General features: G+C 61.4%; 35 protein-coding genes (2 of these 35 running past the window's edge). 8 read left to right on the top strand and 27 right to left on the bottom strand.

Going from position 1 to position 57,671, the window contains the following annotated elements:
• From KOL99_RS16905 to KOL99_RS16895, 3 genes are all read left to right on the top strand, one after another.
• Positions 1-577, top strand: the final stretch of a protein-coding gene (locus tag KOL99_RS16905; RefSeq protein WP_216511644.1) for a cytochrome c3 family protein. The gene continues 1,256 nt to the left of window position 1, outside the view; 577 of the gene's 1,833 nt are visible here — the last part of the coding sequence; its start codon lies beyond the left edge, outside the window; the stop codon is at positions 575-577.
• A 588-nt stretch (positions 578-1,165) separates the two neighbouring features.
• Positions 1,166-1,996, top strand: a complete 831-nt coding sequence (locus tag KOL99_RS16900) for a cytochrome C (protein ID WP_216511643.1) — start codon at positions 1,166-1,168, stop codon at positions 1,994-1,996.
• An 89-nt stretch (positions 1,997-2,085) separates the two neighbouring features.
• Entirely contained in the window at positions 2,086-6,552 is a 4,467-nt protein-coding gene (locus KOL99_RS16895; protein WP_216511642.1) for a hypothetical protein, read from the top strand.
• Between the two features lie 584 nt (positions 6,553-7,136).
• On the opposite strand, the gene KOL99_RS16890 is transcribed toward KOL99_RS16895, so the two are convergent.
• From KOL99_RS16890 to KOL99_RS16880, 3 genes are all read right to left on the bottom strand, one after another.
• Positions 7,137-7,838, bottom strand: a complete 702-nt coding sequence (locus KOL99_RS16890; RefSeq protein WP_216511641.1) for a hypothetical protein — start codon at positions 7,836-7,838, stop codon at positions 7,137-7,139.
• Positions 7,839-8,071: 233 nt separating this feature from the next.
• Entirely contained in the window at positions 8,072-9,856 is a 1,785-nt protein-coding gene (locus tag KOL99_RS16885) for a tetratricopeptide repeat protein (protein WP_216511640.1), read from the bottom strand.
• A gap of 121 nt (positions 9,857-9,977) precedes the next feature.
• Positions 9,978-10,787 carry a DUF3108 domain-containing protein gene (locus KOL99_RS16880; RefSeq protein ID WP_216511639.1) on the bottom strand — a complete coding sequence of 270 codons (810 nt, stop codon included), beginning with the start codon at positions 10,785-10,787 and terminating at the stop codon, positions 9,978-9,980.
• Positions 10,788-11,288: 501 nt separating this feature from the next.
• On the opposite strand from KOL99_RS16880, the gene KOL99_RS16875 reads away from it, so the two are divergent.
• Together KOL99_RS16875 and KOL99_RS16870 are read left to right on the top strand one after the other, a co-directional pair.
• Positions 11,289-13,616 (top strand): protease pro-enzyme activation domain-containing protein, encoded by a 2,328-nt coding sequence (locus tag KOL99_RS16875; protein WP_216511638.1) that lies wholly within the window; start codon positions 11,289-11,291, stop codon positions 13,614-13,616.
• A gap of 43 nt (positions 13,617-13,659) precedes the next feature.
• Entirely contained in the window at positions 13,660-14,823 is a 1,164-nt protein-coding gene (locus tag KOL99_RS16870) for a hypothetical protein (RefSeq protein WP_216511728.1), read from the top strand.
• 110 nt (positions 14,824-14,933) lie between these two features.
• Here KOL99_RS16870 and KOL99_RS16865 read toward each other — a convergent pair whose 3' ends face one another.
• The 12 genes from KOL99_RS16865 to KOL99_RS16810 form a co-directional block, all read right to left on the bottom strand.
• Positions 14,934-18,293, bottom strand: a complete 3,360-nt coding sequence (locus KOL99_RS16865; RefSeq protein WP_216511637.1) for a glycosyltransferase — start codon at positions 18,291-18,293, stop codon at positions 14,934-14,936.
• A gap of 92 nt (positions 18,294-18,385) precedes the next feature.
• Positions 18,386-21,130: an alginate O-acetyltransferase AlgX-related protein gene (locus KOL99_RS16860; RefSeq protein WP_216511636.1), complete on the bottom strand. Its 2,745-nt coding sequence runs from the start codon at positions 21,128-21,130 to the stop codon at positions 18,386-18,388.
• 137 nt (positions 21,131-21,267) lie between these two features.
• Positions 21,268-22,767, bottom strand: coding sequence for an MBOAT family O-acyltransferase (locus KOL99_RS16855; RefSeq protein ID WP_216511635.1), 1,500 nt, complete (start codon positions 22,765-22,767; stop codon positions 21,268-21,270).
• A gap of 8 nt (positions 22,768-22,775) precedes the next feature.
• Entirely contained in the window at positions 22,776-23,009 is a 234-nt protein-coding gene (locus KOL99_RS16850) for an acyl carrier protein (RefSeq protein WP_236026359.1), read from the bottom strand.
• 9 nt (positions 23,010-23,018) lie between these two features.
• Positions 23,019-24,632 (bottom strand): AMP-binding protein, encoded by a 1,614-nt coding sequence (locus tag KOL99_RS16845; protein WP_268898955.1) that lies wholly within the window; start codon positions 24,630-24,632, stop codon positions 23,019-23,021.
• A 36-nt stretch (positions 24,633-24,668) separates the two neighbouring features.
• Complete coding sequence (locus KOL99_RS16840; RefSeq protein WP_216511632.1) at positions 24,669-25,118, bottom strand: hypothetical protein; 450 nt, start codon at positions 25,116-25,118, stop codon at positions 24,669-24,671.
• A 42-nt stretch (positions 25,119-25,160) separates the two neighbouring features.
• On the bottom strand, positions 25,161-27,074 hold the full coding sequence (locus KOL99_RS16835; protein ID WP_216511631.1) for an alginate O-acetyltransferase AlgX-related protein: 1,914 nt from the start codon (positions 27,072-27,074) through the stop codon (positions 25,161-25,163).
• A complete protein-coding gene (locus KOL99_RS16830; protein WP_216511630.1) occupies positions 27,071-30,577 on the bottom strand; it encodes a glycoside hydrolase family 99-like domain-containing protein in 3,507 nt (1,168 codons plus the stop codon). Before KOL99_RS16830 ends, KOL99_RS16835 begins: the two co-directional genes overlap by 4 nt.
• Before the next feature lie 18 nt (positions 30,578-30,595).
• On the bottom strand, positions 30,596-31,456 hold the full coding sequence (locus tag KOL99_RS16825; protein ID WP_216511629.1) for a glycosyltransferase: 861 nt from the start codon (positions 31,454-31,456) through the stop codon (positions 30,596-30,598).
• Positions 31,456-34,884 (bottom strand): glycosyltransferase, encoded by a 3,429-nt coding sequence (locus tag KOL99_RS16820; RefSeq protein ID WP_216511628.1) that lies wholly within the window; start codon positions 34,882-34,884, stop codon positions 31,456-31,458. The genes KOL99_RS16825 and KOL99_RS16820 overlap by 1 nt, the downstream gene beginning before the upstream one ends.
• A gap of 96 nt (positions 34,885-34,980) precedes the next feature.
• Entirely contained in the window at positions 34,981-37,104 is a 2,124-nt protein-coding gene (locus KOL99_RS16815) for a glycoside hydrolase family 99-like domain-containing protein (protein WP_216511627.1), read from the bottom strand.
• Between the two features lie 54 nt (positions 37,105-37,158).
• Positions 37,159-37,770, bottom strand: coding sequence for a carbohydrate binding domain-containing protein (locus tag KOL99_RS16810; protein ID WP_216511626.1), 612 nt, complete (start codon positions 37,768-37,770; stop codon positions 37,159-37,161).
• Between the two features lie 361 nt (positions 37,771-38,131).
• Here KOL99_RS16810 and KOL99_RS16805 point away from each other — a divergent pair, with 361 nt between their 5' ends.
• The gene (locus KOL99_RS16805) at positions 38,132-39,034 is read left to right on the top strand and encodes a glycoside hydrolase family 99-like domain-containing protein (protein WP_216511625.1); all 903 of its coding nucleotides are present in this window, start codon (positions 38,132-38,134) and stop codon (positions 39,032-39,034) included.
• On the opposite strand, the gene KOL99_RS16800 is transcribed toward KOL99_RS16805, so the two are convergent.
• From KOL99_RS16800 to KOL99_RS16760, 9 genes are all read right to left on the bottom strand, one after another.
• Entirely contained in the window at positions 38,988-41,453 is a 2,466-nt protein-coding gene (locus KOL99_RS16800; protein WP_216511624.1) for a glycosyltransferase, read from the bottom strand. The genes KOL99_RS16805 and KOL99_RS16800 overlap by 47 nt on opposite strands.
• A complete protein-coding gene (locus KOL99_RS16795; protein ID WP_216511623.1) occupies positions 41,446-42,390 on the bottom strand; it encodes a glycosyltransferase family 2 protein in 945 nt (314 codons plus the stop codon). Before KOL99_RS16795 ends, KOL99_RS16800 begins: the two co-directional genes overlap by 8 nt.
• 123 nt (positions 42,391-42,513) lie before the next feature.
• Positions 42,514-43,530 carry a glycosyltransferase gene (locus tag KOL99_RS16790; protein WP_216511622.1) on the bottom strand — a complete coding sequence of 339 codons (1,017 nt, stop codon included), beginning with the start codon at positions 43,528-43,530 and terminating at the stop codon, positions 42,514-42,516.
• 1 nt (position 43,531) lies between these two features.
• Complete coding sequence (locus tag KOL99_RS16785) at positions 43,532-44,521, bottom strand: glycosyltransferase (RefSeq protein WP_216511621.1); 990 nt, start codon at positions 44,519-44,521, stop codon at positions 43,532-43,534.
• Complete coding sequence (locus KOL99_RS16780) at positions 44,518-45,129, bottom strand: class I SAM-dependent methyltransferase (RefSeq protein WP_216511620.1); 612 nt, start codon at positions 45,127-45,129, stop codon at positions 44,518-44,520. Before KOL99_RS16780 ends, KOL99_RS16785 begins: the two co-directional genes overlap by 4 nt.
• An 8-nt stretch (positions 45,130-45,137) precedes the next feature.
• Positions 45,138-47,198, bottom strand: coding sequence for a Wzt carbohydrate-binding domain-containing protein (locus KOL99_RS16775; protein WP_216511619.1), 2,061 nt, complete (start codon positions 47,196-47,198; stop codon positions 45,138-45,140).
• Positions 47,191-47,787, bottom strand: coding sequence for a class I SAM-dependent methyltransferase (locus KOL99_RS16770; protein ID WP_216511618.1), 597 nt, complete (start codon positions 47,785-47,787; stop codon positions 47,191-47,193). The genes KOL99_RS16775 and KOL99_RS16770 overlap by 8 nt, the downstream gene beginning before the upstream one ends.
• 23 nt (positions 47,788-47,810) lie before the next feature.
• Positions 47,811-48,620: an ABC transporter permease gene (locus KOL99_RS16765; RefSeq protein WP_216511617.1), complete on the bottom strand. Its 810-nt coding sequence runs from the start codon at positions 48,618-48,620 to the stop codon at positions 47,811-47,813.
• A 120-nt stretch (positions 48,621-48,740) separates the two neighbouring features.
• Complete coding sequence (locus KOL99_RS16760) at positions 48,741-49,784, bottom strand: glycosyltransferase family 2 protein (RefSeq protein WP_216511616.1); 1,044 nt, start codon at positions 49,782-49,784, stop codon at positions 48,741-48,743.
• Positions 49,785-50,061: 277 nt separating this feature from the next.
• Between KOL99_RS16760 and KOL99_RS16755 the strand changes: the two genes are divergently transcribed.
• Together KOL99_RS16755 and KOL99_RS16750 are read left to right on the top strand one after the other, a co-directional pair.
• Complete coding sequence (locus KOL99_RS16755; RefSeq protein WP_216511615.1) at positions 50,062-50,763, top strand: glycosyltransferase family 2 protein; 702 nt, start codon at positions 50,062-50,064, stop codon at positions 50,761-50,763.
• A 3-nt stretch (positions 50,764-50,766) separates the two neighbouring features.
• The gene (locus tag KOL99_RS16750; RefSeq protein ID WP_216511614.1) at positions 50,767-51,129 is read left to right on the top strand and encodes a DUF2304 domain-containing protein; all 363 of its coding nucleotides are present in this window, start codon (positions 50,767-50,769) and stop codon (positions 51,127-51,129) included.
• A gap of 188 nt (positions 51,130-51,317) precedes the next feature.
• Here KOL99_RS16750 and KOL99_RS16745 read toward each other — a convergent pair whose 3' ends face one another.
• From KOL99_RS16745 to KOL99_RS16735, 3 genes are all read right to left on the bottom strand, one after another.
• Complete coding sequence (locus tag KOL99_RS16745) at positions 51,318-55,544, bottom strand: PKD domain-containing protein (RefSeq protein WP_216511613.1); 4,227 nt, start codon at positions 55,542-55,544, stop codon at positions 51,318-51,320.
• A gap of 312 nt (positions 55,545-55,856) precedes the next feature.
• Entirely contained in the window at positions 55,857-56,885 is a 1,029-nt protein-coding gene (locus KOL99_RS16740; protein ID WP_216511612.1) for a hypothetical protein, read from the bottom strand.
• A 72-nt stretch (positions 56,886-56,957) separates the two neighbouring features.
• Positions 56,958-57,671, bottom strand: partial view of an OmpA family protein gene (locus tag KOL99_RS16735; protein WP_216511611.1) — the 3' portion only. Its footprint extends 627 nt past the window's final position; only the last 714 of its 1,341 coding nucleotides appear in the window; its start codon lies off the right edge, out of view — the gene reads right to left on this strand; its stop codon occupies positions 56,958-56,960.

Below are 57,671 nucleotides of genomic sequence, written 5' to 3'. Positions count from 1 at the left end.
GCGTGGCACCGGGGCCAGCCTGCTGGCGTCCTACCAGGCCACCATGACCCGGATCTACTGCAGCGACTGCCATGGTTCCAGCCAGAGCCGCAAGGCGGGGGGGACCGGACCCAACGGGCCGCACGGTTCGCAGTACGAGCATATCCTCTTGGCGCAGTACTTCATGCCCCGGGTCGCCGATACCCGGACGCCCTACAACTTCAGCCAGTACGCGCTTTGCTTTCGTTGCCACTTCGACGGCTACGTCATGGACAGCGGGAGCGCGTTCTCCAACGCCGGGGTCAACGAACACAACAAGCACGTGCGCGAGCGGATGATTCCCTGTTACGTCTGCCACGACCCGCACGGCGTCTCCTGGAGGATGCAGGCGACCCCGACCAACAACGCGCACCTCATCAACCTGGACAAGAACTACGCCGCCGGTGCCATCGTCACCTCCCCGGTCTACGTCTCCAGCGCCGCCGGGCAGGGGAGCTGCACCGTGAACTGCCATGCCGTCGCCGGCAACATCGAGACGTACTCCGCCACGGGGACGCCGCTGCCGAAACTGTTCCGTCCCAAACTGCTGACCCGCTAGTTCCCTCTCCCCACGCCACACCGCCAACGGCTGGACCCTCTGGTCCGGCCGTTTCGCGTTTCCGCACTTCCGGTCACTTCACGTTTTGCTACGCCAAATAGCCGGTGAAACCACCGGCCACCACGCGGACTCCCCGATTTTACTCGCAAAATCAGTTACCTGTCGTTGGCGCGAGGCTGCCCGTCCTGCCGGGCCAACGTCCACCGGCGCCTCCGGTTGACGGCGTCGGCGCTGGCAGGCTGGCTCCCGGCTTGGGGGCTTTCAGCCGCAATTGCGCCATTCATATCATGTTGTGGGGAGGGGGGTAAGGGTGAAGTCTGGCGCCGCCGGCCGGTTAAATCACAACGGGGACGTCCGTGAAATCGCCGGAAGGCGGAGCGCCGGAAAGCCGAGCGGGCGTGCAGTATGGGTTACGCCTTATTTTCCCCCGCCATTAAAACCGTTGTGATTTCGATCACTTTTTGGAGTGGCTCGGGCGGGGTCAGGAAAAAAATGCGTCAGTTGGCAAAGCGGGTACGCATGTTGCTCTAGTGAGGGTAACGCTGTCCTAAATTTCAATGGTAGTACAAACAAAAAAGGAGAGAAGAAATGAAAAAAGTAATCGCAAGTGTTGTCGCTGTTGGCTGTCTTGCTGCAGCAGGTTCCGCTCTCGCCGGTATGCCGGCCGCAACCGGTGTCAACGGCTCCCTGCACGACATGACCAAGGTCGCACCGGCTACCGCCGACAAGATGGGCCGCGTCTGCGTGTACTGCCACGCTCCTCACCATGCCATGAAGGACGGCCTCGACAACTACCCGCTGTGGAACCACAACCTCGTCGATCCCACCACCTACACCGGCTACACCTGGGCTACCCCGGCTAACGCTGATGCCGCTGGTACCGTGATCGTCAACCCGCTGATCGGACCTTCCCGTCTCTGCATGAGCTGCCATGACGGCGCCATCGCTATCGACCAGCACGGCGACGCAGCTAACAACGGCACCATGTGGCAGGCTGGCAGCACCACCGTCGCTGCCCGCGCCAAGCTGACCAACGACCTGAGCAACACCCACCCGATCGGCTTCGACTACAACGCCATCGCAACCGCTCGTAACGCAGCAGCCGGCAACGGCTCCGCTACCGCAAACGGCGCTAGCGAAATCGTTCCGTCCACCTTCGGCTTCGCTACCGGCATCACCGAGAGCACCGTGGCTGGTACCTACAACACCGTTACCCGCGGCACCGTCGGCGACGGCACCGTCTTCAAGCCGATCAAAGACACCCTCTACCAGGGTACCTACATGACCTGCGCTACCTGCCACGAAGTTCACAACAAAGAGAACGCAACCCAGGATACCATCAACGGCCTGACCCCGAACTACTTCCTCTACGCTAAAGAGAACAAGTCTCTGATCTGCCTCTCCTGCCACGTTAAGTAATGTCCCTGGGGGGAGAGACGCCAGTCTCTTCCCCCTATTTAGTCACTTTTCGAAAACAGCGAGACTTTTAATTTTAAAAGGGGACCCCCATGTTCAAGAAGACAATAGCTGCTGCAGGATGCATGGCAGTAGTCGCCGCAGGCATCTCGTATGCGGCGACCACTTGGCAGCTGCAGAGCAAACTGAACACCGTGGGTGGTAAGCTCCAGGTACGCGACAAAGCATGGCAGACCGCTGCCGGCGTCGTTGCCTACAACAACTTCACCACCTCCGCACTTATTCCGGTAACCATCCAGGCCAACCCGGGCTACAAGATCACCCTCGTCAAGAAGGGCTCGGTAACCCAGACCATCAGCAACGACCAGCTCTTCACCACCACCATGGACAAGACCGGTGGTACCCTGCAGAGCGTTCAGGCGAGCTTCACCGCCAACACCTACACCATCAACGGTGCAGTGTCCGGCGCGGGTAGCATCAGCCCGGCTTCCCAGAACGTTTCCTACAACGGGACCGTGCAGTTCAGCACCAGCCCGGCTAACGGTTCCTCCGTACTGACCGCAGTTTCCGCCGGTACCCTTACCGACGCGACCTACGGCACCCCGGTAACCCTGCCGTACAACAAGCCGGTCAAGATCACCCTGAGCGGCATCCAGGCTGCACAGACCGTGACCGCGACCTACGCGACCTACTCCGTGTCCGCAGGTGCTGACAAGGTTATCGGCCTCGGCACCGCCTCCACCATCCGTGGTAGCGTAACCGCCGGCGACGCCGTCACCTGGACCCAGGTCAGCGGCCCGGCTACCGTCGACACCAGCTCCTGGACCACCGCGATGCCGTCCTTCACCCCGACCGTCGCCGGTGTATATGTATTCCAGGTCGCCGAGGCGATGGCTGGCCAGACCGACACCGTGCAGGTCACCGCGACCGCCGACCTCGTCTCTTACATGGATTCCGCTTGCAACGGCTGCCACAACACCACCACCGGCGTGTCGCCGAGCACCGCGTTCGACAAGTGGTCCGCTTCTCCGCACGTTGCCGCACAGATCACCTGCATTAGCTGCCACACCGATGGCGCTATGCCGACTCCGGTCAATACACAGACCGTTGATCCGGCTACGCTCAAGGTGCTGAACGCAAGCGCAGGTACCGTTGATGCGTACTACTGCTCCAAGTGTCACGGCCACATCGCGATCAAGGAAGCTACCAACAGCTACGACACCCATCAGAATGCCAACAAGAATGATTGCTCTGTGTGCCACACCATGGAGAACCACTCCCTGAACCGCACCGCAATCGCTGGTACCGTCACTGCTGAGCACGTAAGCGGTAAATTCATCGCTCAGGCCAACAACGTTGGCGACGCCGTCACCGAGTACGTGACCCAGGGCGCTGTCTGCGCTGACTGCCACAACGCTACCAACTCCGTGATCAAGGGCTTCGCGAAGGGCGGCCACGGCGCCACCTCCAACGACCCGCTCAACGCATTCGCTCACTATGACTGGTCCGCACGCACCAACAACGGCACCCGTCAGAACGGCAACTGCGACCGCTGCCACACCGCTGGCGGTTTCGTGAACTTCACCCAGCAGGATGCCGCTCTGGCAACCCGCCTGAAGCCGACCACTGGTCAGCCGAACAACGTCCTTGTCTGCGTTTCCTGCCACAGCAACATCGATTCCGGCGCACTGCGCATCGACGCTACCCCGGCTGGCAACGGCCAGACCCTTGCTCAGGGCTACTTCGCACTGTTCAGCTCCGCTGGCACCAGCACCGGCGCACAGGGCCAGGTTGCTGCAGGCAAAACCAAGATCCAGGTTGCCTTCCCGGGCATGAAGAACTCCTCGATCTGCATCCCCTGCCACTCCGGCCGTAGCACCGACGACGTCTTCGTTGCCGTCATCGATAACGCTAAGGCTCTGAACAAGAACTACACCACCATCGGCACCAGCTACTATCAGCACGCTGCCAACATGGGCCAGAGCTTCATTGGCAAAGGCGCATTCAACTTCAATGGCGGCGAATATGTTGGTGCTAACGGCCACGCTGCAGTCAAGATGGGTGCAAACGAAGAGCAGGGCCCCTGTGTTGGCTGCCACCACAGCAGCGCTGACACCCACTCCTTGGCTCCGACCGGCTATAGCGCAGTATGCCAGTCCTGCCACGCTGCTCCGTTCGGCGCAACCGACGTTGAAGCGAAGAAAGAAGAGTACGAGGCTGGCCTCGCCGTCCTCGACGCACTCATCCGCTCGAAGATGGACGGTCTGCGCACCACCTCTTCCCCGCTCGAGACCGAGCGTGCCAACGTCCGCTTCGGCCGCTTCAACAAGGCTGCTGGCGTTGCAGCTGACGACACCACCGCCAAGAAAGCTTACGGCGCATGGTACAACTGGCAGCTCCTCACCGTTTGGGATCGCGCGATGTTCGCACACAACCCGACCCTCGCACGTACCATCCTGAACGACACCATCGACTACCTCGACGACGGCTCCCTCAACGGTACCGCAGCTGCCACCCTGGCTGCTTCAACCGCCGTTACCGCAGCACAGGCAGCAGCCGCTGCCGAGTACGTCGAGACCCCGGCTTGCGCTTCCTGCCATGCTACCAAGGCTGCTCTGGTGCAGACCGGCAAGCACGCCATGGAAACCTCCACCCACTCCGGCACCTGCGGTCGCTGCCACACCTCTGAAGGCTACGTTGCCTTCCTGGCAACCGCTCAGAACCCGGCCGGCGTGTACAGCACCTCTTACAACGGTTCCCAGAACGTCTCCTGCGCCGCTTGCCACGATCAGCACGGCACCGTCCGCGACGTAGCTTGGGCACCGCAGCCGAAAGACACCCCGGCTGGCGCTTCCAAAGAGTACAAGCTCTGCACCTCCTGCCACAACCTGACCAACGCTAACGGCGACATCATGGCTTCCGGCGTCACCGTCAACGGCCAGGCAACCGTAGCAATGCAGCAGCACTACAAAGATTGGTACCGTAACATCGCTTCCACCCACTACGACCTCCCGACCACCGGCGTTGGCCTGGCCAGCACCACCATCGAGGGCTACGTAGTACGCTACAACAAAGACACCGCCTGCACCGACTGCCACGGCCACAACTTCTACACCAACTCGGCTAACGCTCTCGAGAAGGCTGACGGCGTCAGCACCACCAAGGGCGTCGGCACCGTACAGACCGAGTGGGCTGCTTCCGGTCACGCAGGCAAGATGCTTGCTGCTAAGTTCACCGCCTTCACCACCGCCAACGCAGCACGCACCAGGAACACCACCACCCACGCCGCCGTCATGGCTGCTGGCGTCACCGGCACTTCCGGCCCGGCTTGGGAGCACTACGACTGGGACGACGTCGCTAGCCGCGGCGCTTGCGAGAAGTGCCACACCGCTACCGGTTCCGCTAACTTCCTGGACAACCCGGCTGGCTACGTGTATGCAAACAACGACTTCTCTCACCTGACCCAGTGGGCAACCGCCAAAAAGTCTCCGCAGAACGAAGTACTGTACTGCTGGGGCTGCCACAAGTCTGCTGAAACCGGCGAACTGCGCGTTCCGACCGCTGGCATCCCGGCTGACTACACCTTCAACGGTGCAAGCTTCAACTTCCCGAACGTCGGTGGGTCCACCGTCTGCTTCGGCTGCCACGGCGGCCGCGTCGGCGGCGACAACATCAAAGCTCTGACCACCGCTGGCAACACCTTCACCAACACCGGCTTCCAGAACTCCCACTACATGGCTGCTGCTGGCCTCATGTACGTGAAAGCTGGCTACACCAACTTCATCGATCCGGCCACCGTGATCGGCACCAGCACCTACGGTAAGTCTCTTACCTCCACCGATGACGGCGGTTCGCTGAGCTCCACCCACCGCAAACTGGGTACCTCCGCTATCATCGGCGACCACGGCATCACCGCAGCAATGGGCATCGACACCAACGGTCCGTGCGCAACCTGCCACTACGCAAACGGCAACCACGAGCTCGAGCTCGGCAAAGACGCCTTCGAGAAAGTGTGCGTGAACTGCCACACCGCTGAAGGCGCCACCACCCTCACCGCAGCCAACTACAAAGAGTTCTTCGTTGAGGAGCAGGCTGTACCGTTCCAGAATGCACTGGCCCTGGCCATCGCAACCCTGAAAACCAAGTACAACATCACCTACGATGCAACTACTAACCCGTACTTCTTCGACGATGCGAAGTTCCCGGGCCAGCCGCACTCCTCCACCACCCAGGTGAAAGACTGGACCCGCAGTGGTGCACTCAGCGCTGCTGAAGCTGAGAAGCTGATGGGTGCTTGCTTCAACATCAACCTGCTCAACCGCGAGCCGGCCGCTTATGTCCACGCTCGTACCTACACCCGCAGGCTGATCTACGACAGCATCGACTTCCTCGACGACAAGACCATCAACATGTCTGTCGGTGCTACCGCAGTTGCTTACGACGCAGCCAAGTATGTCAAGGGAGCTACCGCTCTTGACGCAACTACCACTGAGTCCTTCAAGTACCTGGCTGGCTACAACCGTACCAGCGGTGCTTGGAACGCCCTCGAGCGTCCGTAGTAACAGCTACAAGTTCGATTAAATGAAGTACCTTGCCCCGCCTCGAAAGAGGCGGGGTTTTTTTATTTGGCAGAGCAGGTGCCGCTGCGGTGAGTCGAGCGGGTACAACATCGCAATCTCCAGAGGGTGGACCTGCCATACCCTCTCCCAGAGGGAGAGGGGGGTAGCTGGCCACCTCAGCACATATTCCTGGGGGCAGGGAGGCGCTTGGTGCAGCGCCCTCACCCCAGCCCACAAGATACGTGCTGCCGGTAGTCGTGCCGGTTCATACCCTCTCCCTCTTGGAGTGGGTGCCCGAAGGGCGGGTGAGGGAACGCGCCCTGAGAGCAGAGCACGCTTGGCCGCGTGCTCACTCTAGCCCTCACCCCAGCCTCTCCCAGAGGGAGAGGGAGTTGGCTGGCAGCGCCCTCACCGCAGCACTCACTCATGGGGACATGGAGGCGCCCGCGCAGCGCCCTCACCTCAGCCCTGTAATACAGGGAGAGGGCGCGTGATTCAGTGAAATGTAGTAGCAGGTGGAGAAGAGAAGAGAAAAAAGAAGCCCCCTCCAGCGACAGGGGAGGGGGCGTGGTGTTGGGAGGGAACTACTTTTGCTCTTTGTCGACGCCGCCGGAGAAGATGACCTTGTCGAAGCTGCGATTCAACGCCGCGCTGCCGAAGTTTTTGACCAGGGAGCCCGGAAGGAACTTCACGACCTGCCCCTGTTCGACCTTGTCGGCGGACGGCACCGCCACCCAGATATCGGTTTCGCCCTGGTCCACGCGTGCGTAGGTGTACTCGCCGCCGTTGATCACCTCGAGGATCTTGCCTGACACGCCCACGCCTCCGGTCGTCTTGGCGGTCGGGGTGAGGGGGGAGTGCCATGACGGGAGTTTCTTGCTCGGTGCGGCCGGCTTCACCACTTCCTTGATCACCAGCTCGTCGCTGAAGTAGATGTTGTCGAAGGTGCGGTTCAGGCTCTTGGCCTGGTAGTTGGTCACCGGCATGCCCGGTTTCACCTCGACCTGCTGCCCGACTTTGACGTCAGCGGTGGGGACGGCGAACCATGTCTTGGTTTTGCCGCTATCCACGTTGATATAGCTGTATCTGCCGGCTTGATGCACCTCGGTGATGGTCCCCTTGTTGATGTCGCCGGCTGGGGCGGCCGGGGCTTCCTTGGCCGGAGGAGTCTGTTCGGCGGGCGTGGCCGGTGCCGGTTCGGTCGCCTTTCCGGTCGTGTGGGCGCATCCGGCGGCAAGGGTGAGGGTTGCTGCGCATAGTGCCAAAGGTTTCAGATGATGCCACATAGTGATTCGCTCCTTTTCAGGTGTTGCTGCTATCTCGGGAGAAAAGTCCCGAGTAGAAAACGTTTAACAGGGATAAAGGGGATGCAGGGGATAACAGCAAAAAATCTGTTTAAAGCCTTGTGCGTTGTCATTCATCCCCTTTATCCCTTTTATCCCTGTGAACAGGATTTGTTTTTTTACGTAACTCATTGCGGGGGGGCTGGTAGCGGAAGCTTGTCCCCAATTGAGGACGTCTATTTAGCCTGGGCACCTGCCTGCGCCCGCATCAGGTCCAGGCGGTACTGCGGAGTCGACGGGTCGAGGCTGGCCGCGCATTGGAAAAAGACCGCGGCGCGCGGGAGATTCTTCTGGAGCGCGAAGGTGACGCCGATCTTGTGATAGATGCTGGCGTCGGTGGGCCGTTGTTTCATGGCCGCCTGGTACTGTTCCATCGCCTGCGGCAGCATCCCCTTGAGCCGATAGGCATCGCCGAGATTGACCTGCGCTTCGGCCAAGGTGGGATCGAGCTTCACGGCCTGGGAGAGGGCGGCTATCGCCTGGTCATAGTTCCCCGTTTTCCCGAAGATGGAGCCGATCAGGTTGTACGGATTGGCCTCCTTGGGAGAAAGCCGGGTGGCGGCAATAGCCTCCCGCAACGACTCGTCCAGGCGTCCCGATTTCTCAAGCGCCAGTGCCAGGTTGTAATGTGGCCGCGCTTTCTGGGGTGATTTCCGCACCACGTCCTGCCACAGGTTCACTTCGTTTCCCCACACCTGGTTCCTGGCGAACGTTGTGGCCGTCAGCGCGAGGACCACGACGCCCGCGGTCGCCACCGCGGCGCGCGATAGGGCACCTTTGCTGAAGAGCGAAAACAGGGCCGCCACGGCGATAAACGCTCCCACCGAGGGAAGGTAGACCCTGTGCTCGAAGATGACGTCGGCGATGGGGATGACGCTCGATTCCACCGAGATGGTGATGAAGAACCAGAGGATGCCGAAGGAGATAAGCCTCAATTCCGGCGCCGCCTGCGCATCCCCGGAGCGGCGCCAGAGGAGGAGGGCCGCTCCAAAGAGCCCGAGTAGCAAAAGCAACGAGAACAGGACCGGCAGGCTGGCCAGCGAGTGGTACACCGGGAAATCGTAATCGAGGTTCTGCCGCACCGGCAAAACGAGCAGGCGCAGGTAAGTGGCGATGACCGGGAACTGCGTGAAGAGGTAGTCCAGTCGCGAGAGTTCGCTGTCCACCCTGGTGACCGCGGTCACGTCGGAGATGATCTGCCCGATGGGCTTGTTGGTGCCCAAAAGGCTCAGCGGAACGATCAGTACCGTAAACCCTACCGGAAGCAGGAACAGAAGCTTCTTGGCGGCGGTCATGCGGAAGAACATGAACTCGTAGAGCACGACCACGAAGGGAAGGGTGAAGGCTATCTCCTTGCTCTTCATGGCACAGCCGGCAGCCGCGAGGGCGAGCACGTAGCAGAAGAGGGCTTTTCCCGCGAGGGGCTTGCCGCTCTCTTCCTGAAGCAGCCGGGCCTTGGCGTAGCAGGCGAGAGAGGCGACGAAGAAAAGGGTCGCCAGGGAGGCGACACGCTGGATCACGTAGGTTACCGCCTGCGTCTGCACCGGGTGCGCCACGAAGAGCAGCGCGGCGAAAAGCGGGATGAAATGCGAGGCCGCGGGGGCTTCACCGTCCCGGCGGAAGAAGGGAGTGGTTAGCGTCAGTCGGGCGAGCAGGTAGGTAAGCCAACCGGAGATGATGTGGATGGCGAGGTTGACCACGTGATACCCGGCTACTTCGGCCCCGCCGAGGCGGTAGTTGAGGGCTACGGTGAGGTAGCCCAGGAAGCGGCGCGGGTTGTAGGCGTAGCCGTCGTCGAAAAGGAAGCGGTGCAGGTCCTTGATGACGTTGTTGTTGACGATGGAGACTTCGTCGTCCAGCAGGAAGGGGACGTGGAATGAATTGCCATAGGCGATCACCCCGATGGCAGCGATGAGTAACAGGTGCAGGGGGAGGCGGGACCAGATTGATTTTTGCGACATCGGCTTACCTTTCGTGGACGGCAGAATAGGCCGTAATCTATCACAAAAAAGGAAAAGCTAGAACCTTAAAAGATGGTCCGGCGGGCACGGACGCAGCGGTCGCGCCCGGCCGGGCCGCGTGTCAGTAGCTGCCGCCCACCAGCACGGCGCGGATGGTCTCCATCCTGGGGATATTGTTCCTCACGCTGTCCGGGGTGAACTGCTGCAGGTAGGCAGGGACGCCGTCCCGGAAGAGATCCTTGATCCTCTTCTCGATGATGACCGGCACCTTCTTCGCGTCGTCGGTGAGCCAGATGGTGAGGGGGCCGCGCGCGTAGAAGAGTCCCTGGCTTTCGATGTCCATGTTGGGCGAGATGACGATGGTTTTGAACGTGCCGGCGGGCGTTTGCACCTTCTCGCGCCGCAGCACGCTGACCTTGACCCGGTTCAGCTTCCCCTTGTCCAGCACGTTCACCTCGACCTCCTTGCCCACCGTGAGTGGCAACTGGCGCAGGTAGAAGAGGCAGGAGACCGGGTCCCAGGCCGGTTCGACCAGTTTCGCCGACGATTTCTCGAAGGTCTTCAAGTCAACGAAATCGAAGTGCTTGCTCGCGCGGTTCACGCTGGCGGCGCGGTACCAGTCGTTTCTCCCCTCGCGCAGCTTCATCTTGTAGCTGTGCAGCGCGAAGCCCTTGCCTTGCCGGTCCAGCTTGCTCGTCTCAAGGTCATCGACCTTGTAGAAGGGGGCGGACCACGGCTCCGATTTGACCCTCGAGGTGATCTCGAGGCTGTTGCCCGACATGGCCGTAGCCAGGGTCGAGGTGCCGATCTTCACGCCGGTCCAGGTCAACTGGTAGTTCAAAGTTTCGGGTACGGAGGCGGCGCGCGCTTGGGCGCCGGCGGTAAAAAGGACAAAGAGCGTGAGTAACAGTACGGGATGACGCTTCGTCATGATTCTTCACCTATCTCGTTGGAATTGCCGCTTCATGGCAGGAGTGGCTGTGACAGAGGGGGACAGGGGTTCAGGTGGAAGTGAATCGGAATCTATCACAACGAGCGCGAGCTGAGAACAAAAAAGCTGAACCGCCCCGGCGGGAAAACGCGCTTAGGCGTAACAGGGCCGTCGGCCCAATACCTGGTGTGCCGGCTCCGCTGTCTGATTCAGTCTGATTGCGTCGTCAAGTTTTTCCTGACCTACGCGACGTTATCTCGCTGTCGGTACGAATCTGGCAAAGATCAGGACTATCGGTGGCCGGCCGTGAAAATACGCCCATTTTTGGCCGAAGCTTCCGATGCATACGCCATTTCGCTGCTGATGAACACGGCCTTTTCGCCAGGTTTGTAACGAAATGGCATCAACAACATGAGAATGGCAGACGTCGCACTTGTTTCCTCCGAGCTATGACAAAAAAAGTTAAGCCTGTGCGGGCGTGACACAGGCCAAGGTGACCCGATGCGCAAAAAACAATGTCTTGCCACGGCTGTGGCCGTGACCCTTCTGCTGGCTGCCGTCCCCGCATTCGCTCGCTCGCCACGCGTCATCGACGACAACGACAGGGTTCCGCTCAGGGGGAACGTTCACCCCAATGCCCGCCCCGAGTTCGACGCCGGACCCGCCGACGAGACGCTGCCCATGGAGCGCATGATCCTGACGCTGCAGCTCTCACCCGAAAAACACCAGCAGCTGAACAACCTCCTGGCGGAGCAGAACGATCCGACGTCGCCCAACTACCAGCATTGGCTCACCCCCGAGGAGTTCGCCGAGCGTTTCGCCCCCGATCCCGAGGACATCGGTGCCATCAAGGGGTGGCTCGCCTCGCAGGGCTTCACCGTCGACGAGGTTTCCCGCGGACGTACCTCGATCAACTTCTCCGGCAACGTCGCCAAGGTTGAAAAGGCGTTCCGCACCAAGATCCGCAAATACATGGTGGACGGCAAGCTGCGCCACGCCAACGCGCAGGATCCCGAGATCCCGCGTGGCCTATCCGACGTGGTGGCCGGGGTTGTCACCCTGCACGACTTCGGGCATGCGCCCATGAACACAGGGGCGCGGCTTCTTGCGGACCTGCAGCCCGACTACACCTACAGCACCAGCTACCATTACCTGTCCCCGATCGATTTCGCCACCATCTACAACCTGAACCCGCTCTATAGCGCGGGGTATGACGGCACCGGACAGAGCATCGCCATCGTCGGCCGCACCCATCCCACCGGCTCCAACTGGAGCGATTTCCGCAGCATCATGGGACTCCCCGCGAAGCCGGTGACCGTGATCGTCAACGGGACCGACCCGGGCTCCGTGAGCACCGCCGAGGACAACGAGGCCGACCTCGACGTCGAATGGGCCGGCGCAGTCGCCAAGAACGCCACCATCAAGTTCGTTATCTCCAAGACCACGACCACCACCGATGGCATCGATCTCTCCGCGCAGTACGTCATCAACAACAACATCGCGCCGGTCATGAGCACCAGCTTCGGCCTGTGCGAAGCGTCCATGGGGACAGCACAGAACGCCTTCTACAATAACCTCTGGCAGCAGGCGGCCGCACAAGGGATCACCTCCGTCGTCGCTGCCGGCGACTCCGGCGCCGCGGGGTGTAGCCGCCCGGACGCAACCTCCGGTTCAGGCCTCGCCATCAACGGCCTCGCCTCCACCCCTTACAACGTCGCCGTCGGCGGGACCACCTTCAACGACCAGTCCGGCGGTTACTGGAGGAGCACCAACGGCTCCTATTATGATTCCGCCTTGGGCTATATCCCCGAGAGCGCCTGGAACGAGAGCGGCCTGGTTTCCGGCGGCTACAACCTCTGGGCCACGGGGAGCGGCCTTTCCAGCATCTACGCCAAGCCCTCCTGGCAGGTCGCCCCCGGCGTCCCCGCGAGCGGCATGCGCGGTATCCCCGACGTCTCCCTGAACGCGGCCGGGCACATTCCCTACCTGGTCAGGAGCAAGAACGCGCTGTACTACATGAATGGCACCTCGGCCTCGTCCCCCGCCTTCGCCGGAATCATGGCCCTCGTCGTGCAGAAGACCGGGGTGAGGCAGGGTAACGCCAACATCAAGCTGTACCAGATGGGGAACGCGCAGTACACCTCGACCGGCCCGACCGTATTCCACGATTCCACCTCCGGCAACAGCTCCGTTCCCGGCGTCATCGGCTACTCCTGTACCACCGGCTACGACCTCGTCACCGGCCTTGGTTCGGTCGACGCCAACGCGCTGGTGCAGAACTGGCCGGTCGCGGCTCCCCTGGCGATCAGTGGGAGCTCCATCGCCAACGGCACCCAGGGCGTCGCCTACAGCGCAACACTCACCGCCTCCGGCGGCAGCGCCCCCTACACCTGGTCGTTGTCGAGCGGCAGCCTGGCCGGCGGCATCACCCTGTCCAGCGGCGGCGTGCTGAGCGGCACCCCCACGAGCACCGGCGTCTTCGGGTTCACCGTGCAGCTTCGGGATTCCGCCGGCACCACCGTCACCAAGAGCTTCTCCCACGCGGTCAGCGCCACCGCCTGCAGCAACCAGCCCGTGCGTATTTCCGGTGCCACCCCCGTGCTCTACCCCGACTTCGGCTCGGCCTACCTTGCCGCGGCGAGCGGCGCGGACCTGCAGCTGCAGGCCCTTGATTTCACGTCCGATTTCATTCTCAACCGGGATGTGGTGGTTTCCCTGAGCGGCGGGAACGACTGCGCTTATACCGACAGCTCGAGCAAGACCGGCGTGCTCGGAGCTCTCCGGGTCAGCAAGGGGACCGTCGCCGTTGACAAATTGACCTTCAAGTAACGCATGTTTTCTATGTAATCAAATTGCGGAAAAGGAGTAAGTCATGAAGAGCAGGAAGATTATGATGGCGGCGCTTTGCGCCGTACCCCTGAGTGTGCTCCCCGTGGTTGCCGGAGCCGTCGAGACCGACAGGATCACCGTCGAGGACCCCTCAACCGGAGCCGTGAAGTTCAAGGTCACCTCCGAAGGCAACGTGACCGCCGGCCAGTACACCGGTGACGGCGCGCTGCTCAGCAACGTCGCCCACTTCAAGGGAACCTGGAGTTCCGCCACCGTCTACGCCAAGGATGACTGCGTGTTCTACGGCGGCAGCACCTATATCGCGCTCGCGGCCAGCACCAACGCCCAGCCCGACATTTCCGCCACCAGCTGGACCGTGATGGCGCAAAAAGGCGCCGACGGCGCCGCCGGTGCCGCCGGCGCGACCGGCGCGACCGGCGCCACCGGTCCGCAGGGACCGCAGGGTATCCAGGGCCCCCAGGGACCCCAGGGACCCGCAGGCTCCCCCGACACCCAGACCGACATCTTGAACAAGATCAAGACCCAGACCTCCGGAGCGGTGCTTACCATGCAGCAGGCCTCCGGTGAACTGGGGACCAACAACAAGCTCTCCATCAAAGATCCCGCCGGTGTCGACAAGATCGCGTTTACCCCGGACGGCGTCCTGAGGGTCGACAGCTACGGCATTTCTCCGCAGATGATCCTCACCTCCGCCACTGACACAGCTGGTCAAGCCCCGACCTTCATCGGTCGCAAAGCGCGCGGCACCCTGACCGTGCCGACCGCGACCCAGGCCGGAGATAACCTCTTTACCCTGAGCGGCATCGGCTACTACGGCACCGGCGGCGCTGGTGGCAACTGGTTGACTGCTTCTACCGCTATTTTCATGCCTGCTCGCGAGAATTTTACTTCAACGGCAAAAGGTGCTGATGTCGCCTTTCTCACTACCGCTCCCGGAACAACGTCGCGCAGCGAAAAGTTCAGGATAACCGGTGAAGGCAATGTCGGGGTCGGCGTAACCACCCCGGCGCAAAAGCTTGAGGTGAACGGCGGCGTCAGGCTCAACACCGCTACCGCAAAGCCTACCTGCAGCAGCACCGTAAGGGGAACCTTCTGGGTCGCCCAGCAGGGGACCGGGGTGGCTGACACCGTCGAAGTCTGCGTCAAGGACGCCACCGACGCCTACGTCTGGAAGTCCGTCTGGTAGCTTGCAATGACCGCTTAAATGTAAGGGGGGTGGCACCTTGTGTGCCACCCCCCCTTTTTTTTTCTGCCGGTCTGGATACCTGCTGCAGCCGCAGCGGTCAGCCCGAAGGATCACCGCGCTTTCAGAAGCAGCTTCGCTACAACCTCGTCCACTCTGCTGCGGAAGGCCCGCTGGGAAAAGTTCGCTTCCACATAACTCCTGCCGTTTTGGCGCATCCTCTCCCAGAGCTGACTTTCGCGGTGCAGGCGTAGAACCGCGGCGCTGAAAGCCTCCGCGCTGTCCGCGAGCGCGACGCTCTCGCCGTCGACGAGCCCGATACCTTCAGCCCCCACCGAGGTGGTGACCACCGGTACCCCGTAGTTGGCGGCCTCCAGGACCTTCCCCTTGATGCCGGCGCCAAAGCGCAGCGGAGCCACGTAGACCAGGGCCTTCTCGAAGAGCGGCCGCAGGTCGTCGACGAACCCAGTGAAGGCGACGTGACTGAGGTCGAGGTCTTTCAGTTCGTGGTGCGAAACGGCGCCGGCCACGGTGAGCGTGAGGTCCGGGATATCGGCCAGCAACAGGGGGAGGATCTCCTTGATGAAGTACCGGAGCGCGTCCACGTTGGGAGGGTGTGTGCCTCCCACGAAGAGCAGCCCGCTTCTCTGGGAGAAGGGAGTGACTGAGGGAGCCGCGTCCTGAACCGGAAGTGGTATCACCTCAACGTCCGCACCGGGCAACTCGGAAAGGATGATGTCGCGCTCCACCGGGCTGTGGATCCCGATGATGTCGCAGTTGCGGAAGAGATAGAACTCGCGCTCTTTTATCTTGGCCAGTTCCGCGGGCGAGCCTCCCTCCTGCTCGAAGCGCCGCTTTTCCCGCAGGAACTCCAGGTCGGGGTCGTGGTAGATGACCTTGGGTATGTACTTTCGGACGGTGTCGATGAACTTTATCGAGATGTGGTTGCGGGTCAGGATGGCGCCGTCGAAGTAGCTTCCGAACTCCGCGAGGTACGCCCCGAAGTCATGGTAGCCGAGGATTACCTCCACTCCCATCTGCTGCAGCACGTCCGTGTAGGGCTGGTGCGCGTAAAGGTTCTCCGGCCAGAACACCACCTTGTAGTCGAGCGACACCAGTGCTCGCAGCAGGCTGTACATGAAGAACGAGCCCGCATCCCGGTCGTACATCGGAACGTAATGGTCAATGACCAGCAGGGTCTTGCGGAACCTGCTCCGGTCGCGCGCCTGGAAGACGTGCTCGCCGTTGGGGAAATGGTCGCGCCGCAACACCTCCTGCCAGCGCTCGAGGAACTTCTCCTTGTTGGTCTCCTGGTAGGCCTTGACCCCGGTACCCACATCCTTGCCGTGCGAGACCCCTTCGAAGTGAACGACCACCGATTTGGGTTGGAATATCACGCGGTAGCCGAGGCTGCGCGCCAGGAAGGCGAGGTCGGTGTCCTCGAAATACGCCGGGACGTAACGTTCGTCGAAGCCGCCGGTCTTTTCCCAGAGCTCCCGGCGTACCATGAGGCTCGCGCCTGAGACGTAATCGACGTCCTTCACGTAGTTGTAATTCGACTTCTCCGGGTCGTCGCGCCAGCCGAAGTTCCAGCCCGAGGCGTCCTGCCAGATGATCCCGCCCGCTTCCTGCAGCATCCCGTCCGGGTACACGAGCTTTGAGCCGGCGATGCCGATGGAGGCATCCCGCTCCATCAGTTCGACCAGCGGGGCGAGCCAATCGTGCTGAACATTGGTGTCGTTGTTCAAAAAGAGCAGGTAGGTCCCCTTGGCATGTTTAGCCGCTTCATTGCAGTTGCGCAGGAAGCCAAGGTTTGTTTGGTGCCGGACTACGCGCGCGTTTTCCACGATGTCGCCGATGCGGCAGGTCTCGTCGCTGGAGAGATCGTCGGCAATGATGACCTCGTAGGGGATGCTTCCCGAGTGCCGGATGATGGAGGCGAGGCACGAGTGGGTGAAGGCCCACTGGTTGTGCACCGGGATGATGATCGACACGAGCGGCTGGGCGCAGACCGGCAGCGACAGGGCCGCGGTCGGGTCGAGACTGCCGTGCAGAATCTCGGGGCGGAATTGGGTGGAGGGGGATGTCCTTCCGACGAAATAGGAGACGCCGCCGGCCAGCCCTTTGATGTCGCCGTTTTTCAGGTAGCCCCAGGCGAGCTTCATCGTGTCCCGGTTGATGGCGCCGATGACGGTCCTGGGGTGGCGCAGGATGCTCAGGGCGAGCTTCAAGAACACCGCGAGCGAGCCGACCCGCGAAAGATCGTAGAGCGATCGCAAAGGTCGCGTCACGCGCCAGCTCAGGGAGTTGAGGAGGGCCTCGACCTGTTCTCCCTTCGCCTTCGCCTCCTCCTCCTTCTCCTGAACGAGGCCTTGCTGGCGGGCCAGATCGAAGCGCAGCGCGGTAATTTCATCGGCCAAAGCGTTATGCTCGGATTGCAGTTTCTCGACCCGGTCGAGCAGAACCTGGTGCTCCGCCAGGCCCGATTGCAGCGCGCAGCGCTGGGAGCTGGCGCCGATGGTCTCCAGTGCGGCGATGAGCCACCTGAGGTGCTTGACCCCGGAAGGGGGGACGGCGCTGCCGCATTGACCCTGCACGAGTTGCAGGATGTAGCCGATCGCCTCGCGCCTGATGCATTCCCGGTCGAAGTTTGAGAACGAGGAGCCAAACCGGTAGACCGCCAGCAGGTCGAGGTAACGCCGCAGCCCCTTGAAGAGCTCCGCATCGTTGTCCGCGTTCATGACCGCGTTGGAACGCCCCTGCCAGTAGGTGCGGTGGTAGTACCACTGTCTGGTCAACCGCCCAGCAGGAATCTTGTGGAAGATGACGGCATCGGCGGCGAACCCGATTCTGAACCCGGCGGCCTCGATCTTCCGGCACAAGCCGACCTCCTCGTTGGATAGCAGACATTTGCCTACCCGGCCGAGGTCCGTGGGGAAGGTCCCGATGCGCTCGAAGATCTCCCTCCTGAAGGCGATGTTGGCGCCCCAAGGGTACTCGTGCGGTCCCTGGAAAAAGCCGGCTTCCGCTGCAACGGGGAATTCGTTTATGGTCAGAAAGCCGTGCCAGTCGCTGGTGAGCCACTCCGGCACCGGGCCGGGCCAAATGGGACGGATGGGCCCGCCCGCCGCAGCTACGGCGGGGTCGGCGAAGACCTGCGCAAGCTCGCGCAGGTAGGCGGCGGGGGCGGCTATATCATCGTCGGTGAAGACGACGATGTCACCTCGGGCGTTGAGGATGCCGGTGTTCCTGGCAAAGGAGAGCCCTTGGTTCCCCTCGAACAGGTAGCGGAGCGCGACCTTGGACGAAGCCGCCAGCGACTCGACGGTCGACCGGGTGTCGTCCGAGGAGTTGTTGTCCACCACCAGGATTTCGAAGTCAGAGGAGGGGAAGTCCTGGGCTTGCAGGTCGGCGACGGAATCCCTGAGCAGGGCCGATCGGTTGTAGGTGCAGATGACGACAGATATCTTCATTTATAAGCCACTGATCTCACGTAGGATGGGGGCCGACTTCTGCCGGTGGCCAAAATACATCATACATACTTGCGGCGCAAGGGATTTGCCGGTCAGGGGCGGATCACCGGCACCTTGCGCCAGCCGGTTTGCGATTCCGTGTATTCCCGCACGGTGAAGCACCAGATTGCCAGCTTCTTTCCTGCCATGTTGTCCTTCCTGCGCGCAAGTTCCACTCGTGCCGGTGTTGCTCCCGAGCCGCGCACGCCCACGAGGTCGAGCCTCAGCCCCAACTCCAGTGCGAGGTTCTCCAGCAGTCCGGCGTCCTTGGCGTGCATGTCGCCGCCGGAGTGGAAAATGAGCGTGTGGCTGTCGCCCAGGAGCACGATGGGGCTGTTGCGGTCCGGCTGCGGCGCGGGGGAGACCCGGGACACCATCACCGTTTCGGTGGCCGCACCGCCCCCTTCGGCGAGGTCGCCCGTTACCTGCACGCTCTCCTTGATTCTGGTGAACTGCTGCTTCTCAAGCCCCTGGTACCAGGGGCGGGAGGCGATCTTCTCCTTTAAGGCGCGGGCCACCACCGCTATGCCACTTGGCGACCAGTGGGTGTCCTTTTGCAGGAAAAGGGGCGATGAACCGTTCTTGCGCGCGTCGAGGAAGAGCTTGGTCACGTCCAGGTAATCTACCCCGGCCTTCCCGAGTAACTGTAGGAACTGCTGGTGTGCCGAGTCCCAACGCCCCACCTGCCCGGCGGCAATGCCGGGGACCAGCTTGTCGGGGTAGACATGCACCTTAGCCGGTACCGGCACCACGATCAGTTCGATGCCGGCGCGGTCCAGTTGCTGCTTGAAATCCAGGATCGCCGCAAGGGGGTCGCGGCTGTCCGGCTTTCCGGCGAGACTGGTGGTCTGGGCGGCATCGCCCCAGAATTCCCCCTTGCCGACATGGTTCAGCTCCTGCCGAGAGAAGAGCCACCCCTCCACGCCAGTGACTGCCCGTCCTTCCTCCTTGGCGGCGTTCAGTTCCGCCACCCGCTTCAGGAACAGTGCTTTCGCATCGACTGCGGGAATCGGCGGGGCGCCGGCGACATCCTGTTTCCGATCAGTTGCAGCGATGAGCGGGGCTGGGGGCGCGGCCCCGGTTGCCGGCGCTGCGGCGGGCTTTGCCGCTGTCGACATTGGCGCGACGGCGTCGTCGGCCTGGGCCAGCCAGAAGATGTCGAGCAGCATGGTCGCCTCGTCTTGCAGTTCGATGCGCTGGTAGCTGCCGTACTTCTTCTCGACCTGCGCCCAAGGACGCAGTTTCAGTCCGACCCGTTCACCCCGGCGATAGCGTGTGACGGGGGTGACGGTGTCGTTGCGCATCCCCCAGGCAAAGACCACGATCTGGCCGGAGGGGAAGGGCTTGCCGCCGGAGGTCACCTGCTTTAGGTGCATGGCAATGACGGCATCCTTGTAGGCGGTGCTCCCGGGCCGCGGCGGCCGCGTAATCTCTTCGATAACCCCTTCGACCTGCAGCCCGTCCGGCGCCGCCATGGCGGTTTCGACTGCGTGCTGCGCTGCCGCGGCTCCCGAAGTCCCGGCACGCTTGCCCAGGTTGAGGTCGATCAGCTTCCAATCCCCGAGCGAAAGCTCACGCGCCGCGAATTCGTAGACCACCACCTTTTTTCCGGCCAGCCGGTCCTCGCCTCGTTTCAGCTCCTTGCCAAGCTCTTGCCGCGTTGAGAAGGAGCCCTTGTCGTTGATCAGGATGGCGTCTACCGGGCGCCGCAGTTGGAAGCTCAACTGTTCCACCAGACCGCTTCCGGTGCCCCAGCCCATGCCGTCGAGCGAAAAGATGTTTGCGTAGCTGTCGCCAAGAAAGAGGATGTCCGCGTTGCGCGCGGCGGACCAGGGTGTGCCGTCCGGCTGCCGTACCTGGTGTAGCGCCACGCGCTGCTTGCCGTAATCGGCCGCGGTCTTCAGCATCGCAGCCAGGTCGCCCCTGTTCTCCGCGGAGCTCGCCACCCGGGTGTAAGGACCCGGAGCGAGCTGCGGCAGCAGCTTGTTCTTTTGCAGGTATGTCGCGAGCTGCTGTGCCACCAACTCGCTGCCGGCGGGGGTCCAGTGGGTGTCCCGCTTCAGGAACAGATCCTCCTTCCCCTTGGCCTGGAGCAGCAGGGGAGCGGGGTCGAGCACGCGCACCCCCTGCGCCTCCAGCCTCCGCACAAGCTCCTGGAAGGAAGGATTTTGCAGCGGCGCGGCCGGCCTGACATAGCGGCTGGAGAAGTACTCGGGGTAGATGCTCGCCTTGGCGGGGGAGGGGATGACCACCAGTTCGATACCGCGCCGGGCCAGTTGGTTCTTGAAATCGACGATAGCCTTTAACGGGTCGGGCTGCACATCCCTCCTTGCCTTCAGGGTTGCGGGATCAAGGAATGGGGCACCGGTCAGGTAGTCGATGGTGGGGCGGAAAAAGAGCCAGCCCTCTCGTCCGCAGTAGACGTCACGGCTACCGGCGCCCAGCTTGCCGATGATAATCTTCTCCACGGCCGGCCCCACCGCGGAGAGAAGCCATGAGTCCTCCTCTATGCTGCTCTCGAACTTCTTGGTGTTTTCGATGGTCTTGTCGTTGATGAGCCGGATGGCCGCCAGGGCGCCACCCAGACCGCTTTGTTTGGCGCGAAGCTTCTCCAGGTCCGAGGACAGATCCTCGTAGGAGAAGGCGGCCAGAGACTTTTGCAGTGAGGGAGATTCGACGGCGTACTGATAGAGCGGCACGGCGGCGATGGTGCAGACGAAGGCCAGCAGCAGGAACCACTTCACTGCTGTACTTACCTCGGTGCTTTCTATGCCGGCTCCCGCCTTATTCTTGGACATTGCAGTAACTCCAAAAAAACATGAACCGTTAGTCACGGAGAAAATCCGAGAACATCTGCGGGAACCTTAAATTACGTAACCTGCGAGGTCCGTTTGGGCGCTCAGATTCCTCAGATGTACTCCCGCGGCCAAAGGCTTTAAAAAGCCGCGTAGATAAAGGGGCTGTGTGCCTTGGTAACCAGTGTCGCTACGGCAACGAGCAGCAGGCAGTAGCAACAGATCGCCTTCCTCCAAGTCAGGGCGCGGGTGAAGTCCCAGGTTTGCGGCGCGCTCCAGACCAGTAGGGCGGCAACGGCGACGCTTGAGAGGTAGTAGGGTTGGTAGATAATCCCTGCCACGAGACCGGTGCCTGCCGTTTTGTTGCCCACTGCAAACATGCTGGCGAAATAGCCGAAGGCAGCGCCGAGGTCGGTGGCGCGGAAAAAGACCCAGGCCAGCGACACCGGGATGAAGGTGCAGCAGACGCGCACGAGTTTGGGCCACTTCCAGTAGGCGCTCTTCTTGGTTCTCAACTGCTCCAGCCCCAGCAAAATGCCGTGCATCGCCCCCCAGGCCGCGAAGGTCCAACCCGCGCCGTGCCATATGCCGCAGATGGTGAAGACGACCACGCTGCTGGCGATGGCGGGGTAGTTGTAGCGGAATTTCTCGCGCACCATGCGCTCCCGAACCCGATCGGTCAGCAGCATGTAGTTGAGCGGCGTGAAGAGGTAGTCACGCAGCCACGTGGAGAGGGAGATGTGCCAGCGCCGCCAGAAGTCGGCAAAGGAGTCGGCGTGATAGGGTGAGTCGAAATTCTTGGAGATGACGAAGCCGAACATAAGGCAGACGCCGATGGCCATGTCCGAATAGCCGCTGAAGTCGAAGTAGATCTGCATGGTGTAGGCGAAGAGACCGTACCAGGCGTCCAAAGCCCCCAGCGTCGCCGCGTTGAAACAGGTGTCCGCCACCTTGCCGCAGGGGTCCGCAAGAAGGACCTTCTTGGCGAGGCCCAGGCACATGAAGGAGGTGCCGCGGGCGAACTTTTCGGCGTTGTGGAGGCGGGAGACAAGCTGTGCCGCAACCTCCCTGTAGCGCACAATGGGGCCGGCGATCAGCTGCGGGAACATGGAGACGTAACAGGCGAAGTCGACGAAGTTGCGGGTGGCGCGCACGCTTCCCTGCCAAACGTCGATGGTGTAGCTCACGGTCTTGAAGACGTAGAAGCTGATGCCCAAAGGAAGCGCGATGCGGAAGAGCCCCTCCAACTGCAGGTGCTCCAGGCCGAGCGCCACGAGGAGCGCGTTCATGTTCTCAAGACCGAAGTTGAAGTACTTGAAAAAGCCGAGCAGCGACAGGTTCGCAGCGATGGAGAGCCAGAAGGCAGCTTTTTGCCGCAGGGGCGCCGGGGCGTCTTCGTCCCGCAGGGGGAGCTCTTCTGTGGCAGAATCACCCGGCCTGCGCGCTATGGTGAGGGCGCAGTAGTAGGTAACCGTAGTCGAACCGAACAGGAGCAGGGTGAAGTACGGATTGGCCCAGCCGTAGAAGAAGTAGCTGAGCCCAGTCAGTGTCAGGTTGCGCCCGCGCGCCGGTGTCAGGTAGTAAATGAGGAGCGCCGCAGGCAGGAACATGAACAGGAAGATGTAAGAGCTGAAAAGCATCGCGCTTCCTAGGCTTTCTCAGCCAGCTTCCTGTCGATCAAGTCGATCAGTTCGCCCACATCCTTAAGTGTCCGGGTGTCCTTCAGGTTGAACCTTACGTTGAACGCCATCTCTACCGCGACAATGAGGTTGGTGTGGGACAGCGAGTCCCAGCCGTCGACATCATCTGCTGTCGTTTCCCTGGTAATTTGGATCGAGTCCTCATCGAAAACCTCGCAGAAAATGCCGTTCAAAGTAGTCATGGTATCCATTTAATCTTCCTCCATAGTTGAAATATCACCGGCATCGGTTCCGAGGTAACGAGCCTTCAGGACCCTGCGCATTATCTTGCCGCTCTTGTTCTTCGGGATCTTGTCGATGACGAAGATTTCCTGCGGCGTGGCTATCGTCGACGCCTTGTTGGAGACGTGGAGCCTGATCTTCAACTCCAGTTGGGGCGAGTACTCGCAGTTGTCGTGCAGCGCGATGTAGGCGACCACTTTCTCGAACAGCAACTCGTCCGGTGCACCGATCACCCCCGACTCCGCGATTTCCGGGATCTCCAGCAAGGCACTTTCCACCTCGAAAGGACTCACCAGGTGTCCCGCGGTGTTGATCACGTCGTCGCTGCGCCCCATGAACCAGAAATAGCCGTCAGCATCACGGTAGGCGGTGTCGCCGGAATAGTAGTAACCGCCGCGGAACTTCTGCCCGTACACCTCGGGGTTGTTGAGGTAGGTGACGAACATGGAGGGCCAGCCCGGCTTGACGCAGAGGTTTCCCTGCTCGCCGTCCGGCACCGGTGAGCCGTCGTCGGCGATTATCGCCGCCTCGATGCCCGGGGCGGGCTTGCCCATGGAGCCCGGGCGCACCTCGATGCCGGGACGGTTGGCGATCATGATGGCCCCGGTCTCGGTCTGGAACCAGGTATCGTAGATGTCCCGGTCCAGGGTGCGGCGCGCCCAGTGGATCACCTCGGGATTGAGCGGCTCCCCTACGCTGAAGATGTGCCTGAGGTTGGAGAGGTCGCACCTGGCGAAAAGCTCCGGCTCTTCCTTTAGGAGCATGCGTAGCGCGGTCGGCGCCGAGTACCACACAGATATCTTTTCGCGCTGCAGGATATCGAACCAGTGCTCAGCGTTGTAACCGCCGCCGAAGTGAACCTGCGTCACCCCGATGCTCCAAGGACCGATGATGCCGTAGGACGTCCCGGTCACCCACCCCTGGTCCGCCGTGCACCAGTAGACGTCGTCCTCGCTCAGTTGCAGGATCTCGCGCGCGGTCATGTCCTGGGACAGGATGCTGCCGTGCACGTGCTGCACACCCTTTGGTTTCCCGGTGGAGCCCGAGGTGTAGTGCAGGACGGAAGGGGTATCGGCACTGGTGGCAGGGGCGGTGAACCTGTCTGAGGCTTCTTGCATCAATCGGCTGTAGCTGAGGATGTCATCCGACTGGTGTTCCTCGATATCGACCACGATCACGTAGCGCAGGTTGGGTAGCTGGTCGCGGATGCGCCCGATCTTCTTCAGGAAGCTCTTCTTGGTGATGATCCCCCTGGCCTTCGAGTCGCCCAGGCGGTCGAGAAGGGCCTCCTCGCCGAAGTTGGAAAATAGGGTCCCGGCGATTACCTGGAGCTTCAGCGTGCCGAGGAAGGCGAAGAACTGCTCCGGCATCTTGGGCAGGAAGGTGAAGAATATGTCTCCGGGACCAAAGCCCAGGCTCCCAAGTACATTGGCGAACCGGTTGGTCTGCTGATCAAGCTGAGTGAAGGTATAGTCCGTCTGTTCCATGTGCTGCGAAATCCAACGCATGGCCACTTTTTCGCTTCTGCCAGCTTCGCACTGTTGGCGGGTGCAGATATGCCCGATATTGTACTGGCCTTTCATGACCATCCTCAAAAACTCCTGTTATGGCTTAAGTAGTCAGCTTGCGGTACCGCTCCCGTTCTTGGTCTTATAATAGGTAGGTTGCTTCACGCCGTAAAAGTTAAAACCTTTTATCTTACTTGAGGTCTTAATCCAATCGATCCTTGAGAACTCAATATCGATCCATTGGTCTGATTTGGTGGAAAACGCAAAAACCGCTTCGTTTTTTACCTCTGGAAAGCTTCTCTTTATAGAGTCACTTTGCCCGGAATATTTTAGATCAATTTTTATTTGGTCCTCGTTTGCAAATTGTATTTCGAGAACAAAGTAAGGATATTGCAACGTTGCTTCAGGTACCTTTACGCGAATGGATATCTTGGCACTTGGATCTTTAGTTGCCGGCGTTATGTTCAAAGCTCCGTCAGAGTAAGAGACGGTAGTACCCTGGGGGATGTAAGACGCTTGTATCGCGTTTTGCATCTCTGGACCGGAGTAGGTGGCTACCAATATCTTTTCAGATCGTTAATTCCAGGTGGATAGGTCGTGGACTCACTTTAAGCCGTAGATGCTAATAGTCTCGATGATCATGGGGATGTCAGAACGTATGTTGCTTATGCTGAATGTGGCGCTCCGAATATTGGGGCTTTCAACCTTGAAGACGAAAAAATCTTTTCTGTCATCCTGGGTGTAGCTTTTATGGACCGTATCGGATTGCTTCCCGTACAAAGCCTTTATAGTCGCTGCATCCTTACTTTTGGTTTCTACTGCGACCAGTATGTAAGGATACCGTGAGGTTGCCTCGGGCAAATCAAGCTCGAAGTCACCAGCCATCCGAGTTTCCTTATTCTGGGATTGTACGGTCAAGTCTCCTGCTGGGGAAAAAGTAAATACGTTCTTCGGAGTATTTTGTGAAAATGTAACGTGTGCCCTAAGGTCGTTGCCGGTATAGCTTGTGATAAGGACTTTTTCCTTTCCGGCTGGGTTCACGATAGGGGGTAGATCAAGCGGAAGGTGTATCGACCAAGGGACAAGAGGGAAAATGCAGGCACTGCGATTCTTGAGAAAACCATCGCCCTCACGTGCTATGGCGCGTGGGATCGTTGCGTTGGAGCCCTCGCGATAAAGCACGTCAGGAATAACACCCGACAAATACGCCAAATAAGCGGGAATGTTGCCTCCACGGTCGAAAGATGGACTCCCGATAAATGACGAACCAACAACAAGAATTGGAGAGGTGGTACCTTGTCTCAGGAGCGGTGCGATCTTCTCGCTAGTTACGGACGAGAACGATACTGGTTCGGCCGGGTTGAATTTGGGATTTCCTTCAGGCCACTTCAAACCGTGTTGTGGCAGAGACGCTCGTCCCAGTTTGAGATCAGCCCGGGAGGCTTTCCTTACAGACTCATAGCGTTGGATTCGCTCGACCAGCACTTCGGCGAGCGCCCATGCTGCTCCCTCTGCAGGGTGTTCCTCAGCGAAATCCTGGTAGTAATACATCAGTGGGAACCCCATGCGGGATTGCTTTAGGCGTGGGACGACATCTACGACCACCTCGACATCCGCCTCTAATAATTCCTTGTATAACCGCAGCAGGTATGGATTGGAAACCAAGTCCTTGGGCATGGGCACGAAGAGGTCGTCGACGATTTCACCCTTTTGTGGTACCCGCACCACGATCAGATCCACGTTACGCTCTGCCAAGTACTTGTTGAAAGCAACCAAGGACGAAACGAAGTCGGGACTGTAACCTTTGCCATACTCATTCAGGCCGGCACTAAAGTAACTGTCACCAATCCATCTGGCGGCTTTGGCATCATATTTTTTCTTGTACTCTTCCCGAAATCCCCTGAGGGAGTCATACCAGCGATCCCAGTCCCCGCCGTGCTTCGCCAACTCTTCGTTGATGTAGTGTAAATCATGGCGGATCTGCTGAGATCTTGACGTGGCTGCTGTCGCCTCTTTCTGCTTCCCGATCAGCTTCTCCGATCCCGTCTTTTCATCAGTAAAAGGAACAGAGACTTTTGCATCGTCCAAGGATTTGATCGTTGCAATTGATTGTGGATAGTAGAATTCCAGATCCACATCCTCGACTTCATCGGCCTGCTGTGTCTGCTTAACCTTGTCGGGCATGGATGCAAACGGAACCACGGTCGCGCGGATCATGTCCCCGGTCTTGAAATGAGCTTCAGGTGCGTACTGTCTCGCGAAGAAACCGGGCAGCACGAGAACGGCCTTCTTGGGGACACTTCGTCCGGAAAGGATATTCTTGATCTCTATGACAGCGGTATAGTAGCAGTCGAGATATGGGTTGCTTTCTGCCTTCGGAAGTTTAGAGACCTGGGTGAGGACTCCTTCTATTACCGTCTGCCCGGCGGCATTCGCCGTGGTACTGTCCGAGGCATAGCAAAGGCAGCTCCACAAAATGGCGACAAGCAGTGCGGCAGCGAGAAGGCGGCTTCTCATTTTTTCCCCTGCATTTTCTGCGCGACTTCGTAGGCCTTTCTGAGCGGCTCGGTGACTTTCCAGCTGGCTGAGTGCAACAGGTCGTCTATGCGGGCTTCCCGCGCCGCGACCAGTTCTTCCTTTTCCGCCAGCTTTTCCTTGAGCAGGGCTGCCGTTCTCTCCAGTTCCTCTTTCTCCCTCTGGATCGCCGCCAGTTGCTGCTGCAGGGCGAGGACCTCGTGCTGGTACTGGGAAAGATCGATCTCCTGTACCGCGGCTGGTGGCGCCGGCACTTCGTAGGCGCTGTCAACCGCGCTCTTGGTGGCTTCAAGGTAGGCCCTGCCGAACTTCTGGTCCGGTTCCAGGTGGTTCCCTTCGGCCCACTCGTTCCAGGCGTTCACGAAGGCGATCTGCTCGCTCCCCTTGAAGCGACGCCTGGTGAAGGCGATGACGTGCTCCAACCACTGGCGGTACTTGTCGGGAGTGGAACCCACGAAGATGTTGGCGCCTTCCTGGCGCCGCGCCGAGTTGTCCCACGAGGGGGTGGCACAGCGGAACCTCTTGTAGGGGACGTCGGGCTTGGCCATCATCTCGTCGGCGAGGTTGTCGTAGCGGTGGACGTAGTTGTTCTTGTAGACCTCGTTGAGGAGGTCCAGGCCCGGGAGTTTTTCATCCTGCTCCGGCATGATCCGGGGACCCTTCCTCTGCCAGTCGGGGGCGAACTCCAGCGCGGCGTCGAACCCGATGGAGGCGGGATCACAGGTGCCGATACTCTCTACGCGCACCAGGTACAGTTCGCCGATGCCGGCGGCACGGGCCTCCTCGCGCCAGATGCGCGTTGTCGCAGCGGGGTCGGGAATGTTCTCGGTGCGGTAGACCAGGAACATAGGCTTGCCGTTAACTCGTATGTATCGCGGATCCCTAAAGTAACGGATCAGGTCCCTGATGTGGTTGCGGTCATCCTCCTCGCTGTAGTCCTGCTTCATCAGGACGTGCTGCTCCTCGCCGTCCCAGCGCCGTGTCCAGTTCTCGTTCGCCCAGCAGACGCAGAATGGGAAGTCCGGCTTTCCCGATTTGAGCACCGCTTCCAGCGGCGTTTCCAGGAGTCTCCTGCCATTGAACCAGTAGTGGTAGTAGCAGAAGCCGTGCACACCGTACTGCCGGGCCAGTTCGGCCTGGGCGATACGGGTCTCTTCCAGGCGCAGGTCGTAAAAACTCAGGTCGGCGGGGACATGCGGCTGGTAGTGCCCTTTGAAAAGGGGTCTCGCCTTGGCGACGTTGCGCCACTCGGTGAAGCCTTTGCCCCACCACTCGTCGTTTTCCGGGATCGGGTGGTACTGGGGCAGATACATTGCGATAAGGCGCGGCATGGCGTGCTCCATTTCGGATTTGCGTGGGGCAGGACGCTCCTTGAGCGGCACCCCCATAAGAATTTCCGCCAGCGCCCTCTTGGCCCCGGAGGAATGGAAGGTCGCCTTGGCAAACTCGCGGTACAGGGCGCTGGTCAACTCCAGGCGCTTCTGGTCACGGTACTGTGCGACCAACACGCGGGCGAATTCCTCGGCGCTGTCGGCCGGTTGGCTCACTGCGCCAATGCCCGGGATGCCTTCCAGTCCGATCGCGGTGGACACCATCGGCACCCCGTTGCGCAGCGCCTCGACGGTTTTCCCTTTGACCCCGGCACCAAAGCGAAGGGGGATCACGACCATTCTGATCTGACGGTAGAAATCCTCAAGCTCCTGCTCGCTCACATGACCGTGGATGCGGATGTTCTCCGATGCCAGATCCTTAACCTCCTGGGGAGGATAGGTGCCGATGACGTGCAGCACCATGTCGGGAACGTCGGTGAGGACCTGGGGGAAAATCTCGCGTGCGAACCAGAGGATGGCGTCGAGGTTCGGCTTATGGCCGCATCCCCCGACGAACATGATGTCTTTGCGGCCGGTAAAGCTGTGGCGCTCGCCCGGGAAGTCATCATAGAAGAAGAGGGGGACCGCATGGATCCTTTCCCCCGGCAGCAGATCGGCGAGGACCTGTCGCTCGTAGTCGCTGTAGGTCAGGGTGGCGTCGGATTTTTCGATGATTTCGAACTCTATCTGGCGGTAGCCCTCGGCTTCCTTAAGGGTTTCGGGGTCGCCGTCAACCTCGTACTTCCTGGACAGCCGCAGGTAGTGCAGGTCGTGCCCCTGGAACAGGATCACAGCGTCGGTATGGGCCTTGACGAAGTCGATGTAGGAGACGGTGATGTTGGGCCGATTGAACAGGACGTAGTGCAGCTCGCTGCGATGTTCCACGACCCAGCGCTGCCAGTTTTCCCGGTACCACTCCCCCTGCAGGACGGTGATGCCGAAATCCTCGAGTGCGGTGGAGTAGGGTTCCCTCTTTTGGAAATCGTCGGGCAGGAAGTACACCTTGAGGCCCAGCTCCGCCAGGAGCTTCAGGTACATGAAGGTGGTCCGCGACCCGGCATACTTGTCGAACTGCGGCACCTCGTAATCGACTACCAGGATGGACTTCCCGAACAGGTCGGAGCCCCCCTCCGGCAGCGATGCAGTGGCCGCGGCTAGCTGCGGCACCGCCTGCAGCTGGTCAACGTAGCGGCTGATCGCCCTGAGCGCCGGGACGCTCCGCTCTTGCTGCCCTGCGAAGGCGAACTCGAAGAGGTAGCCGATGGCGATCTTCCTGGCGCAGCGCGCGGTGAACGAAACCGCGCCTTCCTTGGCGGCGACCTCAAGATAGCGGCGCAGGCGCTGGCAGATGCCGTCGTAGTTGCCGCTCTGGGAGTTAACGTCCAAGATGGCGTCGGATCTCCCTTGCCAGTAGGTGCGGTGGTAGAACCACTGCCTGGTGACGCGGTGCGGGTCGATCTTGTGGTGGATCACCGCCTCGGGCGCGAAGGCAATGCGCAGGCCCGCCTGTGCAATCTTCTTGCAGATGTTCACTTCCTCGTTGGAAAGCAGGGAGTTGCCGATGCGGCCCAGGTTGGTGGGGAAAAGCCCGATGCTGTCGAAGACGCTCTTTCTGAAAGAAATGTTGGCGCCCCAGGGGGTGTCGGGCCAGGTGAAGGAACCGGCCTTGCGGGCTGCGTCAAACTCGTTGATGGTCAGGTAGGGGACCCAGTCGTCGGCGAGCCAGGCCGGGCGATCAGAGGGCCAGACCGGGCGGATCGGGCCACCGGCGCAGGCGACGTCGGCGTCGGCGAAGGCGTCTACGATAGCTGCCAGCCACCCCGGCTCGGCGTCGATGTCGTCATCGACGAATGCAACGATTTCTCCCTCCGCGTTTTCGATGCCTGCGTTGCGGGCGAAGGAGAGCCCCTGCCGGGCTTCAAAGATGTACTTGATGGCGACGTCAGAGGAGGCCGCCGCCTGTTCGGTAAACGCACGGGTGTTGTCGGACGAGTTGTTATCGACCACCACGATTTCAAAATCGGCAGCGGGAAATTGCTGCTTCTGAATGGCAGCGATGGAATCCCGCAGGAGCTCCACCCTGTTGTACGTACAGATGATTACTGATGCTTTCATGATAGACCTGCACTTTCTTTATTTGACGTACGACCTAGTGAACTTGTTTCCCTTGTAGATGAAGAAGGGGCGGATGAAGGGGAACAGCACCTCCGCCATCCGTTTTACCTCGGACTTCGCCAGGCCGTCGCGAAGCGTCTGCCAGATTTCGGCGTTGGTCATGTCTGCGATCATGTCCGAGAAGCCGTAGTGCACGCCCACGTTGCGCCAGCCCAGACCCTCGTTCTCACAGCGTTTGGCCAGGCTGGTGACCGTGTACATGTGGGTGTGGGCGCTCCGCGCCTTGTCCTGGAAGACGATCTTGTGGCCGCCTTTTGCCACCCTTTGCTGGAACACCTTGTCCTCGCTCATCTCCACAGTGCCGAGCGGGTGCTTTTCCCATACCGAGCGCCTGATGGCGCAGCAGGTGAACGAGAGCCCGATGTTGTTGTTATTCTCCATCCACATCTTGCAGTCGCGCGTGTAGTAGAACTTGCGCACCTTCTCCCAGAAGAAGAGCTCCTCGTCACTCCACTCGGGGAGCACGTCCATCGCCTGGACCACCGCCACCTGCGGGTCCTCGAAAGGAGCGACCAGGTAGGCGAGCCAGTCGGTACCGACCGGGACCGAGTCCTGGGATATGACGACGACGATCTCGCCCCGCGCCACCTCGAACCCGTAATCGCGGGTCCGGCCGAAGTTGAAGTCCTTCGGCTCGATCTGGTGCAGCACGACCGGGTGGGCCTTGAGCGTCTCCAGCGTCCCGTCGGTGGAACCCGAATCGACCGCGACCACCTCGTACTCGAAATCCGTCTGCTGGGACAATACCGCCCGCAGCGACTCCTTGAACAGCTCGCCGCCGTTTTTGGTGAGATACACTACCGACGCCTTCACCGCCATCATTTACCCCTTACCAGGTCGTACGCCCACCTGAGCGGGGCGGTGACCTTCCAGCTGAGCGAGTCGTACAGGGCCTCTATGTGGCGATCCTTCTCCTCGACGAGCCGGTTCAGGTCGCTGTACTTGTGCTCCAACTCCACCAGTTTCGCCTTCAGCTCGTTGCTGCATTCGCCGTTGGCCGCCTCGTTCTGCGATAGGTTCGCCTGCTCCTTTTCCGCAGCGGCGAGCTTTTGCCTGAGTTGTTCCAGGTGCCAAAGCAGGGACTGGTGCTCTTCGACCACCTCCACGAAGTCGTCGGCCGAGAGGAGGGAGAAGGCACGCTTGAACATCTCCTTGTGCTTTTGCGCCGAGGTCCCCGGGTCTTCCTTGTGCACGAGGCTGATGTTCTTGGTCTGGCGGTTCACGTAGTTGTAGTGCTCGCAGGTCGCCACCTTGATGTGAGCCGGTCGTTCCAGGGTCGCCAGCCGCTGCAGCATGTCCCAGTCGATGAAGAAGCTCTTCTCCTCGTCGTACTCTCCCGCCTTCTCGAGGAGCGCCCTGGTGTGGGCCGAATTGATGTGGCTTATGTACCACATGGTCTTGTCGGTCAGCACGCCCTTGTTCAGCGGCTTGCTGGAGAGTTTCACCAGCCGGTCTTCCTCGATCTTAACCTCGACTTCGTGGGCGTCCGTGTGCACGAACTGTTTCCCGGTCCGCTCCATGTGGGAGATCATGGTTTCCAGGTGGTTCGGGTACCAGACGTCGTCATCGTCGAGGTAGGCGATGTACTTGCCGGAACCGCAGGAGATGGCGAAGTTGAGCGCCGCCGGTTTTCCCTTGTGCGGTACCGCGAGGTAGTGAATTCTGCCGTCGTTGAAACTCTCCACGAAGGGCTGCAGGTCGATATCCTCGCCGTCCTGCACGAGGTACAGGTTCCAGTCCCGGAAGGTCTGGTTCCTGATGCTTTCGACTGCGCTTCTCAGGAAGCTGAGGTTCGGGCGGTAGGTCGGCATGATGATGTCGACATCCGCCGCCTTTGCTTCGGTGCCCGCCGCGACCGGCACCCTGAGCGAGCGGAACATGGCTGCCAGCTTGCGTGCCTCCGCTGCCTGGTTGAACTTAGTGAGGACGATGTCTTTGCCCGCGGCGCCGAACCTCTGTCGCAAGGGAACCGCGTAGCAGAGGGCTATCATGTGGTTCGCGAAGGCGGCGACGTCCCTTTCGTCCGAGAGGAGCCCCGTGACGCCGTCGAGCACCAATTCCGGGATGCCGGAATGCCGAGTCGAGACGACAGGGAGACCGGTGGCGCACGCCTCCATGATGGACACCGGAATCCCTTCCCGGTCTCCGTTGGCCCCGGTCACCGAATGCAGCACGAAGACGTCCGCGCGCTCCATTTCCGCGATCACCTCTTCACTTGAGACGGAGCCCCCGAAATAGACACTCTCGGCGATGCCGAGTTGGGCGGCCAGTTCCATCACTGCCGGGCGCTGGTAGCCGTCACCGAGAAGGCGCAGTTCGCTCTTGGGAACCACGCGCTGTACCTCCGCGAAGGCCCGCAGCAGGTAGTCGTGCCCTTTCTTTTCCACGAAACGGCCGATGCTCAGGAAGGTAGTTTTTCCTCTGTCGCCCCTTTCCAGGAAGGTGAACCGGGAAGGGTTGATGCCGCAGCGCACGATTTCGATCTTGTCCCGGTAGCGGTCGCCGATCAGGCCGAGGATATACGCCTTGTTGTACTCCGAGATGGTGACGACCTTGGCCGCCGCTTCTGTCAAGAGCGTCAGTCTTTTTACCGGGCTCTCTTCGTCGATGACCTTGCGGTCCCGCATGAAGATGTCGTAGGCGTGGGCGGTGAAAGAGAAGGGGACACCGGTGATTTTAGAGGTGACGAAGGCGACCAGGGCGGACTCGGTGGCGAAATGGGCATGCAGGTGGTCGATGCCGTTTTGCTGGACGTAGGCCGCCGTCAACGCCGCTTGCCGCGCCAGGGCGGGCGAAATGCCGGCTTCAGTGGCCACGCCCTGCGCCGCGGTCAGGAGATCCTCCTGGTGCGGGTGGGCGTCAGCCTGGGCGATGTCGAAGACCGGGTTCTTCAGTTTCGCCATCAGGGTCTCATGGCACGTTTGCGCCGGCAGGATGGAGACCGGGTAGACCTCGAGCCCCTCTTCCTGCATGGCGATGATCTCGTTGATGACGAAGGTCTCCGAGGGGACCGGGATATGCCGCAGGATGTAGCCGACCTTGAGGCCGGTTGCGGCGGCAGCCGGGGCGGTCAGGCCGGAGTAGAACTCCAGCATCTGCGCCGTCACCTTGGCGGTGTCGAAGACCTTGACCTTTTCCTTGGCCCGGGCTCCCATCGAGGGGAGGTCGGTTTCCGACAGGCACGCCAGGATGGCCTTTTGCAGCTGCTCGCTGTCGTTGGGAGGGCAGAGGATCCCTTCCGCGCCGTTGTCGATGATCTCGGGGAAGCCGCCGGAGTCCGAGGTCACCACGGTCTTCCCCAGCGCCATCGCTTCGATGCAGGCGTAGGGGAAGTTTTCCCAAAGCGAGGGGAGTACCACGAACTTCGACTTTTCGATGATCGGGTAGAGACTCTCGTGCGGGATGTTCTCGATGAAGATGATCCTCTCTTCATACCCCGACAGCGTCGCCAGCAGCTTCTGCTTCATGGAGACGGAGTTATGGATGGAGTCGCTGCCGACCAGGACGGCGACGAGGCCCGGTGCGGCATCGAGGACCTTGGGGAGCGCCTGCGCCAGGACGTGGGCGCCCTTGCGATATTCCAGACGGCCGAAGAAGAGCAGGTACTCCTTGTCTCTCAGCAGTTCGTCATAGAGGGTGGTGTTCGGGGTGTAGACCTTGAGGTTGAAGAAATTGGGTATGACGGCGATATCCGGCGTGCCCCACTTTTGCCGCACGACATCCGCCATGGCGTGGGTGGGGGAGGTGACGGCCGTGGAGAGTTCGGTTTGCAGCTTCTCCAGTTCGTCCCGCACCAGGTGCTCCGGCGCCTCCGGCATGTCGTTCAAGTGCCGGACCCAGAAAAACGGGGTGTGCAGGCGGGTCACCTTGGCCGGACCTTCCAGCCGCTTGAAGACTACGACGGCTTGGGCGCAGGTCTCGGGCGCCTCGATGACGTCGAAAGGGTGGACCAAGTGCAGCTCCAGCACCTTTTCATAGACGCGTTGGCTGAAGGAGAGTGTCCAGTGCGACAGGTCAGCCACTTCCGGCACCGCCTCGAGATCGAGGGGGGAGTGCGGGGTGCGCGAAACGCGGTGCACCGTGACGCCCATGTCGTCCTTGGTGTACTCCTCGGCGTCGGCGAGGCTGATCACGTGGACCCGGTGCCCCGTGGCGGCCAGCTGGCGCGCCAGCACCTGAGTGTAGGTCGCGATGCCGCCCCAGTTGGTTTCGGGTGGATATTCCTGTGAGATAAGACAGATATTCATGAACGGCCCTCGCCCGTCAGTCAAAACAGTAGTTGCGCAGTTGAAGTTCGCGCTGGCGCACCGCAACTGCAACGTGTCCTCTGAGAAGCAGGCCGGTCAGGCGAAGCTCTTCTCGTAGGCGTCCATCAGGGTCTTGGAAACGATGCTCCAGTCAAAGGCCAGGGACTTTTCCCGTGACTTCCGCCCCATGGCCTGACGCAGTTCCGCGTCGGCGATCAAGGCGAGAACGGCGTCGGCCATCCCGTCGGCATCACCGGGACGGCACAGCCTGGCGCACTCCTCGTCGATGTAATCGCGGATGCCGCCGATGTCGGTGGTGACAACGGGGAGCCCGCACGCCATCCCCTCGAGCACGGAGTTGTTGGCGGTGCAATCCTTCATCGGCACCACGAGCAGCATCGCCTCCTGGTACTTCGCCAGCAGGTCCGCTTCAGGGATGCCGCAATGGAACCTCACGTTGGGGCATCCCTCGAAGAAGGGGCGGTTGCGCTCCAGGGTGACCACATCGAGCGAGAGCTGCGGTGCCTTCACCGCGAGGATCTTGGAGACCGAGACCAGGGTATCGAAATCCCTCAGCCAGTTCCCTACGAAGAGGATCCGGTCCTCCCGACGCAGCCCCGGGTTGGGGTGGAAGAAGTCGGTGTCGACGCCATGCGGCACGAAGTGGATCTTGGCCGGGTCGACGAACTGGGAGAAGAACGGGATCTGATTGGTCCCGACCACAACAATGCCGTCCACGTTCTGGAGCGGCCCCCTGTTGCGGACGAACTCCTGGTGGGCCGTCGGTGGCTGGTGGAAGGAAACGAAGACCTTCTTGTTCTGGGCCTTGGAGCGCTCGGTGTGGTACAGGGAGTTTTCGCCGTAGAGGTAGTGGCAGACGTGGCGGTGCCGGTCGGGCGCGAACTCGTTCACCGCGCTCTCCAGCTCCAGGTCGCTCGGGTTGTACCAGCTTACTTCCTGCTTGGCCTGCTGGTACAGTCGCTCGCGTTCCGCCTCCGTGACCGCGTCAAAGCTTACTGCCTTGGGCAGTCTGCGATGGGGGACGTAGTCGAAAAAGCGGTCATAGCCGGAGTGCGGCGAGTGATGCGCGGTTCTCACGTTCACGAAATGGACCCTGATCCGGTCGCTGGTCTCCCGCGTCACGGCCCTGAGCGTCGCCTCCAGATAGGCGGTGCCCCACCTGAGGTCGGGCTCCAAGTAGTTGGTCTCCGCCCATTCGTTCCACGATTTCACGAATATCACCCGCTCGTCTTCAGAGCGGTCCTCGACGAGGTCGACCGCTTCCTCCAGGTGCCGCTCGTACAGCTGCGGCGTGGAGCCGTGCAGGACGAAGCCGTTTTTTCCAGAGCGCGGGGTGTTGTCCCAGTTGGGTACCACGCACGGGTGGAAGTCGCGGCGCAGCGTCTTGTCCGGGAAGGCGTTCTCCACGAAGGACTGGTATGAGTAGACCTGGGGGAGTTCCGGCTTCTCCTTGCTGAAGAAGCGCCACTTGAGGATCTCCTTCTCCAGTTCCTCGTTGAGCGGCTGCACGTCCTGCCTGGTAACCATCGCAACCGGCGGGTTGGAGGAGTACGCGTCGAAGCCACCCGGCACCGGATCCCACGGGAAGTCCACCATGGCGACGAAATGAAAGCCTCCGAGCCCTTCCTTGGCGGCGAGCTCGCGCCAGGTGTTCATGAACAGCTCGGGTTCCTTGAGGTCCTTGGGCTTGTAGATCCCGAAGATGTTCTTGCCGTTGACCTTGAGGTAGCGCGGGTCGCGGAAGGCGTCCAGCATGGCGTAGAAGTGGTCCGTGTAGTCCTCGACCCCCGGGTAGGTCTGCTCGATCAGGATCCGGTCGGGGCAGCCGTGCCAGACGCCGGACCAGGTATGGTTGGCCCAGGCCAGACAGAAGGGAAAGTCCGGTTTGCCCGACTCCACCACCTCGTGGAAGGGGCGCTCCAAAAGTCTTTTGCCGCCGCCGAACCAGTAGTGCCAGTAACAAAACCCTTCGATGCCGTACTCGCGCGCCAGGTTCGCCTGCTCCTCCCTTGACTCGGGAAGGCGCAGGTCGTAAAAACCGAGGTCTGCCGGGAGGTTGGGCTGCTGGTGCCCGATGAACAGGGGCTTTGCCTTGACGGTGTTGGTCCACTCGGTGAATCCGGGACCCCACCATTCGTCGTTTTCCGGAATAGGGTGGAACTGGGGGAGGTAAAGGGCGATGAGGCGGGCTTTCTTCATTGGTTCCTCTGGCATGACAAGGGGGGCACATCCTTCGTGCCCCCCGCTAATAAACTACTTCACGGCCTGCAATTTTACCTCGTCAAGGTTCATCATTGCCTTGATTTGTTCCTGTGTCCCCTTCTCCACTGAGAGGGCCCCGGCGATTTTGCCGCCGGTAGGTGTCGGCACTGTGACCGTCAGCTTCTGCCACTGGTTTTTTTTCTTAAGGTCATAGCTGTTGCTGAAGGTGTTACTGAGGAACTTGCCATCCTTGTAGAGGGCGATCTTCAGGAGCGGCGCCGTGCCTGCATGGTCCCACTCCTTGACTAAGAGCCAGGCGGTTGCCTGGTACTGCTTGCCCGGTTGCAGGTCCTTGCGGGGGGAGACCGCAAAATTGTACAGGCCGGCCGAGGAGGTACCGCTGATTTTCAGGCTCGCCTTGCCGCTCTTCTTCGGAGCGGTGGCGGTTCCAAGGCTGATGGTTTTGGCTGGCGCGGACCAGCCGGCAGCTCCCGTCTCGAAATCAAATTTCTCCACCACTGCACCGGTTGCCGCTGGTGCAGCAGGGGGAGCTGGGGTAGACTTCTTCGCAACCTGTTGAGCTTGAGCGGCTCCGGCCGCAGTCAGGAAGAAAGCCGTTGTCAGTATGACTGCTATTGTTTGTGTGCTGGTCTTAATCTTCATCGTAATTGCTCCTTCTCCTGATGTTAAAAGAACCTTTTATATGCCTTTTTTCCCAAAAAAACAAGTTGCTGTTGGCTGAGGTGGTTGTCGGAAAATGACCTTTTCTAATTACATACGGTGCCTATATCCAACGGTGTTCTTCCCCGTAATGGTAAACGTACTATCCGCAATCTTGCTGATACAATCAGCGCATGCGGGAGAGCTTCGTCCCGTTGTCGGTGCCATTCGATGGGATGCCTGGTATGCTGGCAGCCCCTATGAGTACAATCTGTCCGCATCACAGTGGCGGGACCGGCTCCCGTTTTACGCAAAAAGCGACAAGGACGGGCGAGCGAGCCTGCGCGCGGACAGCCAGGAGGTGATGGACCGGGAAATCGGCTTTGCCAGCATGGCAGGTATAGACTACTGGGCTTTTTGCTATTACAGCACTCGCCACAACCCCGCCCTTGCCGACTTGGATAGCGGCTTGCGTCGCTACCTCACCAGCACGAAAAAACATGAGATCCATTTCTGCTTGATCCTCGAGACAAACTTTCTCGGCCCCGTTGAGGATTGGCCGGAAACGGTGAAGAGGCTTGTTGCATTGTTAAAGGACCCCGCGTACCAGACGGTGGCTGGTGGACGTCCGCTGCTATTTCTCTTCGATCCCGGCAAGATGGAAAAGTGGGCCGGTTCAAGCGACACAGTAAAAGCGATGCTGAGCCAACTGGACCGCGCAGCTCTCGAAGCCGGGCTGCAGGAGCCGTACATGGCGGCCCAGGGAGGGGAGCCACGCAGAGTGAGTGCTTGGGTGGAAAAGTTCGACCTCGACGCGGTAAGCGCCTACACTGCATCCGAGACAGGAGAGGATGGCGAATATCCTTACAGTGCACTTGCCGCGGCCAACAGACGTTTCTGGGAGGAATGCAAGACGCTGGCAAAGCAGACCATCCCGATAGTGAACGTCGGCTGGGACAACCGGCCGCGGCGAAACTCCGCGGAGCAGGCCCGAAAGCTCCGTGGGCCCTGGTACCTGCCACCAACGCCGGCGGAACTTGCCCAACATCTGAAGTCTGCCATCGATTGGGAAAGGGCTAACCCTGAGTACACCGAGGCGGACGCCATCATCATCTACGCCTGGAATGAAAGCGACGAAGGGGGCTGGCTGGTGCCGACGCTCTCGGAAGGGGACGCACGGTTGCAGGCGGTGAAGACCGTACTGCGGACCCGCGCCCTCGCTACCTCCCCCGCACCAGGTCGTACGCCTTCCGCAGCGGCCCCGTAACCCTCCAACTGAGCGAGTTGAGCAGATCATCAATGCGCTGCTCCCGCTCCCGCAGTTGCGACTGGCAAGCGTTTCTCTCCTCCTCCTGTGCGGCTCTGGCCAGCGTCAGTTCCTGCTCCGCCGCCTTGTACCTGTGCGCGGCGTTCTCCAGCAACTCGCCCAGGCTGCGGATGGTTTCCTCCTTGGCGGCCAGATCTGCCTCGGCAAGTGCGCTCTGACGCGCTAGTTCCTCCAGCGCCTGTCGGTTCATCTGCTCCTGACCCTGGAGTAGGACCGCCTGCTGCTGTAGCCGCTCCTCCAGGCCGGTCCTGAGACCTTCCGCCGCTTTCATGCCTTCTTCATGCTGCGCCACGAACTGCGCCACGCGCTCCTGCTCCTGGAGCATCTCCTCCTCGACCTGGCGCAGGCGCTGGCAGAGTGCCGCGATCTCTACGCTCTTGGAGCGCAGTTCGCCTTCCAACCCGATCCGGTTCCGCCGCGCCTCCTCCTCAACGTGGTTCAGGTTCTGGCTAAGTGCAGCGATTTCCAGAGTTTTCGACTGCAGATCCATTCGAGCCTGCTGCGCTTCCTCCTCCTTCCGCGCCAACTCTTCAGCGGCCAGCCTGGACTCCTCGGCCAGATGTTCCTCGATCTGCCGGATGTGATCGTCTCGCGCCGCAAGCTCTGCCGTCGCCTCCTCGAGGGCGGCAGCTGCGCTGGTGCGTGACGCCTCAGCCGCCTCCAGGGCGGCTTCAAGCGCACAGATTCGCTCTGACAGCGCTGCAACCTCAGCGACCCGCTGCTGCAGTCCTGCCTCCAGCTCGGCCTGCAGCGCCGAATGACCCGCAAGTTCCTCCTCCATCTGCCGGATCCGCTCCTCCCGGCTCTCAATTTCCGTGGAACGGTGGTCGAGATATTTTTCCAGTTCCGCCCGCAGCTCGTCCGCCAGTGCCAGTTCGTCGGCGAGCTCGTTCAGCCGCTCCTTCAGGTCAGCCTTCTCGATCTTCTTGCTCTCCAGCCGCGTTTCGAGGTGCGCGTGCCTGTCCTCAACAGCTGTTGCCAACGACAGGAGCTGTTCTGCGTGTTCTTGCGCCATCGCCGCTTTCTGCCGCTCGCAGGCCAGCAGTGCCTCCTGCTGCCGCGACAGCTGCAGGCTCACCTCGGCGAACTGCCTTTTTTGCAAGGTGAGTTCCTGTTCGAGGTTCGGGATCACCCGCATGGTTGTCAGGTGCTCGCGGTAGGCCTCCACGAAGCAGTGTAAAAGCGACGCCTGCCTGGAGTTGAGAGGCACTTTGGCCGTTTCGGAGAGCTCCTGATAAAGGCCCGCGAAGCTTTCGACGTAGCGCTCGATGGTGAAATTCGCGCAGTAGCGCCGGCGGGCTGCCTCGCCCATGGCAGCCCCGCGTGCCGGATCGCTGCAGAGTTCGAGGATTTTTTCCGCAAGTGCCTCCGGGTCCTGCACCGGGACGATGAAACCTGTCTCCGCTTCGAGGACCATCTCGCGAGTCCCGCCGCAATCGGTGGCGACTACCGGCTTGCCGTGTGCCATCGCCTCCAGAACAACCAGGGGGAAAGCCTCCTTGTTCGAGGGGAGCACGAACAGGTCGGAACCGGCCAGGATATCGGCGATGTCGTTGCGGAAACCGAGATGGAAGACTTTATCCTCCAGGTTCAGATCCTTCACTTGCTGGCGCAGCTCCGCGACAGCTTCAGGAGACCCGGCACCCGCTATGGCGAACAGCAGCTGTTCATCCCGCGTACACGCCTTGGCGGCTGCGGCAACCAGATTGTCGAGCCCCTTGTATTTCTGTAGGGACGTGACGCAGACCGCTATGCGCTGCTGCGGCCCCGCACCAAGTTCGTTGCGCAGCTTTCCGGGCGCTGTGGGAGCATGGCAGGGGACGCCGTTGTAGATGAGCCGCACCTTGGCGCTATCCACGAAGCCGGCCAACTCGTCGCTCACCGCCTGCGAGACGGTGACGGCACGGTCGGTCAGGAAGTTTATCGACTCGTAGAGAAGGGGGAGGGGGAGGATCGATTGCAGGCTCGGGTGCCCGTTCAGGATCTCGTGCACGTGCCAGACGTGCGGGATTCCCTTCAAGGCGGCGGCAATAGCCCCCCAGCAGATCACGGAGGTGTTGGAGTGGATGACGTCGGGCTTCTCCTCATCAATGATGCGCAAGAGCCGATCCAGCGCCAATGGGATTTCGTGCTGAGCATGGAGCAGCCGTCCCTCGTTCTTTACCCACCACTCCAGCGGCAGGATGTGGGTCTTCACGCCCAGTTCGGACAGTTTTTCCCGAAAGGGACCGTCAGCGGGGAGCACCGCTGCCGTGTCAAAGCGTTTCTTGTCCAGCCCCTCGATCAGCGCCAGCGCGCAATTTTCTGCCCCGAACAGGTACGAGGAGTGGGAGATGAAGAGGATTTTCAGCTTAGGCATGTTCGAGAAACCTCGTGAGAACCGATGGGGTGTTGACCAGCCTGGCTAAGGCGAATGACAGCCGGAACAGTGGGCGCGGGTGGTGTTTGAAGAGGGCAGCCATAAGGATCGCCGCCTCCCGGGTGAGGCCGTTTTTGATGAGCAGCCGGCACCAGGGCTTGTAATTGTTGATGATCTGGCGCCTCTCGGCGAGGCTGAGCGGGAGGGCGATGTAGGATGCTACGTCTTGAACTGTATCCGGGCTTCCTCCCTCACGCTCCTCGGCCAGGCGTCGTGCCAGCACGGCAAGGCGGTGCTGCGACACCATTCGCTGCACGGTCACCGACTCGACGGTGAAACGGTAGGCGTACAGGGGCTCCGGAAGGTTGGCGAGCTGGTGCCGCTCGCTGAAGCGCAGCCACATGTCGTAGTCCTGGGCGGTCACGAACCTTTCGTCGTAGCCGCCCAGTTCCAGAAAGCTGTCGCGCCGGAACATGATGGAGCCGTGCCAGAAACAGTTGTAGCTGCGCAGGGTGGCGGCTATCTCGGCGGGCTCGGTCGGGTGGCGGAAGGTGGCCAGTTCGACCCCTTGGCTGCTGATCACCTTCACGGCTGAGCCGACCAGGGCTATCTCGGGGTGTGCGTCGAGGAAATCCGTCTGGATGGCCAGGCGCTCGGGGAGGGAGCGGTCGTCCGCGTCCTGGCGCGCCACGTATTTCCCCCGGGCCTGCGCGACGGCCAGGTTCAGGGACCGGGTCAGTCCCTGGTTGTCGTGGCGGATGACTCTGAGGCGTGGATCGGTGTAGGACGCGAGGATGGCTGCCGTGCCGTCGGTCGAGCCGTCATCGACGACGATGAGCTCGAAGTCGGTGCGAGACTGGCTGAGGACGCTGTCTACCGCCTCGCCCACGTACCGTTCCCCGTTGTAGACACTCATCACTACCGATATCAATGGCATGCTCAAGACCGTACCCTGTGCACCAGACGCAGTATTAGAGACGTTGAAGTCCCGATTAGTATCACAAAAGGAGGCGTTTTGCTTGCATAAACTTCGCGTCCTGATTGGGCCGTACTGACTCTGCTACTGGAACTTTCCCTCCAGTCGGTGTACCGCTAGCAGGCCCCCGCCCGGGGCTTCCGCCTCCCACTTGTGACCCAGTTGCCTGAGGGCCTCGCGGTCTTCAGGGAGAGAGCACATTTCGGCGTTGAAGGTGAAGAAAAGGGCAGTGAACTTCATGATGCTGTCCTTCTCCACTGCCGACAGGTGCCCCTTTAGGAAAAGCCCGTCCAGGATTTCTCGGAAAAGAAGATCGGCTCGACCGGCTTCGGCGCGTGATACTCCTCCCGAATTCTTGAGCCAGAACTTGCGCAGTAGGCGCAGATCGTCCGGAGATACGGCAACTCCCGATCTGCGGGCGATGGCCCCTGCTGAGTTGAGGTAGCTCTGGCGCTGCTGCTCCTCCGCTGCAATCTTCGAGAGGTTGGCGTCGTGGTGCCGGAAGTTGAGCAGGACCTCGGGGACAATGGTGACGCCCCCCGCCTCCGCCAAACGCAGCCACAGGTCGTAGTCCTGGCTGTACCTGATCCCCTCGTCGTAGCCGCCCAGCTTCACCGCGACGTCCCTTCTGAACATCACCTGGCTGTGTCCGCCGACGTGGTTGTAGAAAAGCAGCAGCCATTTCACCAAGAGAGGGGGCACCGCCCGGTTCGACTCGGTGGCGCTGCTCCACGCCTCCGAGAAGTAGCGCAGGTTGCCGGAGACGAGTACGGTGGCGGGATCGGCATCGAGGACCGCCACCTGCTTTGCCAGCCGACCCGGCTCTGAGATGTCATCGGCATCCTGCCTCGCCAGGTACTCTGCCGCAGCCATCTTCATCGCCTTGTTGAGCGACTTGGTCAGGCCGACGTTGTCCTGGGTGATGATCCTGATCCGCGCGTCGTCGTACGATCTGATGATGGCAGCCGAGCCGTCCGTGGAGCCGTCATCGATGATGATGAACTCGAAGTCGCGGAAGCTCTGGGCCAGGATGCTGTCGATGGCCTGTCTCAGAAAGCGCTCGCTGTTGTAGACGCTCATGATAACGCTTACTTTGGGCATGTCACCGCACCGCCTTGCGACCTGACTTCAGGAAGTTGATCCAGACCGGCCCGATCGTGCCGAGGCTGAAGCGCTTCGTGGCATCTTCTCTTGCCTGTCTTCCCATTTCGCTCCTGAGCCGGTCATCGCGCAGCCGCGACAGGAAGTGCAGCCATTCTTCTGCGCTCCGGGCAATGAACGCGTTTTCCCCCTGGCGCACCACGTCCAGGTAGGAGGGCACCGGCGAAGCCACCACCGGCATGCCCAATGCCATGAACATGGTGAGGCGGTTACTCGATTTTCCCATGCCCCAGGCGTGCAGGTGGGCGGGGATGACGGCGATGTCGGAGGCGAGGATCTCGTCGGTCACCGTTTCCAGGGCCCACGGCACGTCGGCCTCCGGGTGGTTGGAGATGGTCTTCAGGGTGAACCCTTCGCCCCCGGGAAGGGCCAGGGCGTCGCGCACCATGCCGAGCGATTCCCAGTTGTCGGAGTAGCCGACCCAGACCAGTTCCAGGGGGGCCTTCTGGGTGTGGACCTTGACCCGGTCGGTGGGGACCTCTATGGCGTCCTCGATGACGGTCGCGTTGATTCCGTACTTTTCCCTGTAGTAGTCACGCAGGTTGGCGGAGATCACCACCAGGTCGTCGACCGCGCTGACCATGTCCGTCTCGATGCAGTCGCACTGTATGAAGACGGTGCGGATGCGGCGCCTGCGGGCCTCCTTGGCGAAGGCCTGGGCCTTCGCGTCGCGCACTTTTTGAAACAGCAGCACGTCGAATCCGGCGCCGAGGATGCTCTGCTGCTCGGCCTCGGACAAGGTCAGCGCGTTGATCATGCGCGGGCTGCTCTGGAGTATTAGCGACTCCACCCCCTGCTTGATCAGGTAGTTGTGGATATTCAGACCGTGGATGCGGGAACTGCCGGTGTTGGCGTCGCCGAGGAGCAGCCAGCCGACCTTGAGCGGTTTGCGAGGCAGGAAAAAGGATGCGAGACGCTGCAGGACGTTCATGGTTTATCTGGCGTGAAGGCTATCTGGAGGCCGTAGCACGGGAAAATGTAGCAAAGGTTCTCCTCGTAGAATTCCTGGAAGCCGGTGCAGCGGTTAAAGAGCCGCTCCAGAAGTCTTTTAAACCATGCCCCTTTCTTGAAGGGATTGGCGATGACGAGGTGCTGGCTGGTGACCCTGATGCGGATGTCCGTGTAGAAGGTAGGAACCTTCCTCTGCAACTGGTATTGCTCGTCCACGAAATAATAGAAGGTGTACAGCCCCATGAACTTGCTGTGGGTGTAGTCGGAGTAGTAATAAGGGTTGGAAAAATGGGGGACGAATACGTGGCATTGTGCGCCCGGCTTCAGCACCCGGACGATCTCTCTCATCAGCCCTTCCAGGTTCTCGACGTGCTCGAAGAAACTCTTGGAATGGATCGCGTCGACTGAATTGTCGGGGAGGAACGAGAGCCCTTCTTCCACGTCCGCCACGATATCGACCGCAGCGGAATCGAGCCGGTCGATGCCGATTCTGCCCGGCCTTCTGGTCCTGCCGCAGCCAAGCTCCAGGACGATGGGAGCGCCGGTGGCGAGCATGGTGTCGAGATCTATCTTGATGAAGGGTTCCATGGGCGGCCTCAGTCTCGCATCTTTTTGAAGATGCGGTTGGCTTCCAACTCCTGGTAGCCAAGCTTCTCGATTTCCTCCCGAAGCGGTGCCAGGTTCGGGGTGACGTGCATGAACTCCTCGGCATGGTCGCTCACGTCGGTCACCACGAAGCCGCCGGGGGCGAGGGCGGCATCCAGCGCGCGGAACGCCTCGACCGGCTCGTGGATGTGCTCGAAGACCTCGGTGGCGATGACCAGGTTGCACCCGGGAAACTCCGGCAGAGGGGTCTCGCTGGTGCATCCGGCAAAGGAGGCATCGAGGCCGAGCTTCGATGTCGTCCAGGTGAGGAACTCGGTGACGATGGAGGGAATGTCGACCAGCGTCAGGCGGACTTTCTTGCCCCGCGCCTGGAGCTGTTCGGCGAGCGCCATCGAGCTTTGGGCCATGCCGCAGCCGTAGTCGATGATGGAAACTGATGGCAGCTTCAGCAGTTCGCGGACGACCACGTCGTCTTCCGCCCAGACGGGTTTCGAGTAGGCGATCATGCGCAATAAATGCAGGTACTCGTGCATCTTGCAGGCTTGGAACATCTCGCTTTTGCTGTCGTTCCAAAAGACGCTGTACATCTCGTGGGAGGTCGCGCCGAATTCGCGGTACGCTGCCCCCTTGTGACCGCCGGGGAGCACGTTCCAGGACGTCTCGAAGCGCTCCCTGCTTTCCGCCTCGCTGATGCCGAGCCGCTCGGCGTTCCAGCTGCAGAAGAGCTCCTGCAGCTGGTTCAGGCGCAACTGAGGCGCCTGCGGGCCGAGGATCCTGACCCTCGGCTGGTGGTGGATCATGCCGTGATGGTACTCCTTGCCGTAGACCTCCACCTTGCAGATGTTCTTCCTGGCATCAAGACTGGTGAAGTCGCCCAGGGTGCGGACATCGGAGACCCCGATGGAAACGAGGTAGTTGCCGGGGTTGAGCAGCATGCTCGTCTCCAGTTCGACCTCGAGGACGTCGCCCGCCTTTTGAGGCGGAAAGGCAACGTTGCCGTCGTGATAGGTGTGCACGGACAGGAGGTTCTGCCCGGCGACGTTGCTGATGATCAAGCCGAAGCACGGGTCCCTGACTTCGGTCAGAAACTCCACCTTCAGGCGCACCTTGAACCTTTCTCCGCACCGGATCGCCGGGGAGTTCTCGTTCGCGCCGTTGAGCAGGTCGAAATCGACGATGCGCGCGCCGCCCGTACCGTAGCGGTAATCCTCCTGCTGGTCCTTCGCCTGGATCTCTTCCTTTATCTTGCGGTACTTCTCCTCCAGGGCCTCCTTGGTGTGCGGGGTCTTCTTGGCTTCCTGCGCCGCGTGCTCCTGCTCGCGCAGCAACTGGTAGTACTGCAGGGTCACCACCTGGGGCTTGCCCTGGGTGAAGATTTTGCCGCCGTCAAGCATGATGGCCCGGTTGCACAGGGTGTTGATGGACTCCATCGAGTGGGTGACGAAGAGGGTGGTGACGCCTGCCTCCATCATGGACTTGATCCTGTCCATGCACTTCGCCTGGAACATGACGTCGCCGACAGAAAGGGCCTCGTCCACGATCAGTATCTCGGGCTCGGCGTGCACCGCGACGGCAAAGGCGAGGCGGATGAACATGCCGCTCGAATAGGTCTTTACCGGCTGGTGGATGAAGTCGCCGATGTCGGCGAAGGCGAGGATGTCATCGAGTTTCGCGTCGATCTGCTCCTTGCTGAACCCGATGAGGGTGCCGTTGAAGTAGATGTTCTCAAGGCCGCTGATCAAGGGATTGAAGCCTGCTCCGAGTTCGAGCAGCGCCGAGATCCTGCCGTTCACCGTCACCTTGCCGCTGCTTGGGGCAATGACGCCGGTGATGATTTTGAGCAGCGTCGACTTGCCGGTGCCGTTCCGCCCTATGATGCCCACCGTTTCGCCTTTGCGGATCTCGAAAGAAACGCCGGAAAGGGCGTAGAAGTCCTTGTGGTAGCACTTCCCGAAGGGATTGAGCGCCTCCTTGAGCCTCAGGTAAGGAGAGTCGTAAAGGCGGTACACCTTGCTCAGGTTTTCTACGGTTATGGCTGTGTTCTCAGACATTGTCACCCGGCCATAATTTTTGTGAGAGCAGGTAGCGCAGCCTCTGCTTTGCCTCCTGCCAGAAAGGGAAAACCGGCTTCCTGAAGACACCTACCGTGTCACCCCAGAGGGCGCTGTCGCTGGCTTCATGCGGGGTCCAGTCCGTGTGCACTTCACGCAGTTCGATGGCGCCGTACTTGGCGAGTGCGCCGTAGCCGTCGGGGTAATAGCGCCAGCAGTCGACGGGGTAGCGATGCTCCTTGCCGCGCGAGGGGGCGATCAGGAAAATCTGGCCGCCGGGCTTCACCACCCGGACGATTTCGAGCCAGGTGAGCCAGAAGTACTCGATATGCTCGAACGCCTGGCCGGAGATGACGAGGTCGACCGAGTTTGAGGCGAAGGGGAGGCGGTACGGGGACGTCAGCACCACGTCCACGTTGTTCCCGGGGCTGAGATCGACGCCGGTATAGGTCCACGTCGGGCGCTGGAAGAACTGCTTGTAGCTGCCGTTTTTATCCCAACTTCCGATATCCAGGACGTCAATAGGTTGCGCGGGGTCGAGGTACTGGGCGACCAACCTGCCCATGTGTTCCAGCGAACTGGTATGCATGTCATTCTACCTTTCAGATGCTTTTACAGGACATCGGCGAAATGCGGGCGCAGCCGCCTGAACACCACCGCGCCGGCGACGAGCACGGTCGCGGCTACCGCCCAGAAATAAATGGTCGTCGACCAATGTTGCCAGAACCACACCTTCAGAATGAAGCTCTCACGGTAGCCTTGGACTATGTAGAAGATGGGGTTGAACTGTATGAAGATGTGGTACTGCTTGGGCAGGATTTCCAGGTTCCAAAAGATCGGTGTCAGGTAGAAGCCCATCTGCAGCGCGATCGAGATGATCGGACCCAGGTCGCGAAAAAAGATCATCACGGACGAAGTGATCCACGACAGTCCGGTCAGGAAGACGAGCGCGCAAAAAAGGTAATAAAACACCTGGAGGACGTAAAGGTCGGTGGCGAACCCATAGAAGGTGAAAAGGCAGAAGACCAGCACGACGAAAATAAGATGAATGATGAGTGCGGACAGGATCTTGATGATCGGCAGTATGCCGATGCTGAAGGCTACCTTCTTGACCACGAAGGCATTCTGAATGATGGAGTTAGCGCTGTTGTTGACGCAGTCGCTGATGAAGAACCAAGGGGCGAGACCGCAGACCAGCCAGAGTATGTACGGATGGTCGGCTACGGGCTTGGAGTTGAAGCCGACCTGGAATACGAACCAGAATATGAGCGTGGTTGCAATGGGGAGGATGAAAGCCCAGATGATGCCGAGGTAGGAGCCGAGGTACCCTGTTTTGAAGTCCCGCTTCGTCAACTCGTAAACGACGTTCCGGCGCGAGAGTAGCTCCCGGAGAAACAAGATGAACATCCTGATACTATGCATGGACTTCCTTTGCGATGCCGGGACTGCGGAAACTTTAAAAACGCCGGCTAAATATAGTTCAATTGCCACACCCGCACAATAGATATTTGAGGCGCGCAAGGGGCGACGGTTACGGGTATTTCAGCTCGTCCGTCCGCTGCCGCCGTCGGATCGGTCCGCATCGAGAAGTTCCCGGTAGCTGAGGCGGTGGCGGCTGAGCAGTCGGCGCAGGTCGTGGCTGGAGAGTTTTTTGTGCCGCATCACCGCGGCCCGCTTTCGCAGGAGGACGGGGAGGGCGAGGAGGGCGTCGCGCATGCCGCGCAGGAGCGCCAGGACGCACTCCTTCTTGCTGCCGCTGGCCATGAATTCGCCCCCGGTCCCTTTGGCGCCGAGGACAAGCCGCACCTGGGCGAGGTAACGCTGCACGGTGTGCAGCGGGAGCAGCAGGATGAGCGGCCAGGGGAGGTTTTTCACGACGGCGTAGTAGTGGTTGCGCTCCACGAGGTAGAGCTTCAACGGTGACAGAGCGCCGGTGGACATGGAGTACTTGTGGTACACCACGGCGTCGCGCGCCAGGACGGCCTGCCACCCCGCCAACCGTCCACGCAGCCCCAGATCGGTATCCTCGCAGTAGGCGAAGAAGTCGCCGTCGAAGAAGCCGATCTCGTCCACCATGGCACGCCGGTACAGGGCGACGCAGGCGGAGGGGAACAGGATCTCCGCCTCGTCCTCGACTGCGAGCCCGGGAAAGCGCCTGCCCCGGAAGTCGCCGCGGGACATGCCGTCGCTGCAGATCGCCATCCCCAGGGAGTCGACCAGTTCGCGATCGTAATAGTTCATGATCCGGCACCCGACCATCCCCGCCTCCGGGTGCGCATCCGCCACCGCCACCAGCTTCTCCAGCCACTCCGGCTCGGCCTTGGTGTCGTTGTTGAGCGTCACCAGGTATTCACCCCGCGCAACGGGGAGGGCAGCGTTGTTGCCCGCGGCGAAGCCCGCGTTCTCCTGAAGCGGTACCAGCCGGACTTCCGTGCGCTCTTCCAGGTAGGCGACCGAGCCGTCGCTGGAGCCGTTGTCCACGACGATGGTCTCGAAATCCCTAAAAGTCTGCTCGCGCAGGCTGTCCAGGCATTCCGGCAAATGACCAAGGCCGTTCCAGTTGACGATGATGACGGATACGCGCACGACTGCTCCGTAAAGCTGATTGATCAAAAAGCGGTGAGGGGAGTGAACGGCACAGCGATCAAGTTAGAACTTCATAACGCTTCGCCGCGGGCGTTACCGTTCTCTCTATAATTTTTTTAATTGCTACCGGCCCGATATTTATATTAGTATCGGGGCCCTTGGCAAGTGTTATCTCCACTACTGTGCCCAGGAATGTTGGTGCGGATCTTGTATTCACTCAGAAACGATCCGTTTTCGGCTTTTCTTTACGCCATATGGCGTCGGCATAGGTGGGGATATGAGGATTCTTGCAATAATACCGGCTTACAACGAGGCCCGTAATATCACGGCAGTCATCGAGGATCTCAAGTCTTTTCGCGGGGACATCCTGGTGGTGAACGACGGCTCGACCGACGATACCGCCGCCATCGCTAAGAGCCTCGGCGCCAAGGTGGTGAGCCATCCCTTCAATCTCGGCATCGGCGGGACGGTGCAGACCGGGCTCAGGTACGCCTACGAGCACGGCTACGACATGGCCATCCAGTTCGACGGGGACGGCCAGCACCGCGGCGACCAGGTGTTCAAGATCATCGAGCTGGTGGAGAAGGGGGAGGCCGACCTGGTCATCGGTTCGCGGACCCTGCCCGGCGGCTACAAGATGGGGATCACCCGCTTCATCGGTTCCCGCATCTTCCATTGCCTCATCCGCTGCCTGGCCGGCAAGGCGATCGAAGACCCGACCTCCGGGTTTCGCTGCTACGGCAGGAAGACCATTCGCCTGTTCTCGCGCTTTTACACCGACGACTACCCCGAAGTCGAGTCGATCATCACCGCCGCACGCAACGGGCTGCGCGTGGTGGAGGTCCCGGTGCTCATGCGGGGCAGGCTTTCCGGGCATTCCTCCATCACCAGGAGAAAGTCCGCCTACTACATGCTCAAGGTCACGCTGGCGATGGTGGTTGACGCCATGCGCGGCAGGGACCTCGTCGGGGAATCATAACCTGTGGATTTAACCAAACTCGCCGCGCTGGGCCTCAGCGTCGGCATCTTCTGCTTCGTGGTCTGGCTGGTCAGGGAACGTCGCCTGCGCGAGAAGTACGCCCTGCTCTGGCTCTGCACCTCGGTCTTCGTCATCCTCCTCACCGTGTCGCGCCGCATCCTCGAGGTCGCGGCGCTCTCCGTCGGCATCTACTATCCTCCGTCCCTGCTCTTCCTGGTCGGCGTCCTGTTCCTGCTGCTCGTCGCCATCGGCCACTCGGTCACCCTCTCCCGGCTCTCCGAGAGCAACCACAACCTCGCCCAGGAGGTGGCCCTCTTGAGAAAGCAGGTCGAGGACCTGAAAGAGGAACGCAAAGAAAGGCAGTAGGCCTTTATCTCACGCAAAGCCGCCAAGCCGCATTGAAAACCTGAAGGCACAAAAGGCGGGACCAGGATACCAGTCGCTTGGGAGGGGGCTTTGCGCCTCCGCGCCTTTGCGTTACCAATCCGGTTGATAAAAAAAGAAGGCTTCGAGGATCATCCTCGAAGCCTTCTTCGCGTTTGCTGCGGCGCGCTCTACAGCGGGCGCGGCGTGACGTAGTTGAACGCGGCCGGGATGGCCAGGGCCGTGCTCTCCACGCTGTTGTTCTGGAGACCGTCGTCCAGGTAGTCGATGGTGTCGTAGAGAAGCCTCCTGGTGTAACTGCCGTTATGGACCCAGCCGCTGCCGGAATCAAGCAGTCTCAGGTTGAAGGCGGCACCCATCATGTCCGCTCCCTGGAAGGTGGTGCTCCGGTTCCAGTTGGTGAGCCTGGTCGCGTCGGACTGGTCCGCGGCGACGGCGGTGGAGAAGAAATAGGGGGCCTTGGCGCGGTTGTAGTGGACCCCCTTGGCGGCGAGCTGGGACGCGATCAGGGACAGCGCCGCCTCGTAGCCGGCTCTCTTGGTCCACAGCGCCGTGGCGCTCATGAGGAAGGCGGAGCCGCCGTGGCAGTAGGTGCTCGAGCAGGCGGTGCTGGTGACGGCGCTGATGACGCCGTTGCTGGCGCTGGAGATGGCCCGGAAGGAGTGCTTGGCCGCGGAGGTCATGTGGCACCCGACGCAGGGGCCCTGCCAGTTGGTCATCCCTATGTTGACGTGGTAGGTGGTGCTCACCGTCGTGCCGACACGGAACTCGTACCCCTGGGCCAGGGTGCCGGGATACATGAAGTTGGCGGCCAACCCGCCGTGCGGGTCGATGAACTCCACGTTGCCCCAGAAGGTGTTCACCATCCCCGCGGCCACCACGCCGTTGCCCAGGCGGCAGACGATGGAGGGGTCGCTCGCGCAGGCGGCGCCGCCGCGGAAGCCGGGCACCACCTGCTTGATCAGCTGCCCGGCCCCTTTGCCGGCGTGGCAGACCACGCAGGTGTTGGAGTCGCCGAGGTCGTCGGCGGGGAGGGTCTTGTAGAGCTTGGACCTGACGATCTTCCGCGTGGCGGCGGACGAGTAGCTGCTCCAGGAGGTCACGTCGTAGGTGTAGGTGGCGTAGTTCGCGATGCCGACGATGTTCCTGCTGAACGCCGCGTCAAAGGGGGTGGGGGCGTGGCAGGCGGAGCATCCGATCATCTCCCGGGTCCGGTCGCCGTCGGGCGCGTCCCCCGGGATGCCGAAGGGGGCGATGGCCGTGAAGGCGGAGTTGACGTAGTTGTTGAAGCCCGTGGTGGTGTGGCAGCGCACGCAGTCCTTTTGCACCGTGGTCGCGGGAGTGGCCGGTGCCGGTGTCCCCAGGGTCTTGAAGTCGAAGCTCGTGGCGGCTGCAGCGCGGTAGTTCCCCTTGGGCCCCTTGGCCCAGTCGCGGTGCTCCTGCAGGACCACGAACGTCCTGGCGCCCTGGCTGTCGAGCTGGTAGTGGCAGTTCTGGCACTGCAGGTTCGGCGTCACGTACTGCGCGGTGGTGAAGTTGGCCAGGTGCGGCGCGGGCAGCACCGCCTTCAGGCGATGGCCGTTATGGCAGTTGGTGCAGATCCCTTCGCTGGGCCAGGGGTGCACGGGGTGGCAGTTCAGGCACTTCGGGTTGATGTCGGCGGTCGCCGTCAGCATCGGCTGCGCGTTGGGGTGGACGCTGGTCGCGGTCGGCGCATGGCAGGAGACGCAGGCGGCGCCGCCGGGGCTCTTGGCGTGCTTGGTCGCGCCGTAGTCGGCGAAGATATTGCCGCCGGTCAAGGGATCGGTCGCCCCCTGGTGGCAGACCTGGCAGGCGGAGGCGCCGCTTCCGGCGAAGGAGAGGAAGGCGGTGGCCTTCTCCCGGTCGCCGGTAGCGTTGAGCAGGCTCTCGATGGTGGCGCTCAAGTCGCGGCCGCGGTCGATGCCGCCAAAAATCAGGAAGTCGATCGAATCGCGCACCAGGCGCTTCACGTAGGCCGGGTTGTGCGCGAAGGCGCCGGGGTCGTGCACCAGGAGGTTGTAGTTGAAGGCGGCGCCGAGGTTGCCCGGCCCGTCGCCGTGTCCGCCCCAGTTGGTGGTGCTGAAGTAGGGGTATTGCGGCTTCCCGGCGGCATCGGTGAGCGGGGTGAACCCCTTGGCGGCCAGCGCCGCGGCCAGCGCCTTCAGCCCCGAGGCGAACTCGTCGCTTCTTTGGGCCAGGAAGCCGGCGCTCACCACGCCGCCGTCGATGTGGCAGCCGTTGCAGAGCGTGAAGTTTCCGGCGGCGGCGGACAGGGTATGCGAGCTGCCGGGGAGGTGGCATGCGACGCAGGGGCCGGCCCCCGATGCACCGATGGCGACGTGGTTCACCCCGGCATTGCCGTAGGAGACGCCCGGGTAGTGGTAGCCGGTGGCGCCGTAGAGTTGGCCCCCGGCGGAGAGGTAGTGCGCGTCGACGAAGCGCAGGTCGCGCCAGAAGGAACTGGAGTAGTTCTTTTGTGCCGTGGCCTGGGCAAGCGCCTGCAGCGTGACTCCGGCCTGCCGCCCCACGTGGCATCCCAGGCAGAGGTTGGACCTGCCGGCGTCGGGGTAGGCGGCCGCGACCCTGAGCCTTCCGGTCACCACGCCGGAGTAGTTGTAGTAGCCGGTGCGGGAGGAGAGCGCTCGCGGCGCCGCGAAGTCGCCGCTTTGGTGACAGGCGTTGCAGGTAAGGGGCTCGCTGTAGTTCGCCGGCGAGGCCGCCACCGGCGCGATGCTGGTGGTGAGGGCGAATTTCAGGTAGCCGGCGGCGCTGTGGCAGCGCTGGCAGTCGGTGGCAACGCTGGCGCTCGCCTTGGCGTCGGCCCCCGTGGTGCCCGCCGTCTTCCAGTTGAAGTAGGCGGAGTTTTTCCACGCGGTGGCGCCTGAGTCGCCGTGGCCGGAAGCGGCCCACTCGCTGCGGAACTGCAGCAGCACCTGGTCCGTGCTCCCCTTGGGATCGCCCCCCTGGTGGCAGTCGGCGCAGGCGGTGACCGGGGTCACGTAGGCCGCGGCGTAGGACGGGTTGGCGTAGGAGGTGTAGCCGTTGAAGTGCGCGGGGGTCACGGTGGCATCAGGGGCGGGGTCGTGCCCGACCGGTTTGTGGCAGATGAGGCAGTCGGTGCCGGCGAGGCTGCTTTTCACCTGGTAGTGGGTGGAATTGGGGGCGCCGTGGCAGGTGAAGCAGGCGCTCAGGGCGGCCGAGAAGGTGGTGGCGGGGTTGTGGTTCCGGTAGTTGCCGTGGCACCCCGCGCAGGTCATGCCGACCGTCTTGTGGGTCGTGCCGGGCTGGTGACAGGTCCCGTTCAGACAGAAGTTGCCGGCGCCGGACTGGTAGGAGAAGGTGTTCTGGTCGACGGTGCTCGAGTTGATCGGTGTCGGCATCGCGCCGTCGGTGTGACAGGTGACGCAGGAGACCCCGGCGGACTGGTGGCGCGACGAGGACCACCCCGGGAAGACGTACGGGTTGGGGTTGACGCCGGTGGCGGCGTGGCATCCCATGCAGCGCTGGCGCATGTCGTTGACCAGCGAGGCGACCACCATGACCTGGGTGGTCGCCGAGGCGACCGCGACATTCGATACGGTCTGGGTGAGCCTGAAGACGTAGGTGCCGCCGCTGACGGGGACGAAGCTCGGGGCGAGGGTGTTGGCGCCGGTGAGGGATACGGCGGGGCCAGAGACCTGGCTCCATGACGGGGTCCCGTTCCCCACGATGCTGCCGGAGAGGCGCACCGTGGTGTTCACCTGGGCCAGTTGATCCATCCCGGCGTCGGCGCTGTAGGCCGTATAGTTGGCGATTACGCTGCGGGGGGCGGTCACGTTGCTGACCGTGATCTTGACCGATCCGAAGTAGGGGAGGGTGACGGCTCCCCCGTTCAGGTCGGTGATGCTGCCGCCGGTCGCCGAGGTCAGGTAGCAGCCGGTGGCGTTGGGGCTGCTGGTGAAAATGGTGCTGCCGCCATAGGAGACCTTGGTGCTGGCGGGGGTGATGCTCCCGGGGCCGGTGACCGAGGCGGTGACGGTGTACTGCTGCGCGGTGAAGCCGGCCACCAGCGTTTGAGTTGCCCCGCCGCTTTTTTGGAAGGTGGTGAGGTAGTGCGAGGTGTAGTTGCCGATGGGGACGGTGGTCCCGTTTTTGGCCAGGGAGGAGATCTTGTAGCCGTAGTTGGCGGCGACGCTCACCGGTATCTGAGCGGACGTGGTGAAGTTGGTGTAGACGACGGTACCGGCTATCGTCTGCGGAGCCTTATCCCTTACCTGCAGCGTTCCGCCGGTGTTGCTCAGTTTGGTCTGGAGTTGCCACGTGGTTGCACCCCAGCTGACAACCGCGGCTGAAACAAAAAGCAAAGCGCAAAGCACCAGCAACGACTTCCTACCCATATCTCCTCCTTGTGTCCACATCAAGTTGCCGCAGATTGTGAATTCTGAATCGGCTGTAGGCTGATTTCCTACCGCTCTAATTAATAAAGGGCGGTAACGCGTTGTCAAGAAAGGCTGTGTCGGAAAAAATATTATATTTTTCAAACAGATAGGGGTTTGTGAGCGGTGTTTTCGCGGGCGGGCGGGGTAAGGGGGGTGGGGGCGACCGGGACGCGCGAAGGCGTCGGGAGCGCGGAAAGAGCGGGGCGGATTGAAAAGAGGGGGCGGAGGTGAACTCCGCCCCCTCCCGGGGGCGCTGCCTTGAAAACCCCGCTATTTCGCGGTGGGACCGCTGGAGAAAATGATCTTCTCGAAGGTGCGGTTCAGCGTCTTGCTGGGGAAGTTGGTCATCACGTTGCCCGCGTTGAGGGAGACTTCGTCGCCCACCTTCGCGCTCATGGTGGGGACGGCGACCCAGGTCTTCACCCCGTCCTTTTCGACGCAGAGGTAGGTATAGCCGCCGGCGTCGGCGGTCTCGACCACCTTGCCGGTGATGGGGGCCGCCGCTGCGACCGCCATGGCCTTTTCCATGGCCTTGTTGATTTCAGCCTGGTCGATCTTGGGGTGGTTGGACGGAAGCGGGGAGTTCTCCGCTGCCGCCGCCGGTGCCGAGGCGCCCGGAGCCGCGGCCGCCGGTGCCGGAGCTTTCGCCTTGGTGACGGTGACCCCACCGGCGAAGTAGATGGACTTGAAGGTGCGGTTCAGGGTCTTGCTGCTGAACTGCCCCATCGGCGTGCCCGGGGCGAGTTCGACTTCATCGCCTACCGCCACGTCGGTTCTCGGTACCGCGGCCCAGGAAGCCTTGCCGTCTTTCTCGAGGCGCAGGTAGATGTAATTGCTGGCGGTGATGGTCTCGATAACGGTGCCGACCAGTATGGCGTCATCGGCCTCGGGGAGGCCGTCGTCGGCTTTCGCCGTAGCCGGCGCTCCCGCCGCACCCGCGGCCGGGGCGTTCAGCTGCGAGGCGAGGCCACCGGAGAAGACGATGTTGTCAAAGGTGCGGCCAAGAGACTTGCTGGTGAAGTTGGGCATGGTGGCGCCCGGCAGGAGTTCCAGGTCCTGGCCGACGGTCACCTTCATGACGGGTGCGGCGATCCAGGTGTTCTTGCCGTCCTTGAGCAAGTTGACATAGGTGTAGCCCCCCCCGTCAAAGGTCTCCACCACCTTTCCCGAAAGCATCGTCACGCCCTGGTAGGGGGACGGCGCGGGCTTGGCGGCCTTGCCGGGAATAAGGGAACAACCCGCGCAGGCTGCCAGTATGGTGAGGGCCGTCGCGGTGGTCAGCATCTTCATGGTTTTCATTTACAACTCCTCTGAATGTGGTCCGGCTCCCGCCGGAGGTTGACGAACGGACTCGGCGTCAGTCAGTGCGCTTTACTGCGTAATCACCAGGGTCAGCGTCACGACCGCCCTGCGGTTTTTCTGTCTGCCCTCGTTGGTATTGTTGTTCGCCCGAGGCTTGCTGAAGCCGTACCCCTTGATGGTCACCTTGGACGGATCGACACCGTTTTTGAGCAGTTCGTTCTTTACGTTCTGTGCACGCTGCTGCGACAGGGCGACGTTGGACCGGCTGTCACCCACGTTGTCGGTGTGACCTTCGATAAGCGCGGTCGACTCGGTGTTCGCCTTCATCAGCGCCGCGAATGCCGCCAACTGGGCCTGGTAGATCGGCCGTACCGCCGGGCTGCTGAACAGGAACTCGATGGTCAGGGTCCTGATCGAGCGCTGCGGTTGACGCCCCGGTTCCTGTTGCGGCTGAGCCGGCTGGGGCACCGCCGGAGCGGGCGGCGGCTGCACCGCCGCGGGCGGCTGGACAGGTGCCGGTGCGGGTGCCGGTGCGGGTGCGGGTGCGGGTGCCGGTGCCGCCTCGGGTACCTTGGCTGCTGCCTTGGGCGCGGGCTGAGCCGGTTCGAGGACCGGTGCCGCCTTGGCCGGGAGCGGTGCCGAGGGCGCCAGCTTGAGCGTCGATTTGTACGCCTTGGCCGGAACCTTCGGCTGGGCCTGGGGCGCCGTACCGGGCTGGAAGTGCGGCGGCAGGGTGTTGAGTCCGAGCGCCGCCGCCCCGGTCGCGCTCAACAGCTCAAGGAT

It is taken from the genome of Geomonas azotofigens (genome assembly GCF_018919395.1).
GTDB lineage: Bacteria > Desulfobacterota > Desulfuromonadia > Geobacterales > Geobacteraceae > Geomonas > Geomonas azotofigens.
This window is presented reverse-complemented; position numbering and strand designations above follow the sequence as displayed.

Coding starts and splice junctions, on each gene's coding strand:
- KOL99_RS16790 (WP_216511622.1), bottom strand. CDS start 43,530: ATGCCCAAAGTAAGCGTTATCATGAGCGTCTACAACAGCGAGCGCTTT.
- KOL99_RS16800 (WP_216511624.1), bottom strand. CDS start 41,453: ATGCCTAAGCTGAAAATCCTCTTCATCTCCCACTCCTCGTACCTGTTC.
- KOL99_RS16795 (WP_216511623.1), bottom strand. CDS start 42,390: ATGCCATTGATATCGGTAGTGATGAGTGTCTACAACGGGGAACGGTAC.
- KOL99_RS16885 (WP_216511640.1), bottom strand. CDS start 9,856: ATGTCGCAAAAATCAATCTGGTCCCGCCTCCCCCTGCACCTGTTACTC.
- KOL99_RS16785 (WP_216511621.1), bottom strand. CDS start 44,521: ATGAACGTCCTGCAGCGTCTCGCATCCTTTTTCCTGCCTCGCAAACCG.
- KOL99_RS16775 (WP_216511619.1), bottom strand. CDS start 47,198: ATGTCTGAGAACACAGCCATAACCGTAGAAAACCTGAGCAAGGTGTAC.
- KOL99_RS16780 (WP_216511620.1), bottom strand. CDS start 45,129: ATGGAACCCTTCATCAAGATAGATCTCGACACCATGCTCGCCACCGGC.
- KOL99_RS16900 (WP_216511643.1), top strand. CDS start 1,166: ATGAAAAAAGTAATCGCAAGTGTTGTCGCTGTTGGCTGTCTTGCTGCA.
- KOL99_RS16875 (WP_216511638.1), top strand. CDS start 11,289: ATGCGCAAAAAACAATGTCTTGCCACGGCTGTGGCCGTGACCCTTCTG.
- KOL99_RS16745 (WP_216511613.1), bottom strand. CDS start 55,544: ATGGGTAGGAAGTCGTTGCTGGTGCTTTGCGCTTTGCTTTTTGTTTCA.
- KOL99_RS16765 (WP_216511617.1), bottom strand. CDS start 48,620: ATGCATAGTATCAGGATGTTCATCTTGTTTCTCCGGGAGCTACTCTCG.
- KOL99_RS16865 (WP_216511637.1), bottom strand. CDS start 18,293: ATGAAGATATCTGTCGTCATCTGCACCTACAACCGATCGGCCCTGCTC.
- KOL99_RS16880 (WP_216511639.1), bottom strand. CDS start 10,787: ATGACGAAGCGTCATCCCGTACTGTTACTCACGCTCTTTGTCCTTTTT.
- KOL99_RS16860 (WP_216511636.1), bottom strand. CDS start 21,130: ATGTCCAAGAATAAGGCGGGAGCCGGCATAGAAAGCACCGAGGTAAGT.
- KOL99_RS16810 (WP_216511626.1), bottom strand. CDS start 37,770: ATGAAGATTAAGACCAGCACACAAACAATAGCAGTCATACTGACAACG.
- KOL99_RS16895 (WP_216511642.1), top strand. CDS start 2,086: ATGTTCAAGAAGACAATAGCTGCTGCAGGATGCATGGCAGTAGTCGCC.
- KOL99_RS16870 (WP_216511728.1), top strand. CDS start 13,660: ATGAAGAGCAGGAAGATTATGATGGCGGCGCTTTGCGCCGTACCCCTG.
- KOL99_RS16815 (WP_216511627.1), bottom strand. CDS start 37,104: ATGAAGAAAGCCCGCCTCATCGCCCTTTACCTCCCCCAGTTCCACCCT.
- KOL99_RS16805 (WP_216511625.1), top strand. CDS start 38,132: ATGGACCGGGAAATCGGCTTTGCCAGCATGGCAGGTATAGACTACTGG.
- KOL99_RS16770 (WP_216511618.1), bottom strand. CDS start 47,787: ATGCATACCAGTTCGCTGGAACACATGGGCAGGTTGGTCGCCCAGTAC.
- KOL99_RS16825 (WP_216511629.1), bottom strand. CDS start 31,456: ATGGCGGTGAAGGCGTCGGTAGTGTATCTCACCAAAAACGGCGGCGAG.
- KOL99_RS16845 (WP_268898955.1), bottom strand. CDS start 24,632: ATGAAAGGCCAGTACAATATCGGGCATATCTGCACCCGCCAACAGTGC.
- KOL99_RS16740 (WP_216511612.1), bottom strand. CDS start 56,885: ATGAAAACCATGAAGATGCTGACCACCGCGACGGCCCTCACCATACTG.
- KOL99_RS16820 (WP_216511628.1), bottom strand. CDS start 34,884: ATGAATATCTGTCTTATCTCACAGGAATATCCACCCGAAACCAACTGG.
- KOL99_RS16890 (WP_216511641.1), bottom strand. CDS start 7,838: ATGTGGCATCATCTGAAACCTTTGGCACTATGCGCAGCAACCCTCACC.
- KOL99_RS16830 (WP_216511630.1), bottom strand. CDS start 30,577: ATGAAAGCATCAGTAATCATCTGTACGTACAACAGGGTGGAGCTCCTG.
- KOL99_RS16850 (WP_236026359.1), bottom strand. CDS start 23,009: ATGACTACTTTGAACGGCATTTTCTGCGAGGTTTTCGATGAGGACTCG.
- KOL99_RS16835 (WP_216511631.1), bottom strand. CDS start 27,074: ATGAGAAGCCGCCTTCTCGCTGCCGCACTGCTTGTCGCCATTTTGTGG.
- KOL99_RS16755 (WP_216511615.1), top strand. CDS start 50,062: ATGAGGATTCTTGCAATAATACCGGCTTACAACGAGGCCCGTAATATC.
- KOL99_RS16855 (WP_216511635.1), bottom strand. CDS start 22,767: ATGCTTTTCAGCTCTTACATCTTCCTGTTCATGTTCCTGCCTGCGGCG.